A 54,707-nucleotide genomic window follows, 5' to 3' on the forward strand; every position below is an offset into this window, starting at 1 on the left:
GACAACGCACCCACCGCCCCCAACACCCCACCAGCCCGCAACGCCTCACGCCTACTGAAACCATCCATCACAACACCACTCCTCATTGAGCCGGGGCGTCACCGTGACGATGCGACGAGGGTCGGCGACGCCCGTTTCCCGCCGTCGCAACGATAAGAACAGTGATTAACTTAGCAAGCGGTGACGTCCGCTGTCCCCACTTTCGACGACTTGCTGATACAGCCTCGCGCGGTAGCGAACAATCCGCGCCAGCAGGCAAGATCACCGGCCACTACCAGCAGATTCACAGCTGTGCTGCGCAGGCTTCGTAATCAGTCGGCGTGCCTGGGTCGGATGATCCGGTAACGGAAGCGCTTCAGACCATATCCTCGGCGACCGCTAATAAGAAGTCACATAAGCGAGGAACGGAAAGCCTCCTCGACGCTCCCCGGTTCGGCCGTGTGTGGACAGACGAAAAGGGCCGGGCGGTTGTTCCGCCCGGCCCGTGTTCTGGTCGACGTCAGTGACCGGCGTGGCTGTGCTTACCGCCGCGCACCTTGGCCTCACCGGGCTGCGCTTCGGCGCCCTTGCGTCCGGCCGCACTCGGATCGGCGGAGTTGCGGTCGCCGAAGCTGCCGGTGCTGGCCTGGCCGCCGCGACGCGCCTGCTCCTCGGTATCGGAGCGGTTTCCGAACTGCCCGGGGTTGTTCTGGTCTGCCATCACATGCTCCTTTCGGTAGCGGATGAAACCGACTATGGCTCTTTGCGCCACGTCTTCGCGCTACCCGCACTCCGGTGGGCGAATCAGCCTCAGCCCTTCTTCACACGATCGAAAAGAACTGCCTACGGCCGCTTCGAGCACCCGTCAGCCGAACGCGCCGCGAACGCTCTGCCCAGCGGATCACGGACGGGGTGCGTCCAGTTTGTCGATGTGGCCGAGTAATTCTTCGTGCCAATCGATTTCGGCCTGAATCCGCATCGTGGCGTGTTCGACGATGAGGTCGGCGGCGGCGTTCTGGTCGGGCCGGCGCCGGTCGAGTTGGTTACGTCGTGCTCGCAGTGCGGCGAGGCGGTCTTCGAGGTATCCGCGCAGCAGCTCGCGGTCGAGATCGTCCTGACGGCCAGTGCGAGATCCACCGGGTCCCGAGACGATGCCGAACCCCGACGACTCGGAAGGGTGCCTGTCCGTGCCGGGGGCCCGGCAACAGCTGGCTTCCCGACACTGACACCCCGTGATCGCCCTTCGCCTCCACCGGGCGCGATCGGTTTCCTCCCGGGCATCACGGTGCTCAGCGTCTCGCTCCAGCCCGCCCGACAGCAGCGCCGATGAAAACGAGTAGTCGCCTACTCACGATCAGGCGACTATCCGCGACGAGCATTCGGTACTGCGAAACCCTTCGTGACCGGTAGGCGTCCGGAGTCGGCCGAAGCCCAGCTACGGCGACGACGAATCCCGCCGGGTCGCGGCTCCCACCGGCGGCATTCTCGGAAAAGGCGGAAGTAATGAAAAAGTACGAAGTTCGACCTGGCGACACCCTCTCCGCGATCGCGCACCGCGAGTACGGCGACAGCAGTCTGTTCCCGGCGATCGCGCGCCAGAACCATCTCGCCGATCCGAATTCGATCGACGTCGGACAACAGCTCCTGCTCCCGTACATCACCCGGCGCCACCTCGTCACCACTTCCGACTCCACCGCGGCGCGCAAGCAGATCACCCAGCGCTACTACGGCAGCGAGGACACCCATGTCCAGTTGATCTGGGAGGTGGTCAACGGTGTGGCACAACGCGAGATACAACAAGGTGCGTGGCTGCACATCCCGGAGCTGGCCGATGTCGGCCACCACACGGTGACGGAAGGCGAGACTCTCGCGGTACTCGCCGAGCGCTGGTACGGCGACGACCACCTCGCGCTGCTGATCGAACTGGCGAACCACCTGCCCTCCGGGAGCGAACCGGATCCCGGCCACATTCTCATCGTGCCCGGCCTGAACCGGCGCCGCACCGTCGCAGGCGATACGCTGCGGACGATGTGCCACCACGAGTACGGCCCCGCCGATTTGGACACCAGGGTGGGGGTGGTCGCGGCGGCGAATCACCTCGCAGATCCCGACACGGTCTTCGCCCGGCAAGTGATCCACTTCCCGTCGTGACCCGTGGGGCGGCTACGCCCTCGCGCCGTTGCGACGGCGTTCGGTTCCGCGGCGGAACAGCCAGGTCGACAACCCGGTGACCGCGAGCGCGAGCGGAGTCAGGCCGAAGACCAGCCAGACCAGCCGCCACCAGCCGTTCACCAGCCAGCCGAAGTGGGCGGGCTCGAAGACCTTGGCGTAGAAGGTGTTCGCCAGCGGCCGGTCGTGGCTCGCGTCGACCACCTTGACGTCGGCGCCGTCGTAGGCGTTCACATAGACCAGGACGTCACCGCTGTAGAAGAGGCGATGCTCGCGTGGCGAATAGGCGCCGGCCACGGCGGCGCGGTAGTACGGGGCGGCGTCGGTGGGCAGCAGCAGGTAGGCGAGTCGGCCCGGCGCGGCGCGCTGCGCGATCGCACCGGCCTCGCCGATGGATAGCGGAGCCCGGTCCGCCACGCTCGAGCGCGGCTCGAAGGATCTCTCCGTACGTTCCAGAGTCGTGTTGCCGCCGGTGGCGACGAGCCAGGCCCGCTGGACGGCCGGCCATTCGATGGTGGTCCCGGTGATGCCCCACACCAGCAGGAACGGGACGGCGAGAACGCCGATGACGTCGTGCAGGTCGCGGTCCCGGGCGAAGCGCCCCTTCCGCAGGCGGACCCGGAACCCGTTGCGTAACCGCCTGAGCGACGGCCACCAGATGACCACACCGGACACCGCGAGCGTTACCAACAGTGTGCCGAGCGAGCCCAGGATCACCGCGCCCCACTTGATGTCGATGAGGGGAGCCTGGTTCTCCATGAGCGGGATCGCTCCGGAGTAGCGCGCGCAGCCGAACGCGCAGTTGTGCAGATTGGCCAGCCAACCCAGCACACCATCGGTCAGGTTGACCCGCTCGTTGATTCGTCCGGTACCGGGATCGACGGAGTAGGCGGCGGTGTACTGCGCGTTTCCGATCGCGATCACACCGCCGTCCACGCCGACCCAGCCGACGGCGAAATCGGGATCTGTCGCACGCACCAGCGCGGCGGCCTGCTCGGTGTCGATCACCGGCGGCGCGTCCGTGTGCCGATAGAACGAGGCGTGCTGGGCCCGGAACAGTTCGGCGTGGTAGAGCAGGATCGCCCCCGATGTCGATTGGACCACGAGGACCGTGCCGAGGATCAACGCCGACCAGCGGTGGATCGAGATCAGTGCGCGCCGCACCGGTTTGCGGGATCGCTGGCGCGAGCGGACGATCCGCTTGCCGGGCTCGTGCACCACCGTGCTCGCGTTCATAAGGTTAGGCTAACTTGAAATAAGCCCTTCCCTGCTTCGGCGAGTTCCGGTCCGCCGCGGCCTCCCGATCACCCGGCGGGCACGAGGTCGACGCCGTATCCCGGGTACATCCGCGATGCCCCTCCCGTCCGGAATATCTCGACCGGACCGACCACTTCGGTCGCGAGCCCCGCCGCCCGCATCGCGCACGCTTTGAAGGCCCGTCCGGCCAGGCTGACCTGGTGCTGCACCGAACCGACCCGATGATCGAGTTCGACGGGAAGTCCCTCGCCCCACATCGTCACCTCGGTGCGCCCTCGGTCGAGACAGTCGAGCACGCCATCGCGAACCCGGCTGTCGGACAGATACATTGCGGAGGCGACGGCGACCGACTGCGGCCACGTCTCTCGCACCGGCGCGGCCGAGAACTGCTCGAGGTCGAGTGCCGTCACCCCGAGGATGCGCAGCGGGCGGATGTCCCCCGGATCGGCCACCAGCACCGTGACCTCCCATCCCGCGACGGTGCGATCGAAAAGCCACCCGCCGGTCCAGCGCACCACGTCCGCGATGTTCGGCGCGACCACCGCCAAGCGGTACCGATGCGGGCACCGGCGCGTCCGGTCTCGCCAGCGAGTGAAGGAGGGCGATACTGGAGCGCCTCGGTCAACGGAATCGACGGATCGTACAGCCATGGTTCCCATCCCGGTGTCACCGATGAAGATATCGACAGGTCCGGCCGCGGACACCGACTCCGATGGGTACCGACCATCGCGCCGGCCATCGCGGATCAGCGAGCCGCGCGGCCGAGAGGCGGCCGCGTGCCGAACCAGCGAAGGATCCGGAGAGCGGAGCGGCGGGTGAGAAGCGGATCGCCGAGCCCCTCGCCGGAAGGTTCTGCCGCACACACACTAAGGCGGTTCACGATCCGATGGCGGCGCTTCTGCCGAGCTGAATTGTGACCTATATCACCGAGTCAGCAATTGCCTGGTCAAGACCCTTCTTTCACCTACCGCAGTCCGTACGCGCCGCCACATCTCCACGCGTTCACGACTGCGGGACATCAGAGACCGGACGGGCACACTTTGCCCGACCCGCACGAAACGCGAGTGATCACCGCTCGCCCCTTTTGCCCGGGAATGCGTTATACCAGCGCTTTTCGCCGCCCGAATAATTGAGCCACAGCCGGTCCCCAGCCCTGCGGAAGCTCAGACCGCGCCGCGTCGGCAGCTTGACGACACCGCGCTCATAGGTCAGACTGGTCACCTACCGGACAAACGTATCCGGATCGTTCGCCGGTCCGGAAGCAGCTGTTGGCAATCTTTTGGCAAACACATGTCGAGAGCCTTGTCATGCGACCGATTCCATCTGCGACCGAGGGGGCGGCATGGGCAAGTCGGCGTCTCGGCGACGAGCACCAGGAGACGTATGCGAACGCTCACCAGTCGCGCCGATCCCGACGACTCGCTCACCGCGACAGCCTTCGACCTGCGCGCGGCCGCCATCGTTCTCGCCGAATTCTGCACTCCCCCAGCTGATCCGTTCAGCATCCGGCACCGCCTGGCGGACCTCACGCCGCTCGGTGCGCCGATCCATCCGCTTCCCGGGCACCTGCACCGGCTCGGCATACTGCTGCGCTGCTGCATCGACCACATGGCGATCACCGCGGAGATCGCGCAGATCCACGATCTGATCGGGCTCGCCGACGAACTCGTCGAACTGGTCGCCATCATCAGTGACTCCGCCGCCTACACCGCCGAAGGCGTTGTCGCCGTGGCCGATTCGGCACAGCGACACGCACACGCCACCGCGGTGAGACTACGTACCCGCGGCGCCGACGCCACGGTACACCGGTTGCTCACCCGCTGGTCGGCGGAAAGCGGAATAGATTTCGGGCAACGCGAATTCGGCAACGGGCTCCTGCACGTCATCCGGTCATTCGAGCGCGTCGCCGACGAGCTGGCGTCGATCCAGCGCGCGCCGTGAAAAGCGGGCGTGCTCTCAGCCGCGCAACGCGCGATCCAGCAACGCCCATGCCTGCCGGGCGGTCTCCTTCTTCGACTGCGCGTCGGTCTTCGACAGCACGGCAGCCAGCATCGCCAGCGCCAAGACCACATCCGCGGTGGTGATGTCGGCACTGATCGTGCCGCGCTGACCCGGATCCTCCAGCTTGTCCGCGATGAGGGTGATCAGCCGGCGCGCTACCTCGAACAGGCGCATGTCGTCGGTGTTGGTGGGGTGGATCATGGCGATGAACGCCGCCGAGGTGGTGATCTGCTCGACCATGATCGCCAGCAGGTCGTCGACGGTGACCGCGGGATCGGCGGCCAGCGCCTCGATACCGTCGATGTTCTCCTCGAACACCGCCAGCGCGATGCTCTCCCGCGTCGGGAAGTGCCGGTAGAGCACGCCCTGGCCGACTCCGGCGGCCCGCGCGATGGAACTGAACGGCGCGTCGAAGCCACTGTCCGCGAAAACCTCTCGTGCCGCCTGGATCAAGGCTGCCCGGTTGCCGGCCGCCGCCTTCGGCCCCCTGTTCACACGGCGTGGCGAGGTCATTCGGGCAAGATTACCGGACCACTGTGGCCGTCCTTGCCCACCGAGCGCCTCGGTTCCTCCGCCTGACGCAGCGCGACCACAACGGTGGCATCCAGATCGTGCAGGCGGCGGATCGCCAGTTGAGCGCCGCAGTGGTCGAGCAGACCGCCCGCGACATGATCAGCACGCAAAGGCAAGAAGCCGGGCTCATCGGCCTGCTGCCGGCCCGCGGCAGCCCCCCGTTGAGGGTTCCCGCGACAACGGGCCGCGGGGCGAGCTGCCACCGGCCGACGGCGGTCACTGCGGTGGCGAAACCGCCTGCTGCTCGGCGAGTTCGGCGAGGCGGTCGAGGGAGGCCGACAGTTTGTCCGCGGTGGTCGCGCGGGCGCGGACCTGGCGCTTCTCGTCGGTGAGCGACGTCCAGTCATAGGTATGGGTGACTCGGGTGCGACCCTCGCCCACCGGCTCCAGCTCCCAGCGCCACAGGTGGCCGGGCGGCTGTTTGCCGGGCTCCGACGGGCGCCACGCGATGCGGCTGCCCTCGGCGAACTCCACCACGTGGTTGTCGCGGACGGCTCCGTTGGTCAGGGTTGTGCTGAACACGACCCCGGCTTCCCGCACCCGCTGCCCCGTCGCGGCCTCGGCCAGGTTGTCGTTGCCGTCCCAGCGCGGCTGCTCGGCGGGATCGGCGATGAGCTCGAAGATGGCCGCCGGACCCGCGTCGATCTCACGGCTGGCGCTGACGATTCGGGGAGGCTCGTTCTGGTCGGTCACCCGCCGATCGAAACATCGGGCCGCGGGCGGAGCAAGCCTTCTGCTCGAGAGTTGTGGTAATTCACCCGGGCCGATTCCGGCGGCTCGCTCGGCGGCCGGTCCCGGCCACGGCGACAGGCCGGAGCGGTATGACTGATCCGACATCCGACCGACGAAGGGACGCGCTCATGGGCGAACGAGTGGCAGTGGTTTCCGGCGCGGCACGAGGGATCGGTGCGGCGATCGCCAAGCGCTTGGCGGCGGACGGGCTTCGTGTCGGCGTGCTCGACCTCGACGCGGCAGCCTGCGCCGACACGGTCGACGCCATCACCGAGGCGGGCGGGCGAGCCGTCGCGCTCGGCGCCGACGTGTCGAACGAGGAGTCGGTCGCCGCCGCCGTCCAGCAGCTGGAAAACGAGCTGGGCGCGCCGACGGTCGTGGTGAACAATGCCGGCATCCTGCGGGACAACCTGCTGTTCAAGATGAGCGTCGCGGACTGGGACGCCGTGCTGAACGTGCACCTGCGCGGAGCCTTCCTGCTCACCCGCGCGGTGCAGAAGTACATGGTCGAGCAGAGGTGGGGACGCGTCGTCAACATGTCCAGCACCTCCGCGCTCGGCAATCGCGGACAGGCGAACTACTCGGCGGCGAAGGCAGGGCTGCAAGGCTTCACCAAGACCTTGGCGTTCGAGCTGGGCAAATTCGGCGTCACGGCCAACGCGATCGCTCCGGGATTCATCGTCACCGACATGACCGCCGCCACCGCCGAGCGTGTCGGAGTCTCGTTCGAGGACTTCCAGAAGGCTGCCGCATCGCAGATTCCCGTGCAGCGGGTGGGCACTCCCGAGGACATCGCGCACACCACCTCGTTCCTCGTGAGCGAGGGCGCCGGTTTCGTATCCGGCCAGGTGATCTACGTGGCGGGCGGCCCCACCGACTGATTCCGCAGCCCCGCCCGCCGTGCGGGGTCGGGCCGGGGCGGTAACGTCGCAGCACATGAACCGGCGTGCGGCTCGTCGTAGCGTGACGAGCTATGTTCTCCTGCTGCCGAGCCTGATCGGCGTCGGCGCGTTCCTGCTGCTGCCGATCCTGGTGGTGGCCTGGCTCAGCCTGCACAGCTGGAACCTGTTGGGGCCCAGGGAATTCGTCGGGCTGCGCAACTGGCGCTCGGTGCTGGGCGACGCCGCGTTCGGCCATGCGCTACTGGTGACGCTGGCGTTGACCGCCATCGTGGTGCCCGCGCAGACCGTGCTGGGTTTCACGGTGGCGGCGTTGCTGGCCCGGCGGCGCGGCGGGACGAGCCTGCGAATCATGTACGCGCTGCCGTGGATGTGCGCGCCGGTGGCGGTCGGCGTGGTGTGGCAGTGGATGTTCGCCCCCACCGGGGGTGCGGTCAACGCCGTACTCGGCAGGCGTGTCGAATGGCTGTCGGATCCGGCGCTGGCGCTGCCGTCGGTGGCCGCGGTGAGCGTGTGGGCGAACTTCGGGTACGTGGCGCTGTTCTTCGTGGCCGGGATCCGCGCGATCCCGAGCGAGATCCTCGACGCGGGAGCGCTGGACGGCGCGACCGGCTGGCGCCGGATCCGCTGGCTGATCCTGCCGCTGCTGCGCCCCACCATGTTCTTCGTGCTGGTCACCGGGGTACTGACCGCGTTCCAGACCTTCGACACCGTGTACGCGTTGACCAAGGGCGGCCCGGGCGATCGCACGGATGTGCTCGCGATGCGAATCTTCTCCGAGGCCTTCGACGCGGCGCGTCCGGGCCGCGCCGCCGTCATGGCGCTGGTGGTGTTCGCGGTGATGTTCGCGATCACCGTGGCGCAGCACCGCTACTTCCGAAATCGGACCACCTATGAATTCTGATCGCCTGCGTTCGGCCGCGGCCTACGCGGTGCTCTCGGCCGGCGCGCTGCTGACCGTGACGCCCCTGCTGCTCAGCGCCCTCACCGCGGTCAAGACACCCGACCAGTTCGCCACCGGGTCACTACTGGCCCTGCCGCATCCGGCCACCGCGGACAACTTCCGGACGGTGCTGGACTACGGGTTCGGGCGTGCGGTGCTGGTGACCGCGCTGATGACGGTGTTCGTCACCGGCGGCCAGCTGGTCACCTCGGTGCTGGCGGCATACGCGTTCGCCCGCACCGAATTCCCGGGCCGCGACGGGCTGTTCTGGGTGTATCTGGGCACCATGATGGTGCCGCCGATGGTGACCCTCATCCCCCTGTATCTGATGTTCGCCGAACTGGGCCTGCTGAATACGTTCTGGGCGCTCGTGCTGCCGTTCGTGTTCGGATCGCCGTACGCGATCTTCTTGCTGCGGCAGTACTTTCGCGCGATTCCGCAGGAGTTGATCGGTGCGGCGCGGCTCGACGGCGCGAACACCCTCGACATCATCGTGCACGTGATGGTGCCGATGAGCCGGCCGGTGCTGGCGACCTTGACGCTCATCACGATCGTCTCGCAATGGAACAACTTCATGTGGCCGCTGGTCGCGAGCAGCGGCCGTTCGTGGCAGGTGCTGACCGTGGCGACGGCGAACCTGCAGACCCGCTACAACGCGCAGTGGACCCTGGTGATGGCGGCCACGACGCTGGCCATCGCGCCGCTGGTGGTGCTGTTCGTGATCTTCCAGCGGCAGGTGCTGCGCTCGATCGCGTGGACGGGGGTGAAATGAGGACGTCGACCCGCGTCGTACTCGCTGTCGCACTGACCGCCGCGCTGCTGGTCACGGCCGTCCTGTGGCTCGGCCGCGGCGGCGACGGGTCCGGGCGTACCGTGCTGGGGCTGCGCGTCTGGGATGAGAGTCTCGTTCCCGCCTACCGTGCCTCCCTCGCGGAGTTCGAGCGGGCGAATCCGGACGTCGAGGTACGGCTCACGGTGGTGCCGTGGTCGTCCTATCAGCAGAAGTTGCGCTTGGACGTGGCCGGGGGCACCGCCGACGATCTGTTCTGGACCAACTCCTACGAGGACTACGCCGATACCGGGCGGTTGATCGACATCGGGGCGGCGCTCGGTCCCGAGGCCGCGGCAGTCTGGGATCCTTCGGCGGTAGCACAGTACTCACGTGACGGAAAGCTCTGGGCGGTACCGCAATTCGTCGACGCCGGTACAGCGGTGTATTACAACCGGGATCTGCTCGCGGCCGCACACGTGGATCCCGCGGAGCTGAACGCGCTGCGGTGGAGCCCGGGCGGCGACGACACCTTACGACCGGTACTGCGCAGGCTCGCGACCGCCGCCCCATGGGCGTACAACGCGGGCCACGACTTCCAGTCCATCGAGCTGCCCTACCTGGGCTCGGCCGGAGCACGATTGCAGGACGACGACGACCACTTCGTCTTCGACAGCCCGCAGGGCGTGGCGGCGTTCGACTATCTGGTGCGGTTGATCGCCGACCGGCTCACGCCCTCTCCCGCCGACACCAACACCAATCCCGACTTCGCGAAGAACGCCTTCCTGCAGGGCAAACTGGCGCTGCTGCAATCCGGGACGTTCAATCTCGCGCAGGTCGCGGAACGGGCCCGCTTCAGCTGGGGTGTGGCGCTGCTGCCCGAGGGCCCCGCCGGGCGGGTGAGCACGAACAACGCGATCGGCGTCGCCGGTAACGCGGCCACCCGGCATCCGGACGCGGTGCGCCGGGTGCTGGCCTGGCTCGGCAGCGGCGCGGGCAATCGCTACCTGGCCGATGGCGGCGCCGTCATCCCGGCGGTTGTCTCCGAACAGCAGCGTTATCGCGACTACTGGGCCGCGAAGGGAGTAGACGTCTCACCCTTCTTCGACGTGCTGCGCGGCCCGCGCATCTCCTCCGGTGGCGGGCCGGGTTTTCCGGCCGCGCTCCGCGCCGTCGACCCGATTCTCGCCGAAATGTATCTGGGCCGGATTCCGGTGCCCGAGGCGCTGTCCCGGGCCCGCGCCACGGCCGAGGCCGCCGTGGCGGAGAACTGAGCGAGTGCGCGGCGGAATGGTCAGGAGCCCCGGTCCACCCACTGGCGCTGTGCGGTGAACAGCACCGACGTCGAATGGCGGAATCCCAGCGCGTGGAGACGCCGTTGGATCTCCGCGCGCACCTGGTCGAACGAGTCGACGTCACGGCGGGGCGTGCTCGGACCGACGACGAAGGCCAGTTCCACATCGAGCCTGCTGCCGACCTTGGACGCACGCACGAAGAATTCGTCGAATCCGTACGCGGCGCGAAGCTCTTCGCACATCTCCTCGATAGCCGACGCGACCGTCTCCCCGGCGGCCATCGTCAGGATCTCCCGGAACGCCTCCCGGAACAACCTGACCGGAACCCACAGATAGATCACCGACACCACGATCACCAGGCTCGGATCCACGTACCGCGCGGCGTAGTCGCGCCCGGTCGCGTTCAGGATGACAGCGATCGCGAATCCGCCCAGCGTGACCAGGCTCAGCGCCGCGTCACCCGCCCATTCCGCGGCCTCCGCGCGCACCAGACCGGTGTCGTAGCGGGCGGCGCGGAACAGCACCGACGCGACGGCGACACTCGCCAGCGAGGCGATCACCGCGTAGGTCAGCGCGGAGCCCGCCGACACCGCGCGGCCGCCGTGCACGATCTCCCGCACGGCGTTGACCGATCCGTACAGGCACAGTCCGCCGAGAGCGGCCGACTTCACGACGACCGCGACCGGCTCCCACGTCTCCCGGCCCCACGGGTAGATCGCATCGGCGCCCTTCGCGGCGGTCCGGTGCGCCATGACGGCCAGACCTGAAAGGCCGACGCTGACCAGCGAATAGAGACCGTCGAAGACGATCATCTGCGATCCCGCCGCGATTCCCCACACCAGCGACAGCACGACGAAGCACACCGAGGCCCACAGCGAGAACAACAGCGCGCGCACTGCCGGACTACGTCTCGGTGCCGCGACCGCGGTCCGCCGCGCGCGACAGCCCATTCCGGTCGTAGAAGATCGTTACCGCCGCACCGAAGCACAGGCCGATGACCAGGCCGAGCAACGCCATCCAGACGCCGCGTTCCAGGCCCGCCGGACCGCTGGCTTCGAAGTACAGACCGAGGTACATCACCGACAGCAACGCCATGAGCAGCGTGATGACGACGATGGGGCGGGTCCAGGTACGGACCCGCGTGGGTTTCGCTGCCATTGGACCGGCTCCTCTCGCAGTGGTGACAGGGACTACTCGGCGAACTCTTGGTTATCTTCGCCCGTGCGCGCGGACATCCGGGGACCAATTCGGAGTTTCGCCGGGAACCGCCGGCCCACACGAAGCGCGGCTGCCGCTCACCCGTCGACCGCTGCGGCCAGCCGGGGCAACTGCCGCAACGGGTTGATCCGTTCGACCTCCATCCGCTGGTCGGCGTCGAAGATGTCGCTGAGGCCAGGAGCCGGATCGTGCGTGCCGGACTGCGGGAGGGTGAGCGCGCTGAAGGGCCAGTCGGAACCGAAGACGACATGGTCGCGCTTGCTGACCGCCAGCACACTCGCCATCGCCGCGGCCGACCCGCTCAGCGCGGTGTCGTAGTAGAAGTTCCCGATCTGGCGTTGCGTGTCGAGTAGCGACGGCCTGGGCAGGTCCTCGGGCCAGAGCTCGCCGATCACCGTCTGCGAGGCGACGCTGATGCGATGGGACAGGAAGGGAAGCGTCCCGCCCGCGTGCGCCAGTTGGAAACGGATGTTCGGGTAGCGCTGCGTCATCCCGGTGGCCATCATCAACGTGGCCGCGCGGGTGGTGTCGAAGGTGAATTCTTCGAGGAAGTCCGGCAGCGGCAGTTTCGGTTTGGCGTCGGCGGCGATGGCGGCCGGGTGCACGAAGACGTAGGCGTTGCGCTGGTTCAGCGCGATCAGCAACGGCTCGAAACGGGGATCGCCGAGATAGACGCCGTCGTAGGCGGACAGCAGGACCACACCGTCGAGACGCAGTTCGTCCAGCGCGTACACGGCTTCGGCGATGGAAGCGGGGATATCGGGCATCGGCAGCACCGCGAAGGCGCCGAATCGCTCGGGGTGGTCCCGGAAAAGCCCGGCGGCGTAGGTGTTGCAGTAGCGGGCCATGTCGGCGGCTTCCTTGCCGCGCAGGAACGACACGCCGGGGTCGGAGACCGACAGCGCCTGCGCCTGGATGCCGTAGTAGTCCATGAACGCCAGAGCCTGCTCCGGCGACCAATCCGGCGTCGGGTACCCGCCGATGGTGACGTGACCGTGCTCGAGCAACGCCGCCCGGTAGTCCGGCGGCAGGAAATGCGCGTGCAGGTCGATCCGGTAGGTGCCCGAAGGCGCGGGTTGCCGAGTGCGAAGCGGAGTCGCCCCCGCGACCGCCGCCATCGCGGCGGCGCCGAGCGTCCCCGCGAGAGCGCCGCCCAGCGCCCCACGCCTGCTCATCTTCCTGCGGAATCGGGAATCGGTCATCGAAGTCCTCACTTGTCCGGACGGGGAGCGGCCGAGCCGTCGATGCTCGCCCGCACCACCTGCCACGACGGCATCCGAGGAAATCATCAACTAAGACGAAATCATCGTCAAGAGTTTATGAAGAAATACTCAGGACCGTGGAGAATCTCAACAACTTCCTGGACTTCGAGACGAATCGGCGAACCCTTCCGGAGACTGTCCCGCGTGAACCGCCTCCCGGCTGGACAGCTCGAGCCCGGCGTCCACGTCGTAGCGGCACGGCCGTGGTCCGGCCGTAACGACTCGGTGTCCACCCTCGATTGCCACATGACCGTCGAAAGGAATTCGAATGAGCTCTACGACAATCGCCGCCGCACGAGTCACGGCCGCCGCCGTGACGGTTCTGGGCTTCGCCACGGTAATCGGTTCGGGCACAGCCCAAGCCGCGCCACAGGACTGTGTCGTCACGCGAGACCTGTTCAATGCGACGGCGACCTGCCACGACGAGGATGCGCCCCCCGGCAGGGAATACACCCTGGTGGTCGAGTGCGTCGGCCTGCACGGCGTGCCGAACGCGTTCCCGCTCATGGCCATCGGTCCTTACCGAGGTTCGTGGGGCGGCTCCTTCAGCCCCTCCGGCCAGGGCACCGCCTCATGCTTGGGCCCCACCAGCATCGGCACCACCACCAACGCCTACGTCGCGATCTACCGCGACTGATCGGATCACGGCGGGACTGCTGCCCCGCGGTTGACCGGCCACCCATCGAATGGTGCGCAGACGAGTACGCGGACTGGGTGGGTCGCTTACCGGACCATCCGTCAGCCGCGGGCCGCGCCCTCCGGCCACACCACGTCCACCGGCACACCTGCTTTGCGGGCCAGCTGCACCACAGAGCCGGTTCCGCTTCGCTCCCCGTCCGCACCGTCCCACACCGCGACCAGCCGGTCTACCGAGTCCACCACCGCCGCGTTCGCGGCCTCGTACGCTTCGCGGCCCGCGTCATCGAAGTCCATCACGCGCACCACGGCCGCACGCTGCGTGAAGTCGTCGAACAGCTCGGCGTGGTCGGGCTTCACCTTCGTCTGCCGGTAGTTCCGCGACGGCAACACGACCTCGAGCTGTCCGCCTGCGTCGAGGACGGCTCGGGCAAACACGGAATCGGCGCCACGGGCTATGCAGCTCACCCCGACCACCGCATCGCCGGTCCCGGCGGTGGCGAGCAGCTCGCGGATCGCCGCGTAGACCAGCGGCTCGGCGGCCTCGGTGATATTCATGTGCCCGGTGACCCCGATGCGCACCATGCAGTTTGCTCCTATGCTGTCGCCGCGACGAGCGGCCGCATCCGATCGCGCAGTTCGGCCACTCCAGCCACGTTCACGTGCTGTCGGGTGCGGTTGTACACCCTGGCGAGCTTCTTGGCCACACGGTCAGAGGCGGTCTGCTCGACTACCTGTAGCGCCGCGTGGCCGACCCGGCAGGCTTCTTCGACCTGTCCCTGAATAAAACGCGCTTCGACCATACCGAGCTGATCCAGCGCGGCGCTGCGCACGCGGTTCGGCCGCCGAAGTGCAAGCGCGCGGTCGATGAGCTCGATGGCTTCACCGGCCGCCCTTGGGTCCCGGCGTGCCATGTCGAGCACTCTGCCTCCGAGGGTTCCCGACAACTCGGCAGCATCGAAGTAGTGGATCCAGTACGGATCGCCCGTCGGCTGCGAGTCCTCGAAGACCTCATAGGCCTTGTCGCTGGCACGTCGAAATGCTGTCGGCCGCCCCAACTGAGCGTATGCCCACGCCTCACGGGTGTAGAGCATCGCTTGGGTGGTCGCGGTGAGGTGGCCGACGGAATACTCCTGCGCCAGCCGAATAAGTTCGAGCGCGTCCGAGGACTTGCCCAGCGACAGCAGTTGACGTGCCATCCCGGCTAGCACCACGGCCGTGAATGCCGGGTCCCGCGCGTCTCCGGACGCACGAATGGAGAGGGCGTAGTAATGCTGCGCCAGTTTCTGGTGTCCGGAGTCCCACGACATCATGGCTGCGGTCTCGGCTAGCTGCGCCATGGTTCCGGCCAACCGGCGCCGGAGTTCCGGCGGGTGGTTGTCGCCGAGCAGTTCGTTGACCTCAGCGAGCTGTCCGACCACGGCTTTGCGGCGCAAGCCGCCGCCGTGCTGATCGTCCCAGGAACGGAATACACGTGCAGCGTTTTCGAGCTGCTCGACCTCTTGCACGCCGACGCCGGTCCGCGCACGGCGCGGGATGGTCGGCGGGTTGCCGTTTCTGAGCCATCGCTCCAACGGTTCGAGGAGGGGTGGACCGGCGACCACGCCGAGCAGGGCCCTGCCGATCTGTCTACGGTCGAGCATGAGATCCTCCCTGGCCAGATCGAAGGCGACCACTGTGGTGTCGGCCGTCCACATGCCTGAAACCCACTGCCCCACCGTATCCGTTGTCGCGTCGCACACAGGTAGACCATCGACGGTCTTGCTCGCGGTCGCGGCAGCGAATCGCGCTCGCTGCTCGGGCGTCGCGCGGTCGAGCAGCGTTTGCATGATCGCGGCGCTGTTCTCGTTCAGCTGGATCGAACTGCCCAATTTCCGCCACTTTTTCACCGTGCTCAGCGCGATACCCGCTTTCGATGCGAACCGTTTTTGAGCGAGCCCCAAGATCCCCCGCAACAAAGTCGCTTCAGCACCGGTCCATGTGACCTGCATACCCAACATTCGCCCCCCGCTGTAGCTGAGTCACCGCAAGTAGACCGGAGTAGACCGCGAGCTGTACCAGCGTAGTCCGAGTGCACCTTCCGATGCGCCTGAACAGGCGCCATGTTGTTTACGGCCCCCGGCACCGGGTGAGAGCCCGGCACTTACCCGGGCACACTTCCGGCGTCGATGACGCCGCCGGAGGGTCGCAAGATCCTCGGTGCCGGGCGCCTTCCTATCAACACCCAGAGGGGAGCGGCGTGAGAATGGAAGAGGGTGGCAAGGTCCGATTGTCGAAGACCGGGCAGTGGGAAACCACGGACGGCACACCGTACGGGCCGCTTCTGCGCGTGCGGTGCCCGGATGTCCAGCACTGCCTACGGCTGGCTCCATACGACGACGGCCGGATCGGACCCCACGACCGCAACATCCCCGGCGCGTGCGGCTGGGCCGGAGCCGCGATAGTCGATGACCGGCACGATATTCCGCGCTCCTGCCTGATCACTCTGGGTGCCGTCACCGGCGTCGACCGCAGGCGGACGCCACCCCAGGCGGGTGATCGGGATGCGTGACATCGACGACGCAACTGTGGTTCTCGCCGACACCCCGGCAGCACGATGCCGGTTCTACTGGGAGGCTTTCGGATTGCCCGCTCGGGTGCAGCCGGAGCTGGGCCGGATCTTCTTCGTCTCCGGCAGCGTCGGTGCGATCACGATGCCCGCGCAGCTCGGCGCGGGCGTGCGCGCGCACCTGCTCGACCGTGGTGTGCAGCTGGGACCGATCGTGTCGCATCCACGGTCGAAGCGGTGGACGTTCGTCATCGTCCCGGACATCCCGGACTCCGACATGGGCTTGTTCGCAGAGTTGTTCCGGCTCAATGCGTCTGTGGCCCGTCAGGGCGCGCAGATCGCGTTGCCGTCACCGGCAGACGGCGACCTCGGGTTCCGTGTCTGGGCCCACGCACCGCGAGGCACCTACCGGCCGCGCGGCATGGTCGTGGTCGAGGCCATCCGCGTCTGCGTACCCGCACGCCGGCGCATGTCGCCGGACCGATGATGTCGGTCGTATCGGTGAGGCGGCGATAGTGGTCGGTTCAATTGTCGTAGGACGCGACGCCGACCGGGCCGACGCCAACGCACAGGTTCAGGCCCGGTGTTGCGGTGGTGATTCGCAGTGCCGAACCGCTGCCGATGAGGCGAACGAAGACGGTGTTGGGACCCTTTCGGACCGGCGCGGTCACCGTTTCGCCTTGTTCCAGGGCGACGGTGATGCGGCCGTCACGGCTGGCGAGGTAGTTGAGTTGCGCCGTCCATTTGTTCGCGAGCATCGGGCCGTCGAGGAGCAGGCGAGCCGGGGTGGTGCCCTCGATCCGGTAGCCGCAGCCGGGCTCCGGGCCGGGGAGGATGATCCGGTTCCACCAGACCGCCGCCTCGACGATCTCACCGTTGTCGGTGATCATCCGCAGGTGAGGTGTCGAGTCCGCGAAGGTGCCGGGGGCGGCTATGGGAGCCAGGGCGTTCCTGGTGAGATTCTGCGGATAGGCCAAGGGATTCAGCACATTCCACGGCACCTCCTGCTCGAGCAGGGGCGCGCCGTCCCATGCGCTCAGCCCCGATCTCACGTTGGTGATGTAGGTTTCGGCCGGGCCGGCACGCCAGGATCGCACGAACGTCCAGGTGGACCAGAGACTGCTGACGACGAACACCACCGTCACGGCGATCGTCACGGACCGCCCGGGAAGCGCCGGGCCCCAGCACGGCCGGGGACGGGCCCGCAGCATCAGCGCACCCGCGGCCGCCGACACCACCGCCGTGTCGGCGAAGTAGCGCAGCGACTGCATCAACTCCCCCGCGGTGTTCGGGCCGCCGCGAGCCAGCGCTACCGCCAGCTGAGCGATCAGGACGTACGCCGCGGCCGTCAGCCAGACCACCCCGATCCGCCGCCGGGCGCGCATCGTCAGCGCTACAACCGCGATCAGCGCGAGCCAGGCCGACACCACCGCCCACCCCGGCGGATCCGCCCACGGCGTCGACGGTAGCCACCGCTCCCACACCCAGGGGCCGCCGAACAGGGCGGGCACGACCCCCAGGGAAGCGGCTCCGGGCAGCAGGTCGCGCAACTCGTCCCACCTGTCGGGTAGGCCGGGACCGTCGACCACCACGAGGTAGATGATCGACCAGCAGGCCAGCACCGCGCCCGATCCGACCCACAGCGCCGCACCCCGCCGGGCCACGGTGCGCATCGGGGCCGCGCGCCCGTCGACGTAGCGGGCCAGCGCCGTGATGGCGAAGGCGACGAACGGCACGACCGCCGACTTCTCGAAGAACAGCAGCGCCACCGCCAGCACCGCGACCCCGGACAGCGCGTATCGGCGGCGACCGGTCCGGACGAGCAGCACCGCGTCCCCGATCACCCAGGCGAGGGCGAACTGTAGCGGCAGTGCGTTCAGAGCGGCGGCCCACCAGGCGAACGCCGGGACCGTCAGAGGGCAGAACAGGTAGAAGACCAGCGGAAGCAGGATCGGCCATCGTGGGCCCACCACCAGCAGCAGCATCCGCACCACGGCTACCGACGCGCCGAGCTGCATGATCAGCAGCACCGTCACCGGGCCGGCCCAGACCAGCGGCGCCACCGCGTTCACCGCCCAGGCGGTGGCGAATGCCAGCGGCATGAAGTGGCCGTCGTGGTCGTACAGCAGCAGCTCCGTAGACCACAGCCCGAATCGGGCCGCCCGGCCGACCAGGATGAAATCGTCCCAATAGAAGTAGCCGCTGCCCGCTACCCACCAGCGGACCGCCAGCTGCAACACCACCAGGCAACCGGCCACGACGACCAGTGGCCGCGCGTCCCGGATCCGCCGCAACCGGCCGCCGGCCGCCGCGGACCGAGGGGCGCGCGCGGGCTCCGGCACGGCGAGCACAGCAGTATCCATGTCATCCCACCGTAGCGGCGGTCGGGCCGGGACCCGTCGCTTCGCGGCTATGGGTATTGCCGGTCTCGCCGATACGACAGGTCGCCCGAGGACAATGCGCAGAGTATTCGCCCTCGAGAACAGCGACGGCCGCTAGGTGAGTGTGTCCATCACGTACGCGGCGGCTTCGGCGAGCAGAGCCTGATCGTAGGCGGCATCTCGGGTGGCTTTGCTGGACATGATCGCGACGATGAGTGGCGCGGAGTCCGGGGGCCACACGACCGCTATGTCGTTGAGGGTGCCGTAGTCACCGGTCCCGGTCTTGTCGGCCACCTTCCATCCCTGCGGCGTGCCCGCCCGGATCCGCTGCGCGCCCGCTGCGGTGGCGTTGCGCTCCAGCAGGTCACGGAGGAAGTCCCGCTTGTCGACCGGGAGGGCGTCGCCCAGCACGATCCGGTGGTAGACCTCGCCGAACGCCCGCGGCGAAGTCGTGTCGCGCGGGTCTCCCGGGGTGGCTTCGGTGATCACGGGCTCGATCCGATCCATCCGGGTGACCGTATCGCCCAGACTCCGCGCGTACGCCGTCAGCTCGGCCGGGCCCCCGAGGTCGCGGAGCAGGAGATTGCCCGCGGTGCCGTCGCTGTAACGTACCGCGGCGTCGCACAGCTGACGGATCGTCATCCCCGTGTCCACGTACCGAGGGGTGACGGAGGCGTTCTTCAGCAGGTCGTCCCGGGTGTAGGTGACGACGGTGTCCAGATGCGACATGGGGTTACGCTGCAGCACCGCTGCCGCGGCCAAGCCCTTGAACGCCGAACAGAACGCGAATCGTTCATCGGCTCGGTGGGCGACGGTGGCGCCCGTCCCGGTGGCGCGGGCGTAGACGCCCAGGCGTGCGTCGAACTTTCGTTCCAGCTCGATCAGCCGGTCGTGGCGCTCGTCCGCCTGGGCGGTGGGCGCGGCGGAGGAAGAAGGTCCCTTTTCCGCAGCGCACCCCGCCAGCGGTAGGAGTGCCGCCGCGGCCAGAAGCGTCCGGCGGCCGATGGGCGACTGCGTCATACTCGTCCTCTCCCGGGGTCGATGTCGCGGTGAACGGGCTTCACCACCGCGACCATCGTCCGCTGTCCCCACCGACGAGAGTCCGGGTCAGTGCCCGAGCACGCCGCTCACTTCGTTCGGCGTGCTCGGCAGCGCGACGCTCGCCGTCTTCACCCCGGTGCCCAGGTCGATGCGGTGCACCTGCTTCGTCCCGGGGTCGGAGACATAGGCGGTGTCGCCGCGGACGAACAGCGCCGGCCGCGGCTTCTGCCATTCCAGCGGCTCCTGCCAGGGATCGGTGACCGGGATCGTGCGCACGACGGCGCCCGCGACGGGGTCGATCACGTGAATGCGGCCATCGGTGCCGAGGACCAGGGCTTCGCCGTGCGGACCACGGGCCAGCGACCGGAAGGTGTAGCTGGTGCCCAGATCGACCAGGCGCAACGCGCCGGTGACCGTGTCGATCAGTGCGACTTTCCGCGGGCGTTCGAGTTCGGCGTCCTTGTCCTGCTTGTAGTCGCCGAGGACCACCGGCGAGGTTTCGCTGCCCGCCTGGTTGCCGATCCGGCCGTACTCGGTGGGGCTGGTCACCTTGGTGATCGCGCCGTCGCGGTAGACGAGCACGCCGTTCTCGCAGCCGATCACCACCGCCTCCCCCGCGGCGGTCGCCTCACCGTGCACGCCGGGGCAGTTCTCGTTGCGCGCCCTCTCCGTGCGGTTCCTGTCGAGTACCACGATGCCGGTCCGCTTCTCCTCGGTGCCGAGGGTGAGGACGAGTTCGCCGTTGGCCAGTTCGATCGCGACGCCGTGGTGCGGGGCGGCCGCGCGGTAGGTGTCGGTCCTCGGCGCGCCCTTCGCGAGATCGGCGGAGTCGAACGCGACGACTTCGCCGGTGCCGTCGCTGAAGAGCACGGTCCGCCCGGCATGCCGGACCACGTGCCCGGGATGGGGGCCGGGAAAGTCCGTGCCGGTGAATTCGGCTGTGACGGCGTCGAAGACCCGGAAGCCCGCTTTGGTCGAGACGATCAGGTGCCGGTCGTCACCCGCGGGGTTGAGCCGGTTGAAGCCGTCGAGCTCGACCGTGCGCGCGAGTTCGAGGGTGGTTCCGTCCAGTACGTGGATTCCGCCGTCGTAGGTGATCGCGACCGGGTCGGTGATCGGTGTGCGCCGGGTGTCTTGTTCGGGGGAAGCGTCGGCGCCGCATCCGGTGACGGTGAGTACTGCGGCCAGCAAGCCGGTCAGGGCGGCCGATTTCGTGGTTGTCGATCGAACAGGCATGGGCGATTCCGTCTTTCGTTGCGTGGGTCGGGCTAGGGTGTGGCGAGGCCGCGCACGATCGACTCGGTGTTGGCCCGCATCATTTCCAGGTAAGTGCCCGCGCCACCGCCCGGCTCGGTGAGCGACTCGGAATACAGGGGGATCACCTGTACGTGCACACCGGCCTGGTCGGCGAGCACCCGGGCCAGGCGATCGGGTTGCGAGGCGTCGGCGAAGATCGCGCCCACCCCAGCGGCCCGGATGGTCCCGGCGAGGGCGGACAGATCCGACGGGCTCGGTGACGCGAGGGTGGTGCCACCCGGAATCACCGCGCCGACCACCTCGAAGCCGAATCGCTGTGCCAGGTAACCGAAGACGTGATGGTTGGTGACCAGCTTCCGCCGTTCGACGGGGATCGTCGCGAACCGCTCGGTCATCCAGCGATCCAGCCGGTCGAGTTCGGTAAGGTAGCGGTCGGCTCCGGCGTGGATCGCCGCGGCGTCCACGCCGGGGACGTGGTCGATGATCCGGTCCCGGATGACCTCCACCGCCCTGCGCACCCGGCGCGGATCGGTCCAGAAATGCGGGTCCGGTCTGCCGGTCGCTTCCTCCGCCGCGTAACCGATCGGGTCGATCGCCGCGCCGACGGATACGCCCGCGACCCCGGACTTCTCGGCCGCCTCGACGTTGCGCAGCACGCTCTCCTCGAGACCGAGACCGTTGTAGACGATGAGGCTCGCGCGTTCGAACCGGGCGGCCTGCTGGGCGGAGATGGCGAAGAAGTGCGGGTCCGCGTTCGCCTGCATGAGCACGGTGACCTCGACCGCATCCCCCGCGACGGCGCGGGTGAGATCGCCGAGGATATTGGTGGTGACGAGGACTCCGTCTCGGTGGGCGCCGGAATTCGAGCATGCGGTCAGTGCGAACAGCGCGGCGACGATCAGCGCGCACAGGCGGGCGGCGAGTCTCATCGGCCGGTCTCCACCATCGAGGTGGGCATGATGTCGAGGCGGAACGTGCGCGCGGTGCGCAGGTTGTCGGTGTAGTCGATCTCGTGGATCGCCCGCGCCACGGGATCGTTGAGGTAGGCGCGGTGCTCGTCGACGAGGATCAGCGGCGCGGGCGTGCCGTCGGCTACCGGGGCGGTCAGCGGGCGTGCCACCGCGGACTCGCTGCCGGACGCGGTGTCGTAGCTGTGCAGCAGGCCGTCCGCGGTGAGCACCAGCAGTGCGGCGCCCTCCCCCGCCGTGTTCGCCGCGACCACCGGACCGGTGTCGACCGAGGTCCAGGTCTTGCGCCTGACGTCGAGCACCCACACCCCGCGCCGACCGGCCGCGGCCACGAGCGTCGCGCTGCCACGGCGGTGGCGGAACTCGACCGCGCGGTCGACGTCTGCGGTGCCGGGCGGATAAGGGATCTTCTCGCCGGTGAACGCCGCGTCGCGTGCCGTCACCAGCAAAGCACCGTCCGCGCAACCGAAGACGACGCCCCGCTTGGTCACCGCCGAGCCGCGCGGATGCGGGCACGGCTGCGCGAGGTCCGAGGCGTGCGCGCCGTCTCGGGTGCGGACCTCGATGCGCGCGCGGGAGGGCACGGCCACGAGCAGGTGCTCGGCGTACGGCACGGCGACGGCGTCCGCGATCACGCCGCGCTCGTGCACCGACCCAGCGCCGAGCGCGGGCCGGTCCAGCAGCGTGGTGCTACCCGCGTCGGAAACGATTGCCGTGACCGCGCTGTCGGCGTGCGCGACCGACACCGGGCCACCGGTGCTGATGCCCAGATCGCGGGCGGGCGCGCGGTAGTAGTGCACGTGATCGCCGTGGTCGACCGTCCACGCACCCGCGTCCACGATCCGCATCCGGTCGCGGGCGGACAGGAACGCGAAGCGCCCGTCGGTGCTCATCCGGTCGACGCCTTCCATCCGGCCGAGATCGATCACGTCCTCGGTGACGAGGTCGACCACCCGCACGGCGCCGGTCACGTTGTCTGCCACCACCAGACGCGGCTGCGCCTCGTCGGTCTCCTCCGCGCCCGCCACGTACCCGTGCGGCGTCGGCTCCGCAGGGGCGGATTGTTCTGTCGCGCAACCGATCAGGGGCGTGATCGCGGCGAGGACCAGCACGAGCGCCAGTGGTTTCGTGGTCGCGCGGGAGGCGCGGATCCGCTCGCGCAGCCAGGACGACAGCGCCGAGACGAAGAACAGCGCGACGGCCGTCGCCGCGATGGTCGCCCCCGCGGCGGTGCTCGCGTGCCACGAGATCAGCAGCCCGGCGAAGGTGGACAGCGCGCCGAGCGCCGCGGCGGTGAGCATGATCAGCGGGATGCGATGCACCCAGTAGACGGCGGCCGCGGGTGGCGCGATGAGCAGACCGAAGACCAGCAACGTGCCGACGATGTGGAAGGACGCGACGATCGCCAGGGTCACCAAGCCGATCAGCGCGACGTTCGCCATCCGGGGCCGCAACCCGAGGGTGTGCGCCTTGCGCGGGTCGAAGGTGAGCGCGACGAACGCCCGGTAGCCCAGCATCGAGATCACCGCCGCGAGCACCGCCGCCGCGACCAGATACCAGAGGTCACGCACTCCGACGGCGAGAACGTCACCGAAGAGGAAGCCGGTCAGGTCCACCGCGAACGAGGGTGAACGCGACACGATGATCACGCCCGCCGACAGCATCCCGACGAACAACAATCCGATGCCGGTGTCGGCGGCGAACCTGGTGCCGCGGCCCAGCGCCGAGACGCCGACCGCCATCGCCGCGGCGCTGCATGCCGCGCCCAGCACCAGGTTTCCGCCGAGCAGCGCGGCGATCGCGACGCCCGGCAGCATGCCGTGCGCCATCGCGTCGCTGAGAAAAGCCATGCCGCGCAACACGACCCACGTGCCGGCCAGCGCGCACAAGCACGACACGAGCAATCCGCCCCACAACGCCCGCTGCACGAACGAAACCTCGAACGGGACCAACCACTCCATGAAGCAGCACTCTACAATGATAACGGTTTTCATTTCAATGAGGTGATCGGAGTCCGCTCATGCCGCCGTCCGCTGTCCATCTCGCCGAGGTGACGGCCGGGTACCGGGGGAACCCGGTACTGCACGCGTTCACCGCTACGATCCCGGCCGGACAGGTGACCGCACTCGTCGGGCCCAACGGGTCCGGCAAGTCCACCCTGCTCGGCGTGCTGGCCGGCGTCGTCACGCCCACCACGGGAACCGTTCGCCGACACCATCTCCGGCGCCCGGCATTCGTCGTGCAGCACAGCGGCGTTCCCGCGACGCTGCCGATCACCGTGCGGGAAACAGTCGCGATGGGACGGTGGGCGCATCGCGGCGCCTGGCGGCGTCTCACCCGGCAGGATCGAACGGTGGTGCGCGCGTGCCTCGACCGGATGGCCATCGCCGAGCTGAGCGAGCGCCGGCTCGACACCCTCTCCGGCGGCCAGCGCCAACGGGCGCTGCTCGCGCAGGCTCTCGCACAGGAGTCGGACCTGCTACTGCTCGACGAACCGGCCACCGGCCTGGACTCCGCCGCACAACAGGAGATCTCCGAGGCCATCCGCCGCGTCGGCGCGCGTGGCATGACGGTCGTGCACGCCACGCACAGCCGCGAGGACGCCCTGCGCGCCGACCACTGCCTGCTGTTGCGCGACGGCCGGCTCACCGGCCAGGGTGATCCGCGCACCGTCCTGCGCGAGCAGAGCACCGAGGCGGTCGACTAACGCGGAACCCCCGGCATGCCCGCGAAAAGGATCTGGAAGACCTTGGGCGCGTTGGGCACGACCGCGCTGGACGGAGTGAACGGCACGCCCGCGTTGGTATCGGTGACCACATAATCGGCGTGGCTGCCGGGAACCCGGTCGAGGATCCCGTCGCAGCGTGGCCCACCGGTCGCGTTCACCTTCGGCAGGTCGTCGGGATACCGATAGGGTCGCGCGCCGTACATGAAGCTCGCGTTGAAGATGGCTCCCGGCTCATACCCCCCGATGATGGCTTCAGCCGCGGGAAGAGCTTTCGCGATGCCGACGACCACGCAGTACAGCACGGGTGAGTACGTATCCAGCAGCGAACTGGTGGGCCGCAGGAGCGCGGGCACGGTGGTGAGATCCCGCTCGTTGTCCGTGAGCACCGACCGGGTGGTGTCGGCCAAGCCGATGAGGTCGAGCAACACCGCGTCCAGGTCTTGCGCACCCTGGGCGACTGTCGCGCCGGTCGCGGTGGCGTTGCCCGCCGTGCGCAACAGATCGGGGGTGGTGTCGGCGTAGAGCCCGGTGACCTGCCCGGCAGACGACAGGTCCCGCCGCAGCGCGGGCAGACTCGGGTTGATCTGGCGCAGGTAGTCGTCCGCGCGAGCCAGGAGATCGCCCAGCCGATCGCCGCGCCCTTGCAGTGCGGTGCCCAATGCGGCCAGGGTGGCGTTGAGCTTGCCCGGCTCCACCTGGGCCAGGATCTCGCTGAGACGCTGGAACAGCGTGTTGTATTCGACGGTGACCGATTCCGCGCGGATCGTCGCGCCGGGGCGCATGGGCGTCGGCGAGGGAACGCCCGGCACGACGAAATTCACGTACTTGGCGCCGAATACGGTGGTCGAGCGGATGTCCACCGTCGCATTGGCGGGCACCAGCCGCAGCAGCGCGGGATCGAGCGCGAGACGCAGGCGCGCCCGGTCACCATGGAATTCCACGGCGCTGACCCGGCCCAGTTCCACCCCCCGCATCCGTACCTTGGCGTCGGGGTCCAGAACCAGTCCGGTTCGGGACGTCTCGACCGTGACGGTCTCCGTGGAGCGGAAGCGTCCGGCGTACATCGCGACGGCGACCGCCACCAGCGCGGCGACGAGCAGGATCAGCACCGCCCCCGCGACCTTCAACCGCACTATCCGCCACGTCACCGACATGGCCTGCCTGCCGACATTCATCTTCGAATCCACCGATCACTTCTCGGCGCGGGCTGTGCGGCGACGGCGGCACCCGCGGTCCTGGCGTCCGGCCTGCACGACGGCGGACGTGGCCCGTGTCTTGCCGGACGCTCGCTAGCCGTAGTACTGTCCAGACACGTGTCCATCATAAAACTTGGACACTTATCTGGGGAAGGATTTCCAATGACTCTGGTGAAACCACGGCGGGTATCCGGAGGCGACCACGAGCACGGTCATCTGGAGGAGTTCCGCGTCGACCCGATCGGCCTGATGCGCCGGGTCCGCGCGGAGTGCGGCGACGTCGGCTCGTTCGATCTGGCGGGGCGCCAGGTCATCCTGCTGTCGGGCGCGGAGGCCAACGAATTCTTCTTCCGCTCCGGCGACGAGGACCTCGACCAGGCCGCCGCCTATCCCTTCATGAAGCCCATCTTCGGCGACGGCGTCGTCTTCGACGCCAGCCCGGAACGCCGCAAGGAAATGCTGCACAACCAGGCTCTGCGCGCCGAGCACATGCGCGGGCACGCCGCGACCATCGCCCGCGAGGTCGAGCGGATGCTGGCACGCTGGGGCGACGAGGGCGAGATCGACCTGCTCGACTTCTTCGCCGAACTGACCATCTACACCTCCTCGGCCTGCCTGATCGGCGTGAAATTCCGCAACGACCTCGACGACCGCTTCGCGCACCTCTACCACGACCTGGAACGGGGCACCGACGCACTGGCCTACGTCGACCCGTACGCCCCGATCGAGAGCTTCCGCCGCCGTGACCAGGCGCGGGCCGAGCTGGTCGAGCTGGTCCAGGCGATCATGGATCGCCGGGCCGCCGCCCCTCCGACCGGCAAGGACGACCGGGACATGCTCGACGTGCTCATCTCGATCCCGGGCGACAACGGCGAACCGCGCTTCAGCGCCAGCGAGATCACCGGCATCTTCATCTCGATGATGTTCGCGGGCCATCACACCACCTCCGGCACGGCGGCCTGGACGATCATCGAATTGCTGCGCCACCCCGAGGTGCTCGGCCGGGTCGTCGCCGAACTCGACGAGCTCTACGCCGACGGCTCCGACATCAGCTTCGGCGCGCTGCGCCAGATCCCGCACCTGGAGTCCGTGCTCAAGGAGACGCTGCGCCTGCACCCGCCGCTGATCATCCTGATGCGCGTGGCCCGTGGCGAGTTCGAGGTCTGCGGGCACCGCATCGAACCCGGCGACCACGTCGCGGCCACACCAGCGATCTCGAACCGGATCCCGGAGGACTTCCCCGATCCGGACGCGTTCGATCCCGGCCGCTACATCGATCCCGATCAGGCCGATCTCGTCAACCGCTGGACGTGGATTCCGTTCGGCGCGGGCCGGCACCGCTGCGTCGGCGCGGCGTTCGCGTTGATGCAGTTGAAGGCGATCTTCTCGCTGCTGTTGCGGGACTTCGAGTTCGAGATGACCCAGCCGTCGGAGACCTACCGCAACGACCACTCCAAGATGGTCGTGCAACTCGCGCAACCGTGCACCGTTCGCTACCGCAGGCGCCGCAAGGATGGCAACGGCTGAGGGCACGGCCGGGTCCGTGCGAGTTCCCCGCCACCGGGTGACGGGGAACTCGCACCCGGACCTACTCGTAGCGCACTCGCCAGCTCTTGATGCCGTTGATCCAGCCCGACCGCAGCCGCACCGGCTCGGCGACCTGCCGCAGATCGGGCATCACGTCGGCGATGGCGTTGAACATCAGATCGATCTCCAGCCTGGCCAGGTTCGCGCCGACACAGTAGTGCGCGCCGGTGCCGCCGAAACCCACGTGCGGGTTCGGGTTGCGCAAGACGTCGAAGGTGAACGGATTCTCGAAGCCCTCCTCATCGAAATTGGCCGAACTGTAGAACAAACCGAGCCGCTCGCCCTGCCGGATGCGCTGCCCGCCGAGTTCCAGGTCTTCGGTCGCGGTGCGCTGGAAGGCGGTCACCGGGGTGGCCCAGCGCACGATCTCGTCGGGCGCGGTGCGCGGACGCTGCTGCCGGTAGATCTCCCACTGTTCCGGGTTGTCCACGAACGCCTTCATCCCGTGCGTGATGGCATTGCGCGTGGTCTCGTTGCCCGCCACCGCGAGCAGGATGACGAAGAAGCCGAACTCGTCGGAGCCGAGCGCCTCGCCGTCGAGGTCGGCGTGCACGAGCTCGCTCACGATATCGCCCACCGGGCAGGCGCGGCGCTGCTCGGCCATGTTCCAGGCGTAGCCGAGGATCTCGGCCGAGGCCATGGCGGGATCGCCGTACTCGGGGTCGTCGTAGTTGAGCATCTGATTGGACCAGTCGAACAGCTTGCGCCGATCCGCCTGCGGCACGCCGATCAGTTCGGCGATCGCCTGCAACGGCAGTTCACAGGCCACCTGTTCGACGAAATCGCCGCCGCCCGTTTCCTTGGCGCCGTGCACGATGCGCGCGGCGCGCTCGGTGAGTGCGGCGCGCAGGTTCTCCACCGCCCGCGGCGTGAAGCCTTTGGAGATGATCCGGCGGATCTTCGAGTGCTTGGGCGGGTCCATGTTCACCAGCAGGGCTCCGGTGAGCGCCATCTGCTCCGGCGTGATGTCACCGGGCAGACGGATGATCGCCCCTTTCCGCTCCGAGGAGAACAGTTCCGGATGCTTCGAGATCTCCTTGATATCGGCGAGCTTGCTGACCACCCAGTAGCCGCCGTCGCGGAAACCCCCGGAGGTCTCGTCGGATTGCGCGTTCCACCACACCGGGGCGGTCCGTCGCAGCTGCGCGAACTCCTCCACCGGACTTCGGTTCTCCCATAGCGCCGGATCGGTGAAATCGAAACCGACAGGTAATGCCGATGCGGCCATTGCTACCTCCTAGATGAAACGGGCGAGCCGGTCAGCGCGGCGGCGCGGTCCGCCGCGCGAGGTCGGGATCGGCCGCGGCGGACGAAGCGCCGTCGGCCCCGCGCAACGAGGCGGCGGCACGACCCGCGACGAGCGGCAGCTCGAGAAAGGTCCGCACACCCGGTTCGGCGGCGACGACGTAGGGGATCGAGTTCACGCAGTGCATGGCCGTGGCGACGATGCCGGGGTTGCGCGCCAGACCGGCGGCGGCGCTGTGCGCGTGCATGCCGGTGAAGGTCACCGTCGCGCCGGGATCACCGACGATCTCGACCTCGTACCGCTCACCCGCCGGTCCGAATGTCCAGGGTGGATCGAGGTTCTCGGTGCCCATGAACCAATTCACCGCCGCCGTGATCACCGGTGCGCCGCGGACGGTCCCCTGCCAGCGGAAGCGTTGCGCGGCGACACCTCCCGGCGCGATCGGCCCGATCGGCGAGTCGATCGGCGCGGTGGCCACCGCTGTCTCGTGCGTCACCCGCAGTCGCTCGTCGAGCGCGATGCCCAGCGCCTCCGCGATCATCCACACTGATTGGCTGTAGCCGCCCGCGAGGACGTCCGCCATGACACTGGCCGCGGCCTGCTCCGGTGTGGCACCGAACAGCATCCAGTCCCGGACCACCTCGGGCGCGCCATAGGTGCGGATATCGGAGAATTCCTCGGCGCGCACCTCGGTGATCGCCCCCGACAGCGCCGACACCACCAGCGGAATCTTCTCGGTGATGCCGCCGGGATGGATTCCGGCGCCGTGCAGAGTGACTCCGGCGGCCCGGCACAGCTCGTCGTACCGCTGCCGCTCCGTGCGGCGCGGATAGAACCAGCCCAGCGGTGTGACGATGTTCTTGCCGGACCGCAGGATCGCGCGCACCGTCTCGGTGTCGGCCATGAACGGGCTGTACAGCACGCACTCGGCCGGTGTGGCGAGCAGACGCTCGGCATCGGTGCTCGCGCGCACTCCGATCGGCGCACGGCCGACCAGCTCGCCCAGGTCCACGCCGTCCTTGTCCGCGCCGTGCACCCAGGCCCCGGCCAGTTCCAGATCGGGATGGTCGAGAATGCCCTCGATGGCGGCCCGCCCGACTCCGCCGGTCGCCCATTGGATCACCCGGATCATGTCAGTCCGCCTTGTGGTCGGGGCCTCGGCCGGCCACATACTGTTTGGCCCACCGATAGTCGGGCTTGCCGCTGGGCGCGCGCACGATGGTGTCGGCGACCCAGATCTGTTTGGGCACCTTGTAGCCGGCCAGGAATTTGCGCACGTGCGCCTGTAGGTCGGTGAACTCGACCGGCCCGGCTCCGGACAGCGACACCACGGCGGCGACCTGATGACCCCAGCGTTCGTGCGGCACGCCGAGCACCACCGCGTCGTAGATCGCGCCGTGGGTCTTCACCACGCTTTCAACCTCTTCGACGAATACCTTCTCGCCACCGGTGTTGATCACCATGTTGCCGCGGCCGATCAGCGTGATCGATCCGTCGGTCTCGGCGCGGGCGCGGTCGTCGGTGACGACCATGCGTGTGCCGTCGACGGTCTTGAACAGTTTGTCGGTCTTGCCGGGGTCTTTGTAGTAGCCGATCGGCACGTTGCCGGTCTTGGCCAGCCAGCCTTCCGAACCCGGCGCGACGGGGTGGCCGTCGTCGTCCACGACGACCGCGCCGCGACCGGTCTGCACGCGGGGCCCGCGGGCGGGATCGTCGTGCTTCTGGGCGAATCCGATACCGCCGAAACCGGTTTCCGACGATCCGATGGAGTCCGAGACGACCGCCCACGGGAACAGCTCCAGCAGCGCGTTCTTCACCGGCTGCGACAGCAGCGCCGCGCCGGAGGCGATCGCCAGCAAGGACGAGGCGTCCACCGGCTCGCGCCCGAACGCCTCGAGCAGCGGTCTGGCCATGGCGTCGCCGGTGATCACCATGACCTGGGGGCGCTGCTGGGCGACGGTCCGCCAGACGCTACCGGCGTCGAAGCGGGATTCGAAGATCACGGTGTTGCCCGACCACAGCGCGGTGAAGGTGGGCATCATGGCCGCGGCGTGGATCAGCGGTGGCAGCACCAGCCAGGCGCTCGGATCGACCTGGGCGCCGGTGCGGGACTGCTGGAACTCGTCGGCGACCGGTTCGCCGGTGTAGAAGTCGATGCCGCCGCCGAGCACCCGCCACATGTCCTCCTGCCGCCACATGACGCCCTTCGGCATGCCGGTCGTCCCGCCGGTGTACATCATGAACAGGTCGTCGGGGCCGCGACGGACCACCAGGCGGTCCGTCGGCTCACCGGCGAGAGCGGCCTCGTAGCCCGTAGACGCGGAATCCGCCTCGCTGAACTCGTCGGCTACGCAGACCGTGTGGCGCAACGCGGTCGTCCGGGCTTCCTGGACGGCTCCGGCGTAACAGGAGTGGTGCACGAGCACCTCGAGATCCGCGTTGGCGTAGACGTAGGCCAGTTCCGCCACGCCGTACCGGTAGTTGATGTTGATCGGCACGGCGGCGAGCTTGAAGCACGCGATCAGCGTCTCCATCGTCTCGATGCTGTTGTGCATCTGGAAACCCACGTGCGTTCCCGCGCCGACGCCGAGGCTCGCCAGATGGTGTGCGAGCTGGTTGGCCCGGGCGTCGAGCGCACGGTAGGTCACGCGGCGGCCGGACTGGATCAGCGCCACCCGATCGGGCATGGCGTCCACGGAGTGCTCGAAGAGGTCGGCGAAGTTGTTGGCCATCTCGTTCCATCTCTGGGTGGGGCTGTCACACGACGGTGAGCGGAAGGGGGATCCCCCGGTCGGTGAAGGTGAAGGCGGCGCCGGTGCTGAACCGGGTCAGCGCGACCTCCGTCGCCTCCCGGAACGCTTTGTCGCCGAGCGTGACGGCGGCGCGCCACCCGTCCGCGCCCACCGCGACGACCTCGGCCGAGAAACACGGGTTCACGCCGCGGACCAGGGCGTTCAGCGGCTGAAGGTGCTCGGGGTCGAGCATCGACGGCCACGCTGCGTCGGTGCGCGCACCGCTCGCGGCCGGGAACGTCACCGTGACCGTGTCGCCGGTGTCCGTGATCTCGATACCGGTGTAGGGCAGGGGATTCAGAGCGGGATGTAGCCGCAATACCGTCGCGAGCGCGGCGGCATCGTCACCGAGGCCGAGGCAGTTGCGCAGGCGCTCACTGGTGAGCCCGGCGATCCCCGCGAACTGTTTGCGTCCGATCTCCAGCGCCGCGACGGCGTCGGCGCGGGCCCGCACCGCGATCATGAAACCGAGGGTGAGCAGATGATGTTGCAGGCAGACCTCGTCGGCGAGACGCACCAGCGCGGAGCGGGAGAAGTCCGCGAATCGCACATCGCTGAGCAAGGGGCCCGCGTAGTCCGGCCGTCCCTCGTCGTCGCGATCGATCGCGGCCAGCTCCAGTCCCGCTGCCACCGACGCGGCGACCAACTCGGCGTTGGGCGGCACCGGCGGCGGCACGTGCCCGGGATCGATGACGACCGTCCACGCGCACACCGGCTTCCGGTCGGCCGGATGGCGGGGCGGGCGGTGGATGGGCCGGACCTGCGCGTGCGGGTTGGTGGCCAGCGCGGTCGCGTCGAAGGTCGGGTCTTCGATGTCGTGGCACATCGACACGACGAAGTCCTCGCCCATCGGTTCCACGTCGGCCAGCGCACCGCAGTGGTCGAGCCAGAACTCGCCGTGGTGGTGGTCCTCCACCCGGAAACGGAAGTCCATGAACTGCGGTGGAGCGCCGATGTCCAGTTGCAGGCCCTTGAAGATGGTCTCCACGCCGTCGCCTGCGAAGCCGAGCGCCCGCTGCATACGCCGGGTGTAGACCGGGCTGGCCACCTGCCACTCCTCGATGGCGATCTCGGTCATGCCCTCCCGGCCGAACGCGGCGATCGAGTGCGCCATGCCGGAGCGGTCGATGAGGTGCCCGCACAGGAGCAGTTCGGGAATCAGCGCAGCCAGAGTGTCCCGGTCCAGGCCGGCGAATCGGCTCTGTGATGCGGCCATGTCGGTCACCACAGCGGGACGGGGGATTCGCCGATGCGGTACCAGCCGGGCAGCGGTTTGCCGGAAACCGAGCGCTCGATGCGCTTCTGCATGCCCGGTGTCAGCGCCTTGTTCGTGATCATCTCCATGAACATCGCCGAGACGTTGCCGAAGTCGAAGAAGTCCCGCTGCCAGGACCATTGGAAGTCACCGCCGTAGCGGAACCAGCTGCCGCCGATCCCTTCGGGCGAGTAGTTGCGCCCGTCCGGGCGCTCGGCCTCGCTGATCTGCTTCCAGAGTCCGATGACGTTGCCGGTGCGGTCGTCGACCACGAACTCCTGGTAGGGGTAGGTCCAGCCCTCGAGTCCGGCCATCTCCTGGCCGAGGGCCAGATCGCGGATCTCGTCGCGTCCGACGGCCATGAACTCCTGGGTGGGGCCGTAGTTCCAGCCGTAGGTGGCGTCTTCGGTGTACATCTGCGCGAGCGGCTTCCAGTCGCCCTTCTCCTCGCAGCGCTGGTTCTCCACGATCCAGCGCTGGATCATCTCGTCGAGCTCGGTGCGGTCGAAAGCTGGCATCAGTCGGTACCTTTCGTGGAGTGGTCGGTCGCGTCTTCGTCGGCGATCGACAGGGCTCGAGTGGGGCAGTAACGGATCGCGTCCGCCACGGCGGGCCGCAGTCCGGCGTCCGGCACGTCGTCGAGGATTTCGACCCTGCCGCGTTTGGGCACGGTGAACACCTCCGGCGCCTCGGCCTGACAGACCGCGTGCCCCTGGCACAGATCGAGGTCGGCCCGGATTCTCATGACCGGCTCCGCACGGCCCGGCTTCGCAACCCAGGTGTCCGGATTCGTTCGCATCGACGGCTCATCGGGTCTCCACGGTGATGGGAAGGTGGGCGAAGCCACGCACATTGGACGAATGCACGCGTTGAATACCGTCGGGCACGATGTCGAAAGCGCTGACGCGAGAAGAGAATTCCCGCAGGGCGACGGTCGCTTCCAGCCGCGCCAAGTGCGCGCCCAGGCAGAAGTGCACTCCCGCACCGAAACTCGCCAGCCCGGACTTGTCGGCACGATCAATACGGAAACTGTCACCATCGTCGAACACCGCGGGATCACGATTGGCCGAACCGATCAACAGCAGCACCTTCGCTCCCGCCGGAATCACCCCGTCGTGGTAGCCGAGGTCTTCGGTCGCGGTACGCGCGATCATCTGACTGGAGGTGTCATAGCGCAGCGTCTCCTCCACCCAGTCGGCCACCAGGCCGGTGTCCGCGACGACCTTCGCGTACTCCCCCGGGTTACGCGCACCCCAATACAAGGCATTGCCCAACAGTTTCGTGGTGGTCTCGTTCCCGGCCACCACCATCAGGAACAAAAACCCGATGACCTCCTCGTCGGTGAGTGTGTCACCGCCGATCTCGGCGTCCAACAGGGCCGAGGTCAGATCCTCCTTCGGGGCACGCCGACGCTCCGAGACCATCTCCGCGTAATAACCGAGCAGCTTGATCGACGCCTCGACAGCGGCCATCGGGATATCGAGCACACCGTCCTCCCGATGCACCACCAGATCCGCCAACCGCCGAATCTCCCCCCGATCCGCGACCGGAACCCCCATCAACTCGGAAATCACGTCCATCGGCAACTTGCCCGCCACCTCATCGATCCAGTCGAACGAGCCACCGGCCAGCGCCGGTTCCAGATACGACAGCGTCAACTCCCGGATCCGCACTTCCATCTCCGCGACCCGCTTCGGGGTGAACCCCTTGAACACCAGCCGCCGCATCCGCATATGCCGCGGATCGTCCATCGCCAGAAACGACATCACCCGATGCGCATGCGGCCCCCACGCCGCCGGATCCAGCGACACCCCATTCGCACTCGACAAACGCACACTGTCCCGAAACGCCGCCACCACATCCGCGTGCCGCGACAACGCCCAGAAACCCAAAACCGCATTGTGATACAGCGGCGCCTCCTCCCGCAGCCGACGATACGTCGGATACGGATCCTCGTGAAACCCGTAGTCATACGGATCGAACGTCACCGGTTCCACCGCGGCGGTCATCGCCCACACTCCGAATCCGATAACACGTTCTCAACGGGAAGCAGCCCGGCTTCCATTCGGAGAGACACATAGCTGGACATGTGTCTGGACGGTACCACTGACAGATTTTCAGGACAATCCCGAACGAGCGATCTCTTCGAAACCGCGACACAGCACTGCGGCACATGCCGCGCCGGACCGGAAAATGAGAACGCGTTCTTGCAGGCCGTATACGATCGGACTACAGTCCGAACAGCTGTCCATACTCGGTCGCCGAGCCGCACCGGTGTCCCCCACCCGGCGCGCGCGCCATCAGGAGCGCCGCCGAGGCGCTTCCCGGCGAAAGGCCGAGCACACACCGAACGACCCGACAAGACAGGGGTTCCCATGCGATTCGGCATCGTCCTGTTCACCAGCGACCGTGGCATCGCCCCCGCCCCGGCCGCCCGCGCAGCGGAGCAGGCGGGATTCGCCTCCTTCTACGTCCCCGAGCACACCCACATCCCGGTGGCGCGCAGCGCGGCGCATCCGCAGACCGGCGACGCGTCGCTACCCGACGGCCGATACCTGCGCACGCTCGACCCCTGGGTGGCGCTGTCCATGGCGGCCGCCGTCACCGAACGCATCGAGCTGGCCACCGCCGTCGCACTCCCGGTCGAGCACGACCCGATCACCCTGGCCAAGACGATCGCCTCACTCGACCACCTCAGCGGCGGCCGGGTCCTGCTTGGCGCCGGATTCGGCTGGAACACCGACGAACTCGCCGATCACGGCGTGCCCGCGAACAAGCGGCGCACGGTGCTGCGCGAGTATCTGGCGGCGATGCGGGCACTGTGGAGCCAGGACGAGGCCGGCCACGACGGCGAGTACGTGACCTTCGGGCCGAGCTGGGCCTGGCCGAAACCGGTGCGGCGCTCGGTGCCGGTGCTGATCGGCGCGGCGGGCACCGAGCGCACGTTCCGGTGGATCGCCGAGTCCGCCGACGGCTGGATCACCACACCGGGGGAAACGGAGATCTCGGATCGACTCGCCCTGCTGCACGACATCTGGCAGCAGGCGGGGCGGACCGGACGTCCGCGCGTGGTCGCTCTCGACTACAAACCCGACGCCGCGCGCCTGGCCGAGTGGGAGCACGGGGGCGTCACCGATGTGGCGTACGGCCTGCCGGACAAGGACGAGCCCGCGATCCTCGGCTACCTCGAGCGGTTGTCCCGCAAACTCGAGGAAATCGGCCGGCCACTCGGCGTGGGGTAATCCAGTCGCGGTGTCCCGCGGCCGTCGAACAATTTCACCATGGCCGGAAACACAGCGATTTCGGCAGCGTGCACGTTGCTCGAACAGAATAACGACACTACCATCTAGACACATGTCCGAAAGCGATTCCAGAACAGTCGAGGCGACGCGGCGGCGCTTGTCCGGAAAACAGGCCGACACCGTCGAGAAGCTCACCAGGTCGGCGCTGGAAGTGCTTTCCCGGGAGGGGTTCGCGGGCATGACCATCCGAATGGTCGCCGCCAACGCGAAGGTGGGCACCGCCACCGCGTACACCTACTTCTCCTCCAAGGAACACCTGGTCGCGGAGATCTTCTGGCGCAGGTTGCGCGCGACGCCCTCGCCGGTGAGCGAGGACGCGGACGTCACCGTGCGGGTGATCGCCGAACTCCGCGGCATCGCGTTGCTCGTCGCCGACGAACCGGAATTGTCCGGCGCGGTCACCAGCGCGCTGCTCGGCCGCGATCCGGATGTCGAACATTTGCGCGCGCGCATCGGTTTGGAAATTCGCTCCCGCCTGGCGCATGCGCTGTCCGGAAGTCCCGACGAGGATATTCTGAAATCGCTCGAATTACTCTACGCGGGCGCGCTGGTGCACGCCGGGATGGGCTACGAATCGTATTCGGATATCGCGGACCGCATCGAGCGGTCCGCGATGCTCATTCTGAAGTGACGCAGCGCGTTTCGCGTCACTGCCCCGCGAGCCCCAGTTTCAGCGACGCCCCGCCGTCGACGAACATCTGCAAGCCGGTCACATAGCGCGATTCGTCGGAGGCCAGGAACGTGACCGCGTGGGAGATGTCCGAGGACTCGACGAAGGGAATCGGCATGGCCTGCATGAACGGAAAGGTGACCTCGGCGTCCTCCCGCGTCGGGTGCTGCACGTCCGGACGGAAGATCTGGTACATGCCGGGGTTGTGCAGCATGTCGGTATCGACGTTGGTCGGGTGCACCGCGTTGATCCGGATCGAGCTCGGCCCCAGCGTCAAGGCCAAAGTCTGCGTGTAGGAACGGATCATCTTCTTCGACAGACCGTAGCCGTCGCCGCCCGGGCCTTGCAGCGCCTGCTGGCCGTTGAACCCGGTCTGCGGCACCAAACCCGCCACCGAGCCGGTCACGATGATCGAGGCGCCCGCCCCCAGATGCGGCAGCGCGGCGTGCACGGTGTTCACCACGCCGACGAAGTTGACGTCGAAGACGTCGACGAATCCCTGCAGCGGCACGTGGTGGCCGAGCGGGCAGATCCCGGCGTTGGCCACCACCACATCCAAGCGCCCCAGTTCGGCGACGGCGGCCCCGATCGCCTCGTGCAGCGCGGGACGATCCCGCACGTCGACCTTCCGGGCTACCACCCGGCGGCCGGTCTTCGCGACCAGGTCCTCGGTCTCGCCCAGGTCCGCTTCGGTCGCCAGCGCGTAGTCGTTGCTGGCGATGTCGCCGCAGATGTCGAAGGCGATGATGTCGGCGCCCTCTTCGGCCAGGGCGAGCGCGTGACTGCGGCCCTGCCCCCGCCCCGCGCCGGTCACCAGGACGACTTTGCCGCTGACCCGATTCATGTTTCCTCCACCGTGCTCGTCACCGGTTTCCGATACCCCTGCGACATGCGCCGCGTCTATGGAATAGTAACCGGACATCTGTCTGGACGATACTACGGACAAAGGTATGGATCAATCACTCTTCACCGCGGCCGATTCGAGCGCCGCACCCCGTTCCCGCCCGGCCGAGCGGGGCGTCCGATGACGCCGAACCGCCCGCGCAATCTCGATTCGCCGCTCGTCGGGGCGCTCATCAAGTACATGTCGAAGGCACAGGTCTGGGTCTTCCGCCGGACCGGAGGACGCATCGGCGGGCGATGGCGCATCGGCGCGGGCTTCCGGAAGCCGGTGCCGACCTTGCTGCTCGAGCATCGCGGCCGCAAATCGGGCAAGGTGTTCACCGTCCCGCTGCTGTATCTGGTGGACGGCGCCGACTTGGTGGTCGTCGCCTCGCAAGGCGGGTTGCCGAACCATCCGCAGTGGTACTTCAACCTTTTGGCGCATCCCACCACTCGGGTACAGATAGGCCCCGAGCACCGCCGCGTTCGCGCCCGCGTGGCGACCCCGGAGGAGAGGAAGCGCCTGTGGCCCTTGCTCGTCGCCCTCTACGCGGACTTCGACGCCTACCAATCCTGGACGGAACGCGAGATACCGGTGCTGATTCTCCAGCCGGAGGACCAGGCGCACTGACCTCGCGCCCGGCGCGTCGAGTGGGGTCCGCACCCACACTCCCCCATGATGTTCAGCGTTCCCGGCGCGGCGGGGCTCTCCCCGCCGCGGCAGTGCGACGCAATCGATCGACTCGACAGAGGATGGGAGAGCGTGTGGCGAAAATGGGTAGGCGGAAACGGTCCAGGCTGATCACCAGCGGAATGCTGCTGGAGAAGCGCCAGACCGAGGAGCACGAAGCACCGGCGGCACCGGTGGTCGTCGCGGACGAGGTCGAGGCGGTTTTCGCGCTCGATCTCGACGCGCTGGCCGCGCGCGTGCGCGCGCGGCGGCGAGAGATGAAGTGGACCCAGGCGGACGTGGCGGGCAACGGCGGCCCGCCTGCCAAGGTGATCAGCGAGATCGAGCGGTCCCGCAATCCCCGGCCCAGCGCCGAGGTGCTCGACCGGCTCGACGCGGCACTCGATTGGCCCCCGGGCACCAGCGCGACGATCCTGGGCGAGGAGCAGGCGCGCGAACTCGCCGCAGCGCGCTGATCGCCCGAGGCGAAACCCGGCCGGTCGGAGAATTTTTCGATATCTCCGACCGGCCGAGCCGGAACGCTCATAGGTAGCTGCAAGCGCTGCTAGGCTGCTCAGCGACCTAGACGACTGCTCTTGTGCCGCCGGAGTGCGCGGGTCCGGCAGTGCTGGGCGCAGGTATGAACCCGATGAAGGAATGGACGAACCATGCAACTCCGCGGCATCACTGCGGCAGCGATACTCGCCATCGGCTCGCTGACCATCGGCTCCGGCGTCGCTCACGCCGAGCCGGCTCCCGACATCACCTACTCGGCCAGGATCGTCGAACAGACGGTGGTCGCCGCGCTCCGGGGCGGAACCTTCGAATTGTCCAAAGCGCTGCGCGATCAGCCCGTCGGCGAGGAGAACGCTCGACTAACCGAGCGCGACGGGGTGCTCGTCGACCACACCGGGGCCCCCGCCGACATCGCTCGAGTGATCGACGTGGTCGACATCCGCGACGAGGACGGCCACCTCGCCATGACGTTGCCGCTCGACTTCCGGATCGCGGGCACCGCCATTCCCGTGCATCCCGAAGTGAAGAAGGACAGCACGGTGCTGGAACTGAAGCCGACCAGGCCGGAAGGCATCGCCCCCACCGAAACAGTGGTCGCCAAACCGGTCGCGTCCATGACCGAGAACCAGCGTGCCCGTGACGAATTCGCCGGCCAGTTCGGACTCGCCACCGCCATCGGCGGTTTCATCGGAACCGCCATCGGCGCCACGATCGGATGCCTGGTCACCATCGCCGTCGGGTGCGTGGCCGGTCTGCTGACCGGCGCGAGCCTCGGCGGCATCCTCGGAACCATCGCGGTCGGCGGACCGACCCTGGTCGTGGCGGGTGTCGACCTGCTCACCACGCTGCAGGCAGCCGAGGGCACCACCCGCTTCGCCGATAAGCCCGTCCAGGTCACGCCCGCACCGCCCAAGTGACCTCGTCGCGGCGGCGACCACGCCGCCGGGACGAGAGCTCCGACGACCGCGCCGCTACAGCGGCGCGGTCGTCGTGTTCGAGCGGCCCACGCGCTCATCGTTGATCAGGTGATAGGCGCGCCCCAGATCGTCGAGCGCTCGCTCCCATCTGGTATCCGCGTCGTGGCCGCGCGGGTTGCGGCTGAGCAGAAGCAGTGTCTCGGCCGCGTCCGTCGACCGCGCGGCGGCGTCCAACAGAACCGGCACCGGCTCCACCGTGGTGCCCGCGGCCAGCGCGCCGATCCGGTCGTGCAGCCAGTGCGCGTCGAAACGCACCTGCTCCGTGGGGTTCTCGCCGTTCACCGGGAAGGTGCTCACCGCGGCGGCCTTGGCGGCCTCCTCCTCGTCCATCGTCGTGGTGACGACCTGACGCAGTTCACTGCTCGCGATCCGGTGTAGCAAACCGATCAGTAGGACCCGTTCGGCGTCCGGACCGCGCAGACCCGTGCCACCCAACCACCCGCCGACCTCGTCCGGGTCGACGCGCAGAATCGACAGAACCGCTCGTAACTGCGCAATCGTTACCACTTCGTCCGCCCCTCCTCATCGTTGCGGCCCCACCATCACACCTCGGCGACAGCCTGCCAAACCCGAGGCGCGTTAACCGTCCGGTAGCCCTTTTGCCGATCCGGCGTGTCTCCGCTCTGCGGTCCAGGTCACCTCGAACCGCAGGATAAACCGGAGGCCTACGTGGGTACTCCAGAATCCATGAGAGCGATACCGGCGCGGGTCACTGGTGACACGACCACGTCCGCAGTGCGCGAGTCCGAACACGGCGGTGCGATCGCGAGCACGAAATGGCGACGGATCAGGGAGGTGATCGCCACCCGGACCGTCGCCGATGCCACGCGAGAAGTGTCGATCGAGGTGGGGAAACCGCAGATGGCACCAGGCGCCACCGGCGTGGTGTGCGGATTCCGCATCCAGGGCATCGGCGAGCGATGGGCGCACGGCCCCGACTCCATCGCCGCGCTGTACCGCGCTTTCCAGGAGATCGCTCAGGAGCTGCGGCAAGCCAACAGCCACGGCGCGCACTTCGCGGTGACCGAACCGTGCGACCCCGGCTTCCCCGCCGCTCCCACCCGCCCTTCGTGCGCCGCCACGACGGCCGAGCACGAGTCACAAGCTCTGATCGCGGCCCGTACGCTGCGCGATGCCGACAGCTCGTTGTCGATCATCATCGGCAGGCCGTACCTCGCCGCCGACCGGCGCGAGCATCTGTGCCGGTTCCACATCAGCGAGCAGGGTGCGTCGCTGGCCAGCGGCGTCGATGAGATCCAGGCGCTGCACACCGCGATCAGCATGATCAGCGAACGCCTCGAGCTGCCGCGGGATTGGCCGGTCAGCCGCCTGTCCTGAGCCCGAGACGCACAATCCGCGGCGAACCGCCCAGCCGGTCCGGATTCGGCATCGAATCACCGGTTGGTGGATCGTCGTTCGACCGGCGTGGGTAGCCGCGCCATGAGCAGTCCGGCACGTCCGTCGCCGACCTTCCCCGCGTCCTGATCCAGACCGTGGCGGAGTCGCGGCGTCGCCAGGAGGGAACTGCCCATGGAATTCATCTCGCCGGTGGACGCCCTGTTCCTCATCGCGGAATCACGCGAGCACCCGATGCATGTCGGTTCGCTGTCGATCTTCGATCCCGCGGACGGCACCGGACCCGAGTTCGCCCGGCGCGCGCACGCGACGCTGGCGGCCGACCAGGACTTCCACCCCATGTTCCGCAAGCGTCCTGCTCGCCTCCTCGGCACTCCCCAGCTGGCCTGGGCAGTGGACAGCGCCGTCGAACTGGACTACCACGTCCAACGGTGGGCGCTGCCGGAATCGGGTGGTCTGGACGCCCTCACCGAGATGGCCGCCGGCCTGCACAGCACCCTGCTCGACCGGCACCGGCCGCTGTGGGAGGCGCACCTGATCGAAGGGCTCGCCGGCGACCGGGTCGGCTTGTACGCGAAGATGCACCACGCGCTCATCGACGGCGTCGGCGCGCAACGCCTGTTACAGCGCACGCTCAGCACCGATCCCGAGTCCGGCGCCGCGCTGGTGCCCTGGCATCTGCCGCCGTCCTCGGGGCACCAGGAGCACGCACCGCGCAGGCACACCCTCGGCACCCGCGCGCGTGCGCTGTTCGCCGCGGCGGGCTCTGCCTCTTCGGCGCTGCGCCTGGCCCGCACCGCGCTGGTCGAGCAACAGCTGACGCTGCCCTTCGCCGCGCCGCGCACCATGTTCAACGTCCCGATCGGCGGAGCCCGCCGCTGCGCTGCCCGCTCGTGGCCGCTGGACCGGGTCCGCCAGGTCAAGAAGATGACCGGCACCACGCTCAACGATGTGGTGCTGGCCATGTCGGCGGGCGCGTTGCGCGCTTATCTGCTCGAACACCTCGCCCTGCCGGACAAGCCGCTGATCGCCATGGTTCCGGTCTCGCTGCGCCCCGAATCCGACGACGGGGGCAGTGGTGGCAACGCGGTGGCGGCGCTGCTGTGCAATCTCGCCACCGACCTGCCCGACCCGGCCGCGCGGCTCGCGGCGATCAGCTCGTCGATGCACCGCGGCAAGGAGATCTATCGCACGCTCTCCCCCGTACAGGCGGTCTCGCTCTCCGCGCTGACCCTGAGTCCGCTCGCCCTGTCGCTGCTGCTCCCTGCCACGGTCGCGCTGACCAGCCCGCCGTTCAACATCGTCATCTCCAACATCCCAGGCCCGCACGAACCCCAGTACTGGAACGGCGCGCGCGTCGCGGCCAGCTATCCGCTGTCGATCCCCCTGGACGGGCAGGCGGTGAACATCACCCTCACCAGCAATGCCGACAGCCTGGACGTCGGCATCGTCGCCTGCCGCCGCAGCGTGCCGGATGTGGCCAGGCTGCTCGACCACTTGGAATCCGCGTTGACCGACCTGGAGGACACCGTCTACTGACCCAGCGGCGAGCCGACGGCGGCCGGGCCGCCGGATCGCCGCTCGGAGGTCAGGACGAACTCGCCGTCCCGAGCCCGTTGATCGACGGCGGCAGCTCCGGCTTCGCCGCACCGGGGCCGGCCAGCAGGCGCTTGAGGATCTTGCCGGTGTCGCCGCGCGGCAGCGCCGAGAGGAAGGTGACGTCACGCGGGACCGAGAAGCGGCTCAAGCGGTTGCGGATGTAGGTGCGGACCATGTCCGAATCGAGCCCCGACCCTTCGCGTTTCACCACGAAGGCCACCAGCCGCTGCCCGAATTCGTGGTCCGGCACACCGACCACCGCGACGTCGCTGACCTGCGGCAAGTGCGCGAGCGCCTCTTCGACGGGGCGCGGGAAGACGTTCTCGCCGCCGGAGATGATCATCTCGTCGTCCCGGCCCGCGATGAACAACCGGCCCGAGGCGTCCAGATAGCCGAGGTCGCCGGTGTCGAGCATGCCGTGCGCCTCGTCCGGCGGCGCCGAGTTGACGTAACCGTCGAACAGCATGTGATTGCCGACGAAGATGTGCCCGGTGGCGCCGATCGGCAACCTGCGGTGGTCCGGCCCGAGCACGGCGACCTTGGTGCCCAGCGGGGGGCGCCCGGCCGTGGTCGGCGAGGTGTGCAGGTCATCGGGGGTCGCGATGGTCGCCCACGAGACCTCGGTGGAGCCGTAGACGTTGTAGAGCACGTCGCCGTATGCCTCCATGAATCGCTCGACGGTCGCGCCCGCCAGCGGCGCGCCGCAGCTGATCATGTGCCGCAGGCTGGAGGTGTCGTAGCGGGCGCGCACGTGCGCGGGCAGATCGAGGATGCGCTGCACCATGGTCGGCACGACGATCACCGTGTTGACCCGGTGCTCGGCGATGCTGCGCAGGCAGTCCTCCGCGTCGAACCGTCCCGTCAGCACCACGGTCGCGCGCAGCGCGGTGCTCAGCTGTAACCCGGCCAGCCCCCAGGTGTGGAACAGCGGCGCCGGGATCAGCATGGTCTCGTTCATCTGCATCGGGATGCGCGACAACAGGGCCGCGATGGACCCGAAGCCCTTCGGGTGCGGCCTGCGCGCTCCCTTCGGCGTCCCGCTGGTCCCCGAGGTGAGCACGATGAGCCGCCCCGGCTGGGCGGGCGTGCGGAAGGTGGTGTGCCCCTCGGCCACGAGTTGATCCACGGTTGTCCGCTCGGGCACCGGGGGCCGTTCGTCGGTGTTGTAGCGCGGGATGTCGGCGTGCAGGTAGCGCACCAACTCCTCCAGGTCGCCGTCGACGAACAGCGCCGAAAGCCGGTCGCGCTGGACGATCTCCTCGATGGTGCGGCCCGCCAGCCCGGCGTTCAGCAGGGCGACGTCCACGCCGAGTTTTCCCGCGGCGACCATGCATTCGACCATCGCCGCGTGGTTGCGCGCCAGCAGTCCGATGGCGTCACCGGGGCCGAGACCGTGCGCGGCCATCGCGCCTGCCAGCGCATTGGTCCGCTCGTGCATGTCGGCGAAGGAGCGGGTGCCGTGGTCGTCGATGATCGCGACCCGGTCCGGGGCGTACGCCGCGCCCGCCGCGTATCCGCCCGCCAGGTTGAAACCCCACTTCGCCAGTGAACGCAGCTGTTTGAAGCTGCGATCGAGACGAACCGGCAGCACGACGCCGCTGGCCACCATCTGCCGCGCGACGCCCGCGTTGCGCCGGATCGGCGAATCCTCCCCGTTGACCACCAGGGAGGTCCGCGCGCCCTTGGCGACGTCGGCCACCCGCTTCAGTCCGCACTTGGTCCATTCCGCGATCGCCACATTGGACAGCTCGGCCACGCGGGGGTGCACGCGGCTGGGCGCGAAATAGGTGACCGTGATCTTGGTGCGCTCCTCGTCGCCGTGTAGCCGCACCGAAGCGAAGCTGCCCAGCGCGGCGTACTGCATCTCGAAGCTCTCGTACCAGCGGCCCACGCTGATTCGGATCTGGTGGGTGCGGATACCGGACTCGTAGGTGCCGACGCGCATCTGCCAGACCACGTTCCCGTCGGCCGACTGGATCTGCTCACACGCGCCGATACCGGTGAACATGCGCGGATACGTCTGCGGTTCGAGCAGCAGGTCCCAGATGGTCTTGCGGGCGATAGCGAATTCGGCGACTACATCGATGACATCGGTAACCAACTTGTGCACTTCTCGTCGGCCGGTTCGAAGAACTTCGGGTCGGCGGGTAGCTCCTTTGTAACGTCAGTCACAGGTAAGGTCAAGTAGCTCGGGCCTCGCCGCCACTACCAGCGACACGCAGGAAATACTTTGCGATTGCCCAGCATTCACCTGAGGCTGGGAACCGGCCCAAATCCCTCGCGCGACGCCTGTGAATGAACCCAACGATCACCGAAACTCCCGCCCGGCGGCCACGGCCGATCCTAACGTCGCAGACGCCTGCTCGGCAGGACCGCCCGCTGGCTGGAGAGGTTATGGACCACAACCCCGCACGACGCATCGCGCACTCCCGCGCCGAGGAGATCCTCGACTTCTTCGGCAAATGCCGAGCGTGCGGCTATCCCGCTTACGCGGAGAGCACCACGCTGCGCTACGACAACGGCGAGATGGAGACCAAGGTCATCGCAAGCTGCGCTTTGCCGTGCGGCTGGACGGGCGAGGTGTCCGCCACCCCGATGACGGGATCCGCCGCCTACCCCCGCCCATAGGGAAGTCAGGCCGCGCGCGAGGCGAGTTCGTCGGAACCGAGCGCGCGCTTGCGCAGCTCGCCCAGGATCCGGGCGAGGATGCGCGATACCTGCATCTGGGACACGCCCAGCTCTTGCGCGATCTGCGTCTGGGTCCGGCACTCGTAGAAGCGCATGATCAGCACCTGCCGATCGCGCGGCGGCAGCTCGGCGATCAGGGGACGCACCGCCATCGCCTGCTCCAGCAGGTCGTAGCACGGCTCCTCGGCACCGAGCGTATCGGCGAGCGCCTGCGGCGCGCCGTCGCCGTCCTCGCGGCCACCGGCATCCAGCGAGTTGGTCTGGTAGGCGTTGCTCGCGATGAGCGCCTGGGTGACCTCGCCGAGTTCGACGTCCAATTCCTCGGCGATCTCCCGCGCCGTCGGCATCCGCCCGAGGCGGTGCGACAACGTCTCGGTGGCCGGGCCGATGCGCAGCTGAATCTCCTTGAGCCTGCGCGGAACTCGCAAGGACCACGTGTTGTCCCGGAAGTGCCTGCGCACCTCGCCCATGATGGTGGGGACCGCGAAGCCGAGGAAGGAACTGCCGCGGGAGACGTCGAACCGGTCCACCGCGAGCACCAGCCCGACCCGGGCGATCTGCAACAGGTCCTCGTAGGACTCACCGCGGCCGGAGAACTTGCGGGCGATGTGTTCGGCGAGCGGAAGACAACGTCGCGTCACCTCCTCGCGCAGAGCGGCGCGATGCGGATCGTCCTCCTCCATCGAGGCCATCTTCTCGAACCACGGCTCGATGTTGTCGTAGCTGTCCCCTGCGCGCTTACGGCCCGTCGTGCCATTCCCGTCGGTCGTGAACTCACGTGTCATCAAATGGTCCTCGTTCCCAACTGAATTCGATAACGGTCGGATACCCGCCGATCTCGGAATCAAAAGGGTCACGAGAAATCGACAACGAACTGGTGAGCATGCGCACGAGTTCCCAGCTCAACGGATCGCCTTCGGCCACCTCGTCACCGAACGCGGCGACGGAATCGACGCGCACACTCATCCGGCCCGCGCCGTAGGTGAACGCACAGCCGAGCACCGAGCCGGGCGCGGCGCCCACCAGCAGCATGGTGGCCGCCTCGTTGATCGCCAGGCGGATATCCGCGGCCGCGTCGAACGGAACGTCGGCGACCAGGCAGACGGTGTCCGTCATCGCACGGATCAGGGCCAGGTGTCGCGCGTCGGCGGGGATCCGCACCGCGACCGTGGTGGTCTCGGTGGCGGGCGCGCCGAACGCGCATGTGATCACCCGCATCAGACCGTGGCGAGCTGCGCTTGCCACATCCAGTGCAACTGCTCCAGTCGCGCCGCGATCGCCAGGAACAGATCCTGGGTTACCGGATCGGCCTTCTCGGTGGCCGCGATTCGCTCACGCAGCCGCTTGATCACCGCGGCGAGGTTGCCGACGATCGTGTCGATGATGTCGGTGTCCTGCTGCCAGCCCTCACCGATACCGATCGCGCCGGAATCCTTGGCCACGGTTCCCGCGCGACCGTCCGGGCTGATCCCGACGGCGGTGGCGCGTTCCGCGGCCGCGTCCGTGAAGTCCCGTGCCACGGTCACCAATTCGTCCAGCGCGAGGTGCACCGACCGGAAGTTCGAGCCGACCACGTTCCAGTGCGCCTGCTTGGCGATCAGCGACAGGTCGATCAGGTCGACCACCGTGTCCTGCAGGGTCTCGCCCGCGATGCGCTGCTGCTCCGGGTCCAAGGTACTGGTGATGGGTTGGGACATCGTTCTGAACCTTTCTGCCGTTCATCCGGGTCATCGACGGTCTACCCAGTCAGGCCGCGATAAACCTCCCGGTAGGGCCGGCGGACGGGAAACGGGGTGGACGCCCCGGTCCCCCGCACGGGTCTCCGGCGGCTCGTGCAGGGTGCACGGGTGACTCGGGCGCGACCGCACCGCACCACGGCGTCGGTGACGATCCGCGCGCGGGAAGTGGAACAACACGGGGGCAGGTGGCCGACGCCGACGGAGGGCGCCACGGGCCGGACTCGCTGCCGCCGACTCCGCCGCGCCGGGCCGGTCCGCAACCACCGCTGCACTATGGTGTGATCCACACAACACGGGGAGGTGCGTGATGGCGGAGCGGACCGCGACGCCCTTACAGGCGGCGACCTTGACGGAGCTCGCCGATCGCGTCTCGACACCGACCTATGACCGAACCCGGATCTCGACCGGCATAGCGCATTTCGGGGTCGGCGGGTTCCATCGAGCACACCAGGCGATGTACGTCGACCGCCTGCTCGAGCGCGGACTCGGGCAGGACTGGGGCATCTGCGGTGTCGGCGTACTGCCCGGCGATCGCCGGATGCGCGATGTGCTGCGGGCGCAGGACGGCTTGTACACGTTGTCGACGGTCGCGCCGAACGGCGCTTGGACCACGCGCGCGATCGGCTCCCTCGTCGAGTACCGGTACGCGCCCGATGATCCCGAGGCCGTCGTGGCGAAGCTCACCGATCCGGCCACCCGGATCGTCTCGCTCACCATCACCGAGGGCGGCTACCACATCGCCGCCGCCACCGGGGAATTCGACGCCGACGACCCCGGCATCCGCGCCGATCTCGCCGGGAGCGCACCGCCCGCCACCGTTTTCGGGCTCGTCACCGAAGCGCTGGCGCGGCGCCGATCGGCGGGTCTCGCGCCGTTCACCGTGCTGTCCTGCGACAACATCGAGGGCAACGGCGACGTCGCGCGCCGGATGTTCGGCGCGTTCGCCGCCCTGCGCGATCCCGGGCTCGGATCCTGGGTGGCGGAGCAGGTGCGCTTCCCGAATTCGATGGTGGACCGGATCACCCCGGTGACTCCCGCCGGGGCGACCGGCGAGGTCGAGCGGCGGTACGGGCTCATCGACCGCTGGCCGGTGGTGACCGAGCCGTTCGCGCAGTGGGTGCTGGAGGATTCGTTCGGACTCGGCCGCCCGGCCTTCGAGGAAGTCGGGGTGCAGGTCGTCGACGACGTCACCCCGTACGAGCTGATGAAACTGCGGTTGCTGAACGCGAGCCACCAAGCGCTGTGTTACTTCGGATATCTGAGCGGCTACCGGCTCGTCCACGAAGCCGCACAGGATCCGGTCTTCCGGCGCTTCTTGCTGCGCTACATGGACGCCGAGGCGACGCCGACGCTGCGACCGGTGCCCGGGGTCGACTTGGACGCCTACAAGCGCACGCTGCTGGACAGGTTCGCCAACCCCGCGATCGGCGACACCATCGCCCGGCTGTGCGCGGAATCCTCCGACCGGATCCCGAAGTGGCTGCTGCCGGTGGTCCGGACGCAGCTCGCCACCGGCGGAGAGATCGACTGCGCGGCGGCGGTCGTCGCGAGCTGGGCGCGCTACGCCGAGGGTGTCGACGAGGACGGGGCGGCGATCGAGATCGTGGACCGGCTTCGTGACCGGCTGACTCCACTCGCCCGGCGCCAACGCCGACAGCCCACCGCTTTCCTCGGCGAGCGCTCGCTGTTCGGCGACCTGATCGACCATCCCCGGTTCGTCACCGCGTATCTGGCGGCGCTGGACAGCCTGCGCACCAGAGGCGCCCACGCCACCGTCGAGGAACTGGCTCGCTAGCGTGGGGTGACGCGGGCGACAGCCCGGCAGTCGGCGCCGACCGCGAACCAGACATCCAGGCTGGAGTCGGTGCACCGGGCGACGAGCTCGACGTCCTCGCCCGATCGCACCGGCTTGCCGTACTCGACCACCACGCGGTGCGGACCGGACTTGAGTTCGGCGTGATCGGCGAGCACTTCCTCGAGCGCGGTGAGGTAGACCGCGTTGTTCATGTGGTCGAGCAGATCGATGTCGGTGGCTCGAAGCGGAAAACGCCTGCGCTCGACGCCGGGATCCCCTGCGGCGGGCATCGGGTCGGTGAGTTCGGCTTTCCAGCGCAGCCGATGCTCGGACGTGCAGGCCAGCATGGGTGCCAGGAACCGGTCGCTCATCCGGGCGGGGACCCCCGATTCGGTGCCGAAATGGATCAGGAAGCTCTCGGTTTCCACCAGCCCGCCCGCGCTGCCGCAGATCTGGACCCGCATCGTGCACCACCGGGTGGATGTCGCCGAGGGCCACCGCCGCAGGGTCGCCGCCTCACCGAACGCGAGCGGCTTCAGCGCGTCGACCACCGTCCTGCGGATCACCCACAGCCGATGGATGTCGCCGTCCTCGAGGACATCGAGATGGTCGTAGCCGACGTCCTGCAGGTAGCGCGCGACACCGTCGAGCCGCAGCCGCTGGTCGCGATCGGTATCGGCGAGACGCACCGGCCATCCCGTCTCGAACGGAGTCAGGACGGCCGGTGGTTCCGGCAGCACGCTGGGAATGGCCATAAGCGGATGATGCCAGCCATTTGCCGCAATCGCACCGCTACGCGCGGATCGTCATCGATCCGAGAAGATAAGGGCTCCCATTAGGTAACTTACCTTAGGCGTGCTGCCGAAATTGATCGCTAATAGTTAGCTCGACTGCTCTTTATTTCTTGCGATCCCGCTTCTCCCGCACCCGCACCGAGATGCGCACCGGCGAGCCGTCGAAGCCGAACTCCTCGCGCAACCTGCGTTCCAGGAAGCGCCGGTAGCCCGCCTCCAGGAAGCCGGTGGTGAACAGCACGAAGGTGGGCGGCCTGGTGGTCGCCTGGGTGGCGAACAGCACGCGGGGCAGCCTGCCGCCGCGCATCGGCGGCGGGGTGGCGGCGATCACTTCCTTCAGCCAGGTGTTGAGCCTGCCCGTCGAGATGCGCTTGTCCCAGGACTCGAGTGCGGTCTCCATGGCGGGCACCAGCTTCTGCACCGCGCGGCCGGTGTGCGCGGAGATGTTCACCCGCTGTGCCCACGGCACCCGGACCAGATCGCGGTCGACCTCGCGGTCCAGTTGCAGACGGCGATCCTCGTCGACCAGGTCCCACTTGTTGAACGCCAGCACCAGCGCCCGCCCGGAATCGGCGACCATGCTGATCACGCGGAGATCCTGCTCGGTGATCGGCTGCGAGGCGTCGATCAGCATGATCGCCACCTCCGACGCCTCCAGTGCCGACTTGGTGCGCAGCGAGGCGTAGAACTCGGTGCCGCTGGCATTGCTCACCTTGCGGCGCAACCCCGCGGTATCGATGAATTTCCAGATCTTGCCGCCCAACTCGACGAGGGAGTCGACCGGGTCGACCGTGGTGCCCGCGACATCGTGCACCACCGAACGCTCGTCGCCGGCCAGCTTGTTCAGCAGGCTCGACTTGCCGACATTCGGCTTGCCGACCAGCGCCACCCGACGCGGGCCGACACCGCCGGTCCCTTCGCGTGGCGTCTCGGGGAGCACCGCGAGCACGTCATCGAGCAGGTCGCCGGTGCCGCGGCCGTGCGCGGCGCTGACCATGCGCGGCTCGCCCAGCCCGAGCGACCACAGCGCCGCCGCTTCCGCTTCCACCCGGTGGTCGTCGACCTTGTTGGCGACCAGGATGACCGGGACGGCGGAGCGGCGCAGTTTCCGCACCGCGGCCTCGTCGGTCGCGGTGGCGCCCACGACGGCGTCGACCACGAGCAGGATCGCGTCGGCGGTCTGCATGGCCAGTTCGGCCTGGCGGGCCACCGATTGCTGCAGCCCCTTCGCGTCGGGCTCCCAGCCACCGGTGTCCTGCACGAGAAAACGGCGGCCCGCCCAATTCGCCTCGTAGGACACGCGGTCGCGGGTCACGCCGGGAACGTCTTCCACCACCGCCTCGCGGCGGCCGAGAATCCGGTTCACCAGCGTCGATTTGCCCACGTTCGGGCGGCCGACCACCGCGAGCGTCGGCATCGCGACGTGCGCTCGGTCCTCGAATTCGCCCTCGAGTTCGGCCAGTTCCCAGTCGGCCTCGTCGCTCCAGACGCCGTCGCCGGCGAGCACATCCTCGTTCATCGGTCACCTCCGGTCCGGTACGTCGAGACCTGCTGCGCGACAACGCGATACAGCTCGTCGATGACCTCGTCCATGGACAGTTCGCTGGTGTCGACGCGCACCGCGTCCTCGGCCGGGCGCAGCGGGGACACCTTGCGGGTCGAGTCGAGCGTGTCGCGGCGCTGCACGTCGGCGAGCACGGCCGCGTAGTCGTCGCCCCGGCCCTCGGCGATGTTCTGCTGATTGCGCCGGTGCGCCCGCGCCTCGGCGGACGCGGTCAGGTAGATCTTGGCGTCCGCGGCGGGCAGCACGACGGTGCCGATGTCGCGGCCCTCCACCACGATCCGCCCCGCGGCCGCCGTGATGTCGCGCTGCATGGCGACGAGCAGGTCACGTACCTCGGGCACGGCGGACACCGCGGACACGGCCTTGGTGACGGCGTCACCGCGAATCTCCGAGCGCACGTCCTCCCCGTCGAGCTCGATCACCTCGCGGCTGGGATCGGTGCCGATGGACAGCGGCAGTTCCTTGACCGCGGCGGCGATGGCGGCCGTGTCGGTCAGCTCGATGCCCGCGCGCAGCACGCGCAGCGTCGCCACCCGGTACATCGCGCCGGTATCGAGGTAGCGGGCGCCGAGGCGGGTGGCCAGGCGCCGCGAGACGCTCGACTTCCCGGTGCCCGACGGCCCGTCCATGGCGACCACCAGCGGGCTCGTACCGGCCGGCCGCGCCGGCGCCTGCACCGGGATCTCCACACCGTTCACAACGACACCGCCTCGTAGAGTTTGCCGATCTCATCGCGGCCGAGCACCCGCAACGTGCCGGGCCGTTGGTCGCCGAGCGCGACCGGGCCGATATTCGTGCGGACCAGCCGGACGACCGGATGGCCCACCGCGTCGAGCAGACGGCGCACGATGTGCTTGCGTCCCTCGTGCAACACGATCTTCACCAGGGAACGTCCCTCCCCCAGCTCGAGCACCTGGAAGCGGTCGACCTTCGCGGGACCGTCCTCCAGTTCGACGCCTTCCTTCAACCGCTTGCCGACCGCGCGGTTGTTCACCTCACCCTGCACCGTGGCCAAGTAGGTCTTCGACACCTCGAAGGACGGGTGCATGAGCCGGTGCGCCAGATCGCCGTCGTTGGTGAGCAGCAGCAGGCCTTCGGTGTCGGCATCCAGCCTTCCGACATGGAAAAGGCGCTGACCAGCGGCGATCCGCTCCGCCACGATGTCACCGACGCAGGGGCGCCCCAAATCGTCGGACATGGTGGACTGCCAGCCCTTGGGCTTGTTCAGCGCGACGTGCACCAGTTCCTCGCGCACCACCACGCGGGTGCCGTCGACGCGCACTACCGCGTGCTGCGGGTCGATGCGCAGGCCCTGCTCGCGCACGATCATGCCGTCGACCTCGACGCGGCCCTGCGCGATCATCTCCTCGGCGGCCCGACGCGACGCGACGCCCGCCTTGGCGAGGACCTTCTGCAACCGCTCACCCTCGCCCCAGGGGAGTTTGGCGTGACCGCCGGACGCGTCGGGCTCCACGTTCTGGTGGCGCGCGGGCTTGGCGTTGCTCAGCAGCGGCGGCGCTGTGACCTGCCGCTGCGGCTTGGGCTTCTTCTTACCGGCCGGGGCCGGGTGTCGCTGCGGGCTCGGCGCCTGCGCCGATCCGCGCTGGGCGGATCCGCGGCCCGTGCCTGCCTGCTGGCCGCCACGGGCGCTCGTGCCCCGTTGGGCCGAACGGGCGTCGCGCGAACCCGAGTTGCGGCTCGCGCCGCCCCGTTCGGGCTGTGCGCCGCGTTTCCTACGATCCGGTGTGCCATCTCGGCGAGCGGGCGTATTCATGATGTCCTGTCACTCTGCGGTACCGAGGTCCAAATCGGCCTCGGCGGGTTTCCTCAACCTGGTGTAACGGGGGTCCGTCTCCAGGCTCTCGTTGATCTCATCGATCAGGTCGACGCCCGGAAGCAGGGGCGCCAGTGGCGGCAGGTCGCTCAGCGAAGCGAGTCCGATCCGTTCCAGGAACAGCTCGGTTGTGCGGTACAGCGTCCCGTTGGTCTCCGGGTCGACGCCTGCCTCGGCGATCAAGCCCCTGGCCAGCAGGGTGCGCATCACCCCGTCGACGTTCACGCCACGCACCGCGCTGACCCTGGTCCTGGTCACCGGCTGACGGTATGCCACCACCGCCAGTGTTTCCAACGCCGCCCTGGTCAGTTTCGATCGGGAGCCGTCGAGCAGCATCCGTTCCACATACGGCGCGTACTCGCTGCGAGTATAGAAGCGCCAGCCGTCCCCGACGAAACGCAGATCTATCCCGCTGGACCGCGCCGACAGCTCGGCGGACATCGCACGCAGGGTGTGCTCGACCCGCTGCGGGCTGTCGCCGAGGGCGGCCGCGAGCTGGTCCACCGGCGCGGGAGCGTCGACGACCAGCAGCATGGCCTCCAGCGCCGAACGCAGATCGGCGTCCTCCAGCGGCTCGGGGGTGAGTTCCACCACTGCCTCACTCACGACTGCCCCTCGCCGCAGTCCGGGCGCGATCGCGCGCTGTGCTCGCTCACCCGTAGTCCTCCTCGATTGTCACGGTGTCCGTCTGTTGCGCGGCCTCGTCGCCGATCCAGCTGACCGCCAAGGGACCGAGCGGATCGGGCTGGTCGAACTCGATCGTCTTGCCGCGATACAGCTCGAGCAGCGCCAGGAAGCGGGCCACGATCTGCACCGGGAGATCGCAGTCCGCGACCAGCTCGCCGAAGGAGGTCCACGCACCCGCACCACGCTGTTTGAGCCGCTCGAGCACCAGTGCCGCCTGCTCGGCCACCGAAATCGCGTGCGTGTGCAAGTGGTCGAGCCCGACCTTGGGTACCGGACGGGGCCGGAAGGCCGCCGCGGCGATCTCGGCGAACTCGGCCGCCCCGACACCCAGCCTAACCTCGGGCAGCAGGCCCGCGAAGCGCTCCTCCAGGCCGACCGCGCGTGGATAACGGCGCAGCGCGGCCGCCTCCAGCTCCCCGAGCAGTTCGGCGACCTGCTTGAACGCGCGGTATTGCAGCAGCCGGGCGAACAGCAGGTCGCGCGCCTCGAGCAACTCGAGGTCCTCGGCGTCGGTCATCTCCCCGGACGGCAGCAGCCGCGCCGCCTTCAGATCGAGCAACGTGGCGGCGACGACCAGGAATTCGGTGGTCTGATCCAAGATCTTGTCCGCGCGCAACGTGTTCTCCCGCGCCATGCTCGCGGTCAGCGCCTTGGTGTAGGCGATGAACTCGTCGGTGACCTTGTGCAACGCCACCTCGGTGACGTCCAGCTTGCGCGAGCTGATCAGGGTCAGCAGCAGGTCGAACGGCCCCTCGAAGTTGCTCAGCCGCAGATGGAACCCCGACGCCTGCGCCTGGTCCGCCTGCGCCTCCTTCCCCGGCCGCGTGTCCGGCTCGGAGCCGGGTGTGGCCGAAGCAGCACCGGGCGCGTCGGGCACGGAGCCGGACCCCTCCGGGCCGGAG

58 protein-coding genes are annotated in these 54,707 nt (G+C 68.5%); 20 read left to right on the top strand and 38 right to left on the bottom strand.

Features of this window, described 5'->3' with window-relative positions:
* Positions 1-499: 499 nt before the first annotated feature.
* A complete protein-coding gene (locus ABZ420_RS30600) occupies positions 500-700 on the bottom strand; it encodes a hypothetical protein (protein ID WP_357129973.1) in 201 nt (66 codons plus the stop codon).
* Between the two features lie 782 nt (positions 701-1,482).
* Here ABZ420_RS30600 and ABZ420_RS30605 point away from each other — a divergent pair.
* On the top strand, positions 1,483-2,130 hold the full coding sequence (locus tag ABZ420_RS30605) for a LysM peptidoglycan-binding domain-containing protein (protein ID WP_357129976.1): 648 nt from the start codon (positions 1,483-1,485) through the stop codon (positions 2,128-2,130).
* Between the two features lie 12 nt (positions 2,131-2,142).
* Here the strand turns inward: ABZ420_RS30605 and ABZ420_RS30610 are convergent, their stop codons facing one another.
* The 3 genes from ABZ420_RS30610 to ABZ420_RS30620 form a co-directional block, all read right to left on the bottom strand.
* Complete coding sequence (locus ABZ420_RS30610; protein ID WP_357129979.1) at positions 2,143-3,384, bottom strand: PepSY-associated TM helix domain-containing protein; 1,242 nt, start codon at positions 3,382-3,384, stop codon at positions 2,143-2,145.
* A gap of 68 nt (positions 3,385-3,452) precedes the next feature.
* The gene (locus ABZ420_RS30615; protein ID WP_357129982.1) at positions 3,453-3,947 is read right to left on the bottom strand and encodes a hypothetical protein; all 495 of its coding nucleotides are present in this window, start codon (positions 3,945-3,947) and stop codon (positions 3,453-3,455) included.
* 526 nt (positions 3,948-4,473) lie between these two features.
* Complete coding sequence (locus ABZ420_RS30620; protein ID WP_357129985.1) at positions 4,474-4,626, bottom strand: hypothetical protein; 153 nt, start codon at positions 4,624-4,626, stop codon at positions 4,474-4,476.
* A gap of 162 nt (positions 4,627-4,788) precedes the next feature.
* On the opposite strand from ABZ420_RS30620, the gene ABZ420_RS30625 reads away from it, so the two are divergent.
* On the top strand, positions 4,789-5,346 hold the full coding sequence (locus tag ABZ420_RS30625) for a hypothetical protein (RefSeq protein WP_357129988.1): 558 nt from the start codon (positions 4,789-4,791) through the stop codon (positions 5,344-5,346).
* A 15-nt stretch (positions 5,347-5,361) separates the two neighbouring features.
* Here the strand turns inward: ABZ420_RS30625 and ABZ420_RS30630 are convergent, their stop codons facing one another.
* The 3 genes from ABZ420_RS30630 to ABZ420_RS30640 form a co-directional block, all read right to left on the bottom strand.
* Positions 5,362-5,919 (bottom strand): helix-turn-helix domain-containing protein, encoded by a 558-nt coding sequence (locus ABZ420_RS30630; protein ID WP_357129991.1) that lies wholly within the window; start codon positions 5,917-5,919, stop codon positions 5,362-5,364.
* Positions 5,916-6,095: a hypothetical protein gene (locus ABZ420_RS30635; protein ID WP_357129994.1), complete on the bottom strand. Its 180-nt coding sequence runs from the start codon at positions 6,093-6,095 to the stop codon at positions 5,916-5,918. The genes ABZ420_RS30630 and ABZ420_RS30635 overlap by 4 nt, the downstream gene beginning before the upstream one ends.
* Before the next feature lie 100 nt (positions 6,096-6,195).
* On the bottom strand, positions 6,196-6,672 hold the full coding sequence (locus ABZ420_RS30640; RefSeq protein WP_357129997.1) for an SRPBCC family protein: 477 nt from the start codon (positions 6,670-6,672) through the stop codon (positions 6,196-6,198).
* Positions 6,673-6,839: 167 nt separating this feature from the next.
* Between ABZ420_RS30640 and fabG the strand changes: the two genes are divergently transcribed.
* From fabG to ABZ420_RS30660, 4 genes are read left to right on the top strand one after another with little or no spacing between them, the layout of a single operon-like run.
* Positions 6,840-7,592, top strand: coding sequence for a 3-oxoacyl-ACP reductase FabG (gene fabG / locus ABZ420_RS30645; protein ID WP_357130000.1), 753 nt, complete (start codon positions 6,840-6,842; stop codon positions 7,590-7,592).
* A 55-nt stretch (positions 7,593-7,647) separates the two neighbouring features.
* Entirely contained in the window at positions 7,648-8,514 is an 867-nt protein-coding gene (locus ABZ420_RS30650; protein WP_357045558.1) for a sugar ABC transporter permease, read from the top strand.
* Complete coding sequence (locus tag ABZ420_RS30655) at positions 8,504-9,325, top strand: carbohydrate ABC transporter permease (protein ID WP_357130003.1); 822 nt, start codon at positions 8,504-8,506, stop codon at positions 9,323-9,325. The genes ABZ420_RS30650 and ABZ420_RS30655 overlap by 11 nt, the downstream gene beginning before the upstream one ends.
* On the top strand, positions 9,322-10,596 hold the full coding sequence (locus ABZ420_RS30660) for a sugar ABC transporter substrate-binding protein (protein WP_357130006.1): 1,275 nt from the start codon (positions 9,322-9,324) through the stop codon (positions 10,594-10,596). The genes ABZ420_RS30655 and ABZ420_RS30660 overlap by 4 nt, the downstream gene beginning before the upstream one ends.
* A gap of 20 nt (positions 10,597-10,616) precedes the next feature.
* On the opposite strand, the gene ABZ420_RS30665 is transcribed toward ABZ420_RS30660, so the two are convergent.
* The 3 genes from ABZ420_RS30665 to ABZ420_RS30675 form a co-directional block, all read right to left on the bottom strand.
* The gene (locus ABZ420_RS30665) at positions 10,617-11,513 is read right to left on the bottom strand and encodes a cation diffusion facilitator family transporter (protein ID WP_357130009.1); all 897 of its coding nucleotides are present in this window, start codon (positions 11,511-11,513) and stop codon (positions 10,617-10,619) included.
* 7 nt (positions 11,514-11,520) lie between these two features.
* On the bottom strand, positions 11,521-11,775 hold the full coding sequence (locus ABZ420_RS30670; RefSeq protein ID WP_357130012.1) for a hypothetical protein: 255 nt from the start codon (positions 11,773-11,775) through the stop codon (positions 11,521-11,523).
* A gap of 137 nt (positions 11,776-11,912) precedes the next feature.
* On the bottom strand, positions 11,913-13,037 hold the full coding sequence (locus tag ABZ420_RS30675; RefSeq protein ID WP_357130015.1) for an amidohydrolase family protein: 1,125 nt from the start codon (positions 13,035-13,037) through the stop codon (positions 11,913-11,915).
* Between the two features lie 328 nt (positions 13,038-13,365).
* On the opposite strand from ABZ420_RS30675, the gene ABZ420_RS30680 reads away from it, so the two are divergent.
* Positions 13,366-13,734, top strand: coding sequence for a hypothetical protein (locus ABZ420_RS30680; protein WP_357130018.1), 369 nt, complete (start codon positions 13,366-13,368; stop codon positions 13,732-13,734).
* A 101-nt stretch (positions 13,735-13,835) separates the two neighbouring features.
* Here the strand turns inward: ABZ420_RS30680 and ABZ420_RS30685 are convergent, their stop codons facing one another.
* Both ABZ420_RS30685 and ABZ420_RS30690 read right to left on the bottom strand, forming a co-directional pair.
* Positions 13,836-14,318 (bottom strand): hypothetical protein, encoded by a 483-nt coding sequence (locus ABZ420_RS30685; protein WP_357130021.1) that lies wholly within the window; start codon positions 14,316-14,318, stop codon positions 13,836-13,838.
* An 11-nt stretch (positions 14,319-14,329) separates the two neighbouring features.
* Positions 14,330-15,724: a hypothetical protein gene (locus ABZ420_RS30690; protein ID WP_357130024.1), complete on the bottom strand. Its 1,395-nt coding sequence runs from the start codon at positions 15,722-15,724 to the stop codon at positions 14,330-14,332.
* 248 nt (positions 15,725-15,972) lie between these two features.
* Here ABZ420_RS30690 and ABZ420_RS30695 point away from each other — a divergent pair, with 248 nt between their 5' ends.
* Both ABZ420_RS30695 and ABZ420_RS30700 read left to right on the top strand, forming a co-directional pair.
* Positions 15,973-16,284 carry a hypothetical protein gene (locus ABZ420_RS30695; RefSeq protein ID WP_357130027.1) on the top strand — a complete coding sequence of 104 codons (312 nt, stop codon included), beginning with the start codon at positions 15,973-15,975 and terminating at the stop codon, positions 16,282-16,284.
* A complete protein-coding gene (locus ABZ420_RS30700; protein WP_357130030.1) occupies positions 16,277-16,768 on the top strand; it encodes a DNA-directed RNA polymerase subunit beta in 492 nt (163 codons plus the stop codon). The genes ABZ420_RS30695 and ABZ420_RS30700 overlap by 8 nt, the downstream gene beginning before the upstream one ends.
* A gap of 37 nt (positions 16,769-16,805) precedes the next feature.
* Here ABZ420_RS30700 and ABZ420_RS30705 read toward each other — a convergent pair whose 3' ends face one another.
* The 5 genes from ABZ420_RS30705 to aztB all read right to left on the bottom strand — a co-directional run bounded on the left by ABZ420_RS30705 (position 16,806) and on the right by aztB (position 23,889).
* Complete coding sequence (locus ABZ420_RS30705) at positions 16,806-18,644, bottom strand: hypothetical protein (protein WP_357130033.1); 1,839 nt, start codon at positions 18,642-18,644, stop codon at positions 16,806-16,808.
* Between the two features lie 132 nt (positions 18,645-18,776).
* Positions 18,777-19,682 (bottom strand): class A beta-lactamase, encoded by a 906-nt coding sequence (bla, locus tag ABZ420_RS30710; RefSeq protein WP_357130036.1) that lies wholly within the window; start codon positions 19,680-19,682, stop codon positions 18,777-18,779.
* 87 nt (positions 19,683-19,769) lie between these two features.
* Positions 19,770-20,939, bottom strand: coding sequence for a zinc metallochaperone AztD (gene aztD / locus ABZ420_RS30715; RefSeq protein ID WP_357130039.1), 1,170 nt, complete (start codon positions 20,937-20,939; stop codon positions 19,770-19,772).
* A 32-nt stretch (positions 20,940-20,971) separates the two neighbouring features.
* Complete coding sequence (aztC, locus tag ABZ420_RS30720) at positions 20,972-21,889, bottom strand: zinc ABC transporter substrate-binding protein AztC (RefSeq protein WP_357130043.1); 918 nt, start codon at positions 21,887-21,889, stop codon at positions 20,972-20,974.
* Positions 21,886-23,889: a zinc ABC transporter permease AztB gene (aztB, locus tag ABZ420_RS30725; RefSeq protein ID WP_357130046.1), complete on the bottom strand. Its 2,004-nt coding sequence runs from the start codon at positions 23,887-23,889 to the stop codon at positions 21,886-21,888. The genes aztC and aztB overlap by 4 nt, the downstream gene beginning before the upstream one ends.
* A 59-nt stretch (positions 23,890-23,948) precedes the next feature.
* Between aztB and aztA the strand changes: the two genes are divergently transcribed.
* Complete coding sequence (gene aztA / locus ABZ420_RS30730) at positions 23,949-24,635, top strand: zinc ABC transporter ATP-binding protein AztA (RefSeq protein ID WP_357130049.1); 687 nt, start codon at positions 23,949-23,951, stop codon at positions 24,633-24,635.
* On the opposite strand, the gene ABZ420_RS30735 is transcribed toward aztA, so the two are convergent.
* On the bottom strand, positions 24,632-25,810 hold the full coding sequence (locus ABZ420_RS30735; RefSeq protein ID WP_357130160.1) for an MCE family protein: 1,179 nt from the start codon (positions 25,808-25,810) through the stop codon (positions 24,632-24,634). The two genes, aztA and ABZ420_RS30735, sit on opposite strands and share 4 nt — an antisense overlap.
* A gap of 204 nt (positions 25,811-26,014) precedes the next feature.
* Here ABZ420_RS30735 and ABZ420_RS30740 point away from each other — a divergent pair, with 204 nt between their 5' ends.
* Positions 26,015-27,379: a cytochrome P450 gene (locus ABZ420_RS30740; protein ID WP_357130163.1), complete on the top strand. Its 1,365-nt coding sequence runs from the start codon at positions 26,015-26,017 to the stop codon at positions 27,377-27,379.
* Positions 27,380-27,440: 61 nt separating this feature from the next.
* On the opposite strand, the gene ABZ420_RS30745 is transcribed toward ABZ420_RS30740, so the two are convergent.
* From ABZ420_RS30745 to ABZ420_RS30775, 7 genes are all read right to left on the bottom strand, one after another.
* Positions 27,441-28,667, bottom strand: a complete 1,227-nt coding sequence (locus ABZ420_RS30745) for a cytochrome P450 (RefSeq protein ID WP_357130052.1) — start codon at positions 28,665-28,667, stop codon at positions 27,441-27,443.
* Positions 28,668-28,698: 31 nt separating this feature from the next.
* Positions 28,699-29,817, bottom strand: a complete 1,119-nt coding sequence (locus tag ABZ420_RS30750) for a dihydrodipicolinate reductase (protein WP_357130055.1) — start codon at positions 29,815-29,817, stop codon at positions 28,699-28,701.
* 1 nt (position 29,818) lies between these two features.
* Positions 29,819-31,417 (bottom strand): acyl-CoA synthetase, encoded by a 1,599-nt coding sequence (locus ABZ420_RS30755; RefSeq protein WP_357130058.1) that lies wholly within the window; start codon positions 31,415-31,417, stop codon positions 29,819-29,821.
* Between the two features lie 25 nt (positions 31,418-31,442).
* Positions 31,443-32,693 carry a hypothetical protein gene (locus ABZ420_RS30760; protein WP_357130061.1) on the bottom strand — a complete coding sequence of 417 codons (1,251 nt, stop codon included), beginning with the start codon at positions 32,691-32,693 and terminating at the stop codon, positions 31,443-31,445.
* Between the two features lie 5 nt (positions 32,694-32,698).
* Positions 32,699-33,250: a nuclear transport factor 2 family protein gene (locus ABZ420_RS30765; protein WP_357130064.1), complete on the bottom strand. Its 552-nt coding sequence runs from the start codon at positions 33,248-33,250 to the stop codon at positions 32,699-32,701.
* The gene (locus ABZ420_RS30770) at positions 33,250-33,477 is read right to left on the bottom strand and encodes a ferredoxin (RefSeq protein ID WP_357130067.1); all 228 of its coding nucleotides are present in this window, start codon (positions 33,475-33,477) and stop codon (positions 33,250-33,252) included. Before ABZ420_RS30770 ends, ABZ420_RS30765 begins: the two co-directional genes overlap by 1 nt.
* A gap of 61 nt (positions 33,478-33,538) precedes the next feature.
* Positions 33,539-34,741 (bottom strand): cytochrome P450, encoded by a 1,203-nt coding sequence (locus ABZ420_RS30775; protein WP_357130070.1) that lies wholly within the window; start codon positions 34,739-34,741, stop codon positions 33,539-33,541.
* Positions 34,742-35,107: 366 nt separating this feature from the next.
* Here ABZ420_RS30775 and ABZ420_RS30780 point away from each other — a divergent pair, with 366 nt between their 5' ends.
* Positions 35,108-35,974, top strand: coding sequence for an LLM class F420-dependent oxidoreductase (locus ABZ420_RS30780; RefSeq protein ID WP_357130073.1), 867 nt, complete (start codon positions 35,108-35,110; stop codon positions 35,972-35,974).
* 112 nt (positions 35,975-36,086) lie between these two features.
* On the top strand, positions 36,087-36,665 hold the full coding sequence (locus ABZ420_RS30785; RefSeq protein ID WP_357130076.1) for a helix-turn-helix domain-containing protein: 579 nt from the start codon (positions 36,087-36,089) through the stop codon (positions 36,663-36,665).
* A gap of 16 nt (positions 36,666-36,681) precedes the next feature.
* On the opposite strand, the gene ABZ420_RS30790 is transcribed toward ABZ420_RS30785, so the two are convergent.
* Positions 36,682-37,548 (bottom strand): mycofactocin-coupled SDR family oxidoreductase, encoded by an 867-nt coding sequence (locus ABZ420_RS30790; protein ID WP_357130079.1) that lies wholly within the window; start codon positions 37,546-37,548, stop codon positions 36,682-36,684.
* Between the two features lie 180 nt (positions 37,549-37,728).
* On the opposite strand from ABZ420_RS30790, the gene ABZ420_RS30795 reads away from it, so the two are divergent.
* From ABZ420_RS30795 to ABZ420_RS30805, 3 genes are all read left to right on the top strand, one after another.
* A complete protein-coding gene (locus ABZ420_RS30795) occupies positions 37,729-38,217 on the top strand; it encodes a nitroreductase family deazaflavin-dependent oxidoreductase (protein ID WP_357130082.1) in 489 nt (162 codons plus the stop codon).
* Positions 38,218-38,360: 143 nt separating this feature from the next.
* Positions 38,361-38,732 carry a helix-turn-helix domain-containing protein gene (locus ABZ420_RS30800; protein ID WP_357130166.1) on the top strand — a complete coding sequence of 124 codons (372 nt, stop codon included), beginning with the start codon at positions 38,361-38,363 and terminating at the stop codon, positions 38,730-38,732.
* Positions 38,733-38,924: 192 nt separating this feature from the next.
* Positions 38,925-39,689 carry a hypothetical protein gene (locus tag ABZ420_RS30805; RefSeq protein ID WP_357130085.1) on the top strand — a complete coding sequence of 255 codons (765 nt, stop codon included), beginning with the start codon at positions 38,925-38,927 and terminating at the stop codon, positions 39,687-39,689.
* A gap of 54 nt (positions 39,690-39,743) precedes the next feature.
* Here the strand turns inward: ABZ420_RS30805 and ABZ420_RS30810 are convergent, their stop codons facing one another.
* Positions 39,744-40,256 carry a hypothetical protein gene (locus ABZ420_RS30810; RefSeq protein ID WP_040866182.1) on the bottom strand — a complete coding sequence of 171 codons (513 nt, stop codon included), beginning with the start codon at positions 40,254-40,256 and terminating at the stop codon, positions 39,744-39,746.
* Between the two features lie 180 nt (positions 40,257-40,436).
* On the opposite strand from ABZ420_RS30810, the gene ABZ420_RS30815 reads away from it, so the two are divergent.
* Entirely contained in the window at positions 40,437-41,087 is a 651-nt protein-coding gene (locus ABZ420_RS30815; RefSeq protein WP_357130089.1) for a hypothetical protein, read from the top strand.
* A gap of 56 nt (positions 41,088-41,143) precedes the next feature.
* Here ABZ420_RS30815 and ABZ420_RS30820 read toward each other — a convergent pair whose 3' ends face one another.
* On the bottom strand, positions 41,144-41,281 hold the full coding sequence (locus ABZ420_RS30820) for a hypothetical protein (protein ID WP_357130092.1): 138 nt from the start codon (positions 41,279-41,281) through the stop codon (positions 41,144-41,146).
* Here ABZ420_RS30820 and ABZ420_RS30825 point away from each other — a divergent pair.
* A complete protein-coding gene (locus ABZ420_RS30825) occupies positions 41,280-42,644 on the top strand; it encodes a wax ester/triacylglycerol synthase family O-acyltransferase (protein ID WP_357130095.1) in 1,365 nt (454 codons plus the stop codon). The genes ABZ420_RS30820 and ABZ420_RS30825 overlap by 2 nt on opposite strands.
* Before the next feature lie 49 nt (positions 42,645-42,693).
* On the opposite strand, the gene ABZ420_RS30830 is transcribed toward ABZ420_RS30825, so the two are convergent.
* Positions 42,694-44,712, bottom strand: a complete 2,019-nt coding sequence (locus ABZ420_RS30830) for an AMP-binding protein (RefSeq protein ID WP_357130169.1) — start codon at positions 44,710-44,712, stop codon at positions 42,694-42,696.
* 386 nt (positions 44,713-45,098) lie between these two features.
* Here ABZ420_RS30830 and ABZ420_RS30835 point away from each other — a divergent pair, with 386 nt between their 5' ends.
* Positions 45,099-45,332 carry a hypothetical protein gene (locus ABZ420_RS30835; protein ID WP_357130098.1) on the top strand — a complete coding sequence of 78 codons (234 nt, stop codon included), beginning with the start codon at positions 45,099-45,101 and terminating at the stop codon, positions 45,330-45,332.
* A 5-nt stretch (positions 45,333-45,337) separates the two neighbouring features.
* Here the strand turns inward: ABZ420_RS30835 and ABZ420_RS30840 are convergent, their stop codons facing one another.
* From ABZ420_RS30840 to ABZ420_RS30850, 3 genes are read right to left on the bottom strand one after another with little or no spacing between them, the layout of a single operon-like run.
* Complete coding sequence (locus ABZ420_RS30840) at positions 45,338-46,177, bottom strand: RNA polymerase sigma factor SigF (protein ID WP_357130101.1); 840 nt, start codon at positions 46,175-46,177, stop codon at positions 45,338-45,340.
* On the bottom strand, positions 46,167-46,610 hold the full coding sequence (locus tag ABZ420_RS30845) for an ATP-binding protein (RefSeq protein WP_063053692.1): 444 nt from the start codon (positions 46,608-46,610) through the stop codon (positions 46,167-46,169). Before ABZ420_RS30845 ends, ABZ420_RS30840 begins: the two co-directional genes overlap by 11 nt.
* Positions 46,610-47,089 (bottom strand): DNA starvation/stationary phase protection protein, encoded by a 480-nt coding sequence (locus ABZ420_RS30850; protein WP_357130104.1) that lies wholly within the window; start codon positions 47,087-47,089, stop codon positions 46,610-46,612. The genes ABZ420_RS30845 and ABZ420_RS30850 overlap by 1 nt, the downstream gene beginning before the upstream one ends.
* A gap of 349 nt (positions 47,090-47,438) precedes the next feature.
* Here ABZ420_RS30850 and ABZ420_RS30855 point away from each other — a divergent pair, with 349 nt between their 5' ends.
* Positions 47,439-48,926, top strand: a complete 1,488-nt coding sequence (locus ABZ420_RS30855) for a mannitol dehydrogenase family protein (protein WP_357130107.1) — start codon at positions 47,439-47,441, stop codon at positions 48,924-48,926.
* Here the strand turns inward: ABZ420_RS30855 and ABZ420_RS30860 are convergent.
* The 6 genes from ABZ420_RS30860 to ABZ420_RS30885 form a co-directional block, all read right to left on the bottom strand.
* On the bottom strand, positions 48,923-49,681 hold the full coding sequence (locus ABZ420_RS30860; RefSeq protein WP_357130110.1) for an acyl-ACP thioesterase domain-containing protein: 759 nt from the start codon (positions 49,679-49,681) through the stop codon (positions 48,923-48,925). The two genes, ABZ420_RS30855 and ABZ420_RS30860, sit on opposite strands and share 4 nt — an antisense overlap.
* 142 nt (positions 49,682-49,823) lie before the next feature.
* Complete coding sequence (gene der, locus ABZ420_RS30865; RefSeq protein WP_357130113.1) at positions 49,824-51,239, bottom strand: ribosome biogenesis GTPase Der; 1,416 nt, start codon at positions 51,237-51,239, stop codon at positions 49,824-49,826.
* Positions 51,236-51,913: a (d)CMP kinase gene (cmk, locus tag ABZ420_RS30870; protein ID WP_357130172.1), complete on the bottom strand. Its 678-nt coding sequence runs from the start codon at positions 51,911-51,913 to the stop codon at positions 51,236-51,238. Before cmk ends, der begins: the two co-directional genes overlap by 4 nt.
* A gap of 65 nt (positions 51,914-51,978) precedes the next feature.
* Complete coding sequence (locus ABZ420_RS30875) at positions 51,979-53,058, bottom strand: pseudouridine synthase (RefSeq protein WP_357130116.1); 1,080 nt, start codon at positions 53,056-53,058, stop codon at positions 51,979-51,981.
* Between the two features lie 9 nt (positions 53,059-53,067).
* On the bottom strand, positions 53,068-53,724 hold the full coding sequence (scpB, locus tag ABZ420_RS30880) for an SMC-Scp complex subunit ScpB (protein WP_357130119.1): 657 nt from the start codon (positions 53,722-53,724) through the stop codon (positions 53,068-53,070).
* 46 nt (positions 53,725-53,770) lie between these two features.
* Positions 53,771-54,577, bottom strand: a complete 807-nt coding sequence (locus ABZ420_RS30885) for a segregation/condensation protein A (RefSeq protein WP_357130175.1) — start codon at positions 54,575-54,577, stop codon at positions 53,771-53,773.
* Between the last annotated feature and the right edge of the window lie 130 nt (positions 54,578-54,707).

The organism is Nocardia sp. NPDC005745 (genome assembly GCF_040630775.1).
In the GTDB taxonomy this organism is placed as follows: Bacteria; Actinomycetota; Actinomycetes; order Mycobacteriales; family Mycobacteriaceae; genus Nocardia.

What these genes read in the sequence shown, in the direction of transcription:
- ABZ420_RS30600 (WP_357129973.1), bottom strand. Translation starts at nt 700, where the DNA reads ATGGCAGACCAGAACAACCCCGGGCAGTTCGGAAACCGCTCCGATACC.
- ABZ420_RS30605 (WP_357129976.1), top strand. Translation starts at nt 1,483, where the DNA reads ATGAAAAAGTACGAAGTTCGACCTGGCGACACCCTCTCCGCGATCGCG.
- ABZ420_RS30610 (WP_357129979.1), bottom strand. Translation starts at nt 3,384, where the DNA reads ATGAACGCGAGCACGGTGGTGCACGAGCCCGGCAAGCGGATCGTCCGC.
- ABZ420_RS30625 (WP_357129988.1), top strand. Translation starts at nt 4,789, where the DNA reads ATGCGAACGCTCACCAGTCGCGCCGATCCCGACGACTCGCTCACCGCG.
- ABZ420_RS30630 (WP_357129991.1), bottom strand. Translation starts at nt 5,919, where the DNA reads ATGACCTCGCCACGCCGTGTGAACAGGGGGCCGAAGGCGGCGGCCGGC.
- fabG (WP_357130000.1), top strand. Translation starts at nt 6,840, where the DNA reads ATGGGCGAACGAGTGGCAGTGGTTTCCGGCGCGGCACGAGGGATCGGT.
- ABZ420_RS30650 (WP_357045558.1), top strand. Translation starts at nt 7,648, where the DNA reads ATGAACCGGCGTGCGGCTCGTCGTAGCGTGACGAGCTATGTTCTCCTG.
- ABZ420_RS30655 (WP_357130003.1), top strand. Translation starts at nt 8,504, where the DNA reads ATGAATTCTGATCGCCTGCGTTCGGCCGCGGCCTACGCGGTGCTCTCG.
- ABZ420_RS30660 (WP_357130006.1), top strand. Translation starts at nt 9,322, where the DNA reads ATGAGGACGTCGACCCGCGTCGTACTCGCTGTCGCACTGACCGCCGCG.
- ABZ420_RS30670 (WP_357130012.1), bottom strand. Translation starts at nt 11,775, where the DNA reads ATGGCAGCGAAACCCACGCGGGTCCGTACCTGGACCCGCCCCATCGTC.
- ABZ420_RS30675 (WP_357130015.1), bottom strand. Translation starts at nt 13,037, where the DNA reads ATGACCGATTCCCGATTCCGCAGGAAGATGAGCAGGCGTGGGGCGCTG.
- ABZ420_RS30680 (WP_357130018.1), top strand. Translation starts at nt 13,366, where the DNA reads ATGAGCTCTACGACAATCGCCGCCGCACGAGTCACGGCCGCCGCCGTG.
- ABZ420_RS30685 (WP_357130021.1), bottom strand. Translation starts at nt 14,318, where the DNA reads ATGGTGCGCATCGGGGTCACCGGGCACATGAATATCACCGAGGCCGCC.
- ABZ420_RS30690 (WP_357130024.1), bottom strand. Translation starts at nt 15,724, where the DNA reads ATGCAGGTCACATGGACCGGTGCTGAAGCGACTTTGTTGCGGGGGATC.
- ABZ420_RS30700 (WP_357130030.1), top strand. Translation starts at nt 16,277, where the DNA reads ATGCGTGACATCGACGACGCAACTGTGGTTCTCGCCGACACCCCGGCA.
- ABZ420_RS30705 (WP_357130033.1), bottom strand. Translation starts at nt 18,644, where the DNA reads ATGGATACTGCTGTGCTCGCCGTGCCGGAGCCCGCGCGCGCCCCTCGG.
- bla (WP_357130036.1), bottom strand. Translation starts at nt 19,682, where the DNA reads ATGACGCAGTCGCCCATCGGCCGCCGGACGCTTCTGGCCGCGGCGGCA.
- aztD (WP_357130039.1), bottom strand. Translation starts at nt 20,939, where the DNA reads ATGCCTGTTCGATCGACAACCACGAAATCGGCCGCCCTGACCGGCTTG.
- aztC (WP_357130043.1), bottom strand. Translation starts at nt 21,889, where the DNA reads ATGAGACTCGCCGCCCGCCTGTGCGCGCTGATCGTCGCCGCGCTGTTC.
- aztB (WP_357130046.1), bottom strand. Translation starts at nt 23,889, where the DNA reads ATGGAGTGGTTGGTCCCGTTCGAGGTTTCGTTCGTGCAGCGGGCGTTG.
- aztA (WP_357130049.1), top strand. Translation starts at nt 23,949, where the DNA reads ATGCCGCCGTCCGCTGTCCATCTCGCCGAGGTGACGGCCGGGTACCGG.
- ABZ420_RS30735 (WP_357130160.1), bottom strand. Translation starts at nt 25,810, where the DNA reads ATGTCGGTGACGTGGCGGATAGTGCGGTTGAAGGTCGCGGGGGCGGTG.
- ABZ420_RS30740 (WP_357130163.1), top strand. Translation starts at nt 26,015, where the DNA reads ATGACTCTGGTGAAACCACGGCGGGTATCCGGAGGCGACCACGAGCAC.
- ABZ420_RS30745 (WP_357130052.1), bottom strand. Translation starts at nt 28,667, where the DNA reads ATGGCCGCATCGGCATTACCTGTCGGTTTCGATTTCACCGATCCGGCG.
- ABZ420_RS30750 (WP_357130055.1), bottom strand. Translation starts at nt 29,817, where the DNA reads ATGATCCGGGTGATCCAATGGGCGACCGGCGGAGTCGGGCGGGCCGCC.
- ABZ420_RS30755 (WP_357130058.1), bottom strand. Translation starts at nt 31,417, where the DNA reads ATGGCCAACAACTTCGCCGACCTCTTCGAGCACTCCGTGGACGCCATG.
- ABZ420_RS30760 (WP_357130061.1), bottom strand. Translation starts at nt 32,693, where the DNA reads ATGGCCGCATCACAGAGCCGATTCGCCGGCCTGGACCGGGACACTCTG.
- ABZ420_RS30765 (WP_357130064.1), bottom strand. Translation starts at nt 33,250, where the DNA reads ATGCCAGCTTTCGACCGCACCGAGCTCGACGAGATGATCCAGCGCTGG.
- ABZ420_RS30770 (WP_357130067.1), bottom strand. Translation starts at nt 33,477, where the DNA reads ATGAGAATCCGGGCCGACCTCGATCTGTGCCAGGGGCACGCGGTCTGT.
- ABZ420_RS30775 (WP_357130070.1), bottom strand. Translation starts at nt 34,741, where the DNA reads ATGACCGCCGCGGTGGAACCGGTGACGTTCGATCCGTATGACTACGGG.
- ABZ420_RS30780 (WP_357130073.1), top strand. Translation starts at nt 35,108, where the DNA reads ATGCGATTCGGCATCGTCCTGTTCACCAGCGACCGTGGCATCGCCCCC.
- ABZ420_RS30785 (WP_357130076.1), top strand. Translation starts at nt 36,087, where the DNA reads ATGTCCGAAAGCGATTCCAGAACAGTCGAGGCGACGCGGCGGCGCTTG.
- ABZ420_RS30790 (WP_357130079.1), bottom strand. Translation starts at nt 37,548, where the DNA reads ATGAATCGGGTCAGCGGCAAAGTCGTCCTGGTGACCGGCGCGGGGCGG.
- ABZ420_RS30795 (WP_357130082.1), top strand. Translation starts at nt 37,729, where the DNA reads ATGACGCCGAACCGCCCGCGCAATCTCGATTCGCCGCTCGTCGGGGCG.
- ABZ420_RS30800 (WP_357130166.1), top strand. Translation starts at nt 38,361, where the DNA reads ATGGGTAGGCGGAAACGGTCCAGGCTGATCACCAGCGGAATGCTGCTG.
- ABZ420_RS30805 (WP_357130085.1), top strand. Translation starts at nt 38,925, where the DNA reads ATGCAACTCCGCGGCATCACTGCGGCAGCGATACTCGCCATCGGCTCG.
- ABZ420_RS30815 (WP_357130089.1), top strand. Translation starts at nt 40,437, where the DNA reads ATGAGAGCGATACCGGCGCGGGTCACTGGTGACACGACCACGTCCGCA.
- ABZ420_RS30825 (WP_357130095.1), top strand. Translation starts at nt 41,280, where the DNA reads ATGGAATTCATCTCGCCGGTGGACGCCCTGTTCCTCATCGCGGAATCA.
- ABZ420_RS30820 (WP_357130092.1), bottom strand. Translation starts at nt 41,281, where the DNA reads ATGGGCAGTTCCCTCCTGGCGACGCCGCGACTCCGCCACGGTCTGGAT.
- ABZ420_RS30830 (WP_357130169.1), bottom strand. Translation starts at nt 44,712, where the DNA reads ATGTTCACCGGTATCGGCGCGTGTGAGCAGATCCAGTCGGCCGACGGG.
- ABZ420_RS30835 (WP_357130098.1), top strand. Translation starts at nt 45,099, where the DNA reads ATGGACCACAACCCCGCACGACGCATCGCGCACTCCCGCGCCGAGGAG.
- ABZ420_RS30840 (WP_357130101.1), bottom strand. Translation starts at nt 46,177, where the DNA reads ATGACACGTGAGTTCACGACCGACGGGAATGGCACGACGGGCCGTAAG.
- ABZ420_RS30845 (WP_063053692.1), bottom strand. Translation starts at nt 46,610, where the DNA reads ATGCGGGTGATCACATGCGCGTTCGGCGCGCCCGCCACCGAGACCACC.
- ABZ420_RS30850 (WP_357130104.1), bottom strand. Translation starts at nt 47,089, where the DNA reads ATGTCCCAACCCATCACCAGTACCTTGGACCCGGAGCAGCAGCGCATC.
- ABZ420_RS30855 (WP_357130107.1), top strand. Translation starts at nt 47,439, where the DNA reads ATGGCGGAGCGGACCGCGACGCCCTTACAGGCGGCGACCTTGACGGAG.
- ABZ420_RS30860 (WP_357130110.1), bottom strand. Translation starts at nt 49,681, where the DNA reads ATGGCCATTCCCAGCGTGCTGCCGGAACCACCGGCCGTCCTGACTCCG.
- der (WP_357130113.1), bottom strand. Translation starts at nt 51,239, where the DNA reads ATGAACGAGGATGTGCTCGCCGGCGACGGCGTCTGGAGCGACGAGGCC.
- cmk (WP_357130172.1), bottom strand. Translation starts at nt 51,913, where the DNA reads ATGGACGGGCCGTCGGGCACCGGGAAGTCGAGCGTCTCGCGGCGCCTG.
- ABZ420_RS30875 (WP_357130116.1), bottom strand. Translation starts at nt 53,058, where the DNA reads ATGAATACGCCCGCTCGCCGAGATGGCACACCGGATCGTAGGAAACGC.